Genomic DNA, 55,712 nt, shown 5'->3' on the forward strand with positions numbered 1-55,712 from the left:
CGCCTGCGCGCGCAACGTCTCCCTCATCTGCTCCAAATCCATACCGTCGCTCCTCGTCCCACCCATGGAGCGACAACCTCCTCACCTCATACCCCGCTTGTCACGACGGGCTCCGGCGAGGAGTTACGGAAGGGGAGTGGGCCCTCCTGGATTCGAACCAGGGACCAATCGGTTATGAGCCGACAGCTCTAACCGCTGAGCTAAGGGCCCCCATGCGTCAACAACCCGCCTGTCCGGTTGCATACCGCCGCCCATGCGCCGCTGGCAAGGGCCAGTCGGGAGAGGATGTCCTCCTGGCTTGAGGCCGCGTCGGCGTGAGGCTTTGTGCGCCTTCCGTCAGCGCTTCCGCTTGGACGCGGGAGCGGGCGTCTCGGGCTCCTGTGGCACCTTCACCCGGAACACCTGTCCCCGCTGCTCCACCGTGACGCCCTCGGCGCGCAGGCGCTTCGCCTGCTCCTGCGCCACCTTGGAAGCCAGCACTCCGCCCGACTTCGTGACACGCCACCACGGCACCTCCCGCCCTGGAGGCAGCGTGGTCATCTCCCGCCCCACGCCGCGCGCAGCGCCAGGGCGTCCCGCGTACAGCGCCACCTGCGAGTACGAGCGCACCTGGCCTCGCGGAATCGCTCGCACCGCGCGCCACACCGCCTCGGAGAAGGGCGGACGCTCAGGCGGAGCCGACGCCTCGGGTTTCACTCGGGACTTCGTCCTGGACCTGGAGAGCGCCACGGCGCCGGACTCTAGAAACACGAAGGCCCCCGGTCCATGAAGGAGCGGGGGCCTCGAGCGCTTCCCGGGACGGCTCACGGTGGAGCCGTCAGGAAGGCGTCAGCTCTCCACGAAGGAGCGCAGGCGCTTGGAGCGGCTGGGGTGACGCAGCTTGCGCAGCGCCTTGGCCTCAATCTGCCGGATGCGCTCGCGCGTCACCTCGAAGTCCTGGCCCACCTCTTCCAGCGTGTGGTCGCTCTTCTCGCCAATGCCGAAGCGCATGCGGAGCACCTTCTCCTCACGCGGCGTCAGCGTGGCCAGCACCTTGCGGGTCTGCTCCGCCAGGTTCATGTTGATGACCGCGTCCGCAGGCGAAACGAGGCTCTTGTCCTCGATGAAGTCGCCCAGGTGGCTGTCCTCTTCCTCGCCAATGGGCGTCTCCAGGGAGATGGGCTCCTTGGCGATCTTCAGGACCTTGCGCACCTTGTCGAGCGGCAGCTCCATCTTCTCCGCGATCTCCTCCGGCGTCGGCTCGCGGCCAATCTCCTGCACCAGGTAGCGGCTGGTGCGGATGAGCTTGTTGATGGTCTCGATCATGTGCACCGGGATGCGGATGGTGCGGGCCTGGTCCGCGATTGCGCGCGTAATGGCCTGACGAATCCACCAGGTGGCGTAGGTCGAGAACTTGTAGCCGCGCTTGTACTCGAACTTGTCCACGGCCTTCATCAGGCCGATGTTGCCCTCCTGGATGAGGTCCAGGAACTGGAGGCCACGGTTCGTGTACTTCTTCGCGATGGAGACCACGAGGCGCAGGTTCGCCTCCACCAGCTCGCTCTTGGCGCGCTCGGCCCGCTTCTCGCCCAGGCGGATGGCGTCGTAGTTGCGGCGCAGCGCATCCACGGGGAGGTTGGCCTCCTCCTCCACCTTCTTGATCTTCCGGACCGCCGTGCGCACGTCGCGGTCCAGGACCTCGAGCTGCTCGGGCGTGAGGTTGAGCTGCTTCTGCAGCTTCTTGCCGATGTTCGGATTCTCCCGCGACTCCTTCAGCTGCGGGCGCAGCTCCTTCATGGAGATGCCGTAGCGGCGCTCCAAGTCACGAAGCTCGTCCTCGGCCTTCTCAACGCGCTCGATGAGCCCCTTGAGATTCACGACGATGCGGTCGACCTGCTTCTTGTTCAGCCGCATCTCCTCCAAGACCTCCATCATCTTGGTCCGGAGGTCCTTCATCTCCTGCTTGAGCTCCTTCTTGCGCACCTCGGTCAGCTTCTTCTTGGAGATGAGCTCCTCTTCCAAGACGTCGCAGTCCTTGGCGAACTTGCGGAAGCGTTCGATCTGCTTGCAGATCTGCTCAATCTTGTTGAGCTCGCTCTGCGCAAGCTGCGCCGGGGCGTCACCCTCGCCGACCTCCTCGGGAGGCTCCTCGGCGCCTTCGGCCTGGGCCTCCTCGGGCGCGTCCTTGATGACGTCGCGCACGCGCAGCTTGGCCGTCTTCAGCTTGTTGCCGATGTCGAGGATCTCCTCGACGGCGACCTTGCAGGCGAGCAGGGCGCGCAGCACTTCCTTCTCGCCCTCTTCGATGCGCTTGGCGATTTCGACCTCGCCCTCGCGCGTGAGCAGGCTGACGCTGCCCATCTTGCGCAGGTACAGGCGCACCGGGTCGTTCGACTTGCCACCCGGCTCGTCGTCTTCGTCCTTCTCGTCCTCGTCGACGTCTTCCTTCTCCTCCTCGACGGTGACGGTGGGCTTGATCTCGTTGTTCTGAGCAGCCTTCTGCGCATCGACAATCTCGATGTCGTTGTCGCCGAACATGCTCATCACGTCGTCGATTTGATCGGACGACACGATGTCGGCGGGCAGCGCGTCATTCACCTCGTCGTAGGTGAGGAAGCCCTTCTCACGTCCCTGGGCGAGCAGGTCCTTCACTTCCTTGCGCTCGGCGACCGGGTCCTCCTCGACGTCGTCCTCGACGGCGTCAGGGTCCACCTCGACGGCGGCGGCGGCTTCTTCAGCGGCCTCCTCGGGGTCGACGTCCGCGGAGACGACGCCCTTCTTCTTCTTCTTCGTCTCGACGGCTTCGGCGGGCGCCTCCTTGGCCTCCAGGGGCTCCTGCTCCTCGGTCCCAGCCTTCACCCCAGCACCCTTCGCCGCGGGACTGTCCGGTGCCTTCTTCTTGCGGATCACCGGATCCACCTTCTTCTTGGTGGGCTTCACGGACGCCTTCGAGGGCTTCTGCGTCGGCATTCGGGTACTTCTCCTTAAGAAATTCAGGGGCTTGAGGCCTGGGGCGAGCCGGCCGATCTACCGCAAAGTCAGGGTTTCTTACAAACGCGAAGTCAAACCGGTTGCATGGGCGCCTTTGTTCCCGGGGAAGCGGGCTTGAGCTCCTCCAGGACACGCTTCTTGAGCGCCAGCAGTTCCACGCGCTCCGACAACAGCTGCCGCGTCTCTTCCGTGAGGTCGAACGCTCCCGGCGTCTGCTCTGTCGCGCGCTTTATATAAGTGAGCCGCTCATCGATGCGCCGCACCATGATTTCCCGACAGATGGCGAAGAAGGCGTGCTCCAGCTCCTGTCCTTCCGAGGGGAGCTGGCGCCAGGACGTCTCGATGGCGCGCTTCACGGACTCGGCGGCCTCGAAGAGCGCGTCCTGCGTGCCCTGGCCCGACGTGGCGTGCGCGAGCGCCATGCGCAGTCCCATGTGGGACAGCTCGTCACAAACGCGAAAGACATCCCTGCCGAGCAGGCGAGGGTCCCTCAGCACGGAGGCCACGTAGAGCGCCTCCATGGGCGGGGGCGGCTTCTCGGGGAGCGGGCGGGCGGGCGCGGCGGGGCCGCCCTCGGGTGAGGCCGCTGCGGGCTTGGGCGTGGGGGGCACCTTGCTGCGCAGCGCGGCCTCCACGTCGTTGGAGCGCCAGCCGAAGTGCTCCGCGAGGGCGGAGAAGAGCGACGAGCGCACCAGGCCCACGGGCACCTGCGCCGCCACGGGCTTGAGCCGCTCCAGTGCCGCCATCTTCTCCTCGAAAGACGCCCCCTTGCCCTGGGGGAGCAGGGAGGCGAACAGGTACGCGGTGAGCGGTTGCGCGCTTTCCAGAAGCTGCTCCACACCTTCCGCTCCCTCTCGACGCGCGAAGACGTCTGGATCATCCCCTTGGGGAAGCAAGGCCACCCGGGCGGTCGCCCCGGCGGCGAGCAGGGGACCGGCGAGTCGCTCCACCGCCGCGATTCCCGCCGAGTCCCCATCGAGCAGCAGCACCAGCTCCCGGGCCTCGCCGCGCTTGAGCACCTGCATGTGACCCGGGGTGAGGTTGGTCGAGCACAGCGCCACCGCGTGGCGCACGCCCACTTGGTGCAGGCCGATGCAGTCGAAGTAGCCCTCCACGAGCACGGCGGCCTTGCGCTTGCGGACCTCGTCGCGCGCCTGGTCCATGCCGAACAGGGTGTCGCTCTTGTTGAAGAGCCGGGACTCGCGCGAGTTGAGGTACTTGGGGCCTTCCTCGGCGCCGACGAGCCGGCCACCGAAGGCGATGGGGCGGCCCTCGGGCGCGCGGATAGGCACCATCAGCCGGCTGCGGAAGAAGTCGTAGCAGCCGTCTCCCGTGTTTCGCTTGAGCACCAGCCCGGCCTTCATGGCCCAGTCCAGCATGCCTGTCTTTTGAAAGCGCTCCGCGAGCAGGCTCCAGGCATTGGGCGCCCAGCCCAGCCCGAAGGCCTGCGCCGTCTCTTCCGACACGCCTCGGCTGGTGATGTAGGCCCGCGCGGAGCGGCCCTCGTCCTGCCAGAGGATGGAGCGGAAGTGCTCGGCGGCCAGGTCCGTGGCCTCCTTGAGCTGCTGGCGCTCGCGCATGCCCGGGTCCTGCTGCGCCTCCAGGTCGATGCCCAGCTCGCGCGCGAGGTCTCTCACCGCGTCCAGGAACGTCTTGCCCAAGTAGCGCTGGACGAAGGACACCGCGTCCCCGCTCGCCCGGCAGCCGTGGCAGAAATAGAAGTGCTTCTCCGGCACCACGTAGAAGGACGGCGTCTTCTCCTGATGGAAGGGACAGCGCCCCTTCCACTCCCGCCCCGCCTTCTTCAGTTCCACATGTCGGGAGATGAGGCCCACGAGGTCTACACGCTCGAGGACTTCCTGGATCTTGTGTTCCGGGATCATGTCGGCCACCCCTCGTCCCGCACCTGGGCGGGCGCACTCCCGACATCCTGGCAGCCGGGCCTGACGTCGCCCGTCTGGCCGCCAACCCGCTGGATCACCCCGCCCACGAGGGCGGAGGTCTGGCGGCGGGGGGCGGGAGGGATGGCTGGGGACACGTTGGGGCTCCTACGGCCCGGACGGCGCCTCCCCGGAGGGGTGGGGCGCGCGGCGGACTGGCCCAGGCACTTAATGACGGGCAGCCGGGGGAGCAAGTTTCCGCTCACCCCAATCCCATCCACTCGAGGGGTCGCGGGAGCAAGCGAGCGACCCCGAACGGGTGTGGGAGACGACTTCAGCTGAGCTTCGCGAGCTGCGCCTTGACGGCCTCGGAGATGGCCTTGCCCTCGGCCTTGCCCTGGATCTTGGGGGTGAGGTTCTTCATCACCGCGCCCATGTCCTTGGAGCTCTGGGCACCCACCTCGGCGATGGCGGCCTGGACGGCGGCGGCCAGCTCGTCGGGGGTGAGCTGCTGGGGGAGGTAGCTCTGGAGGACGGCGATCTCCGCCTCTTCCTTCTCCGCCATCTCCGGCCGGTTGCCGGCCTTGAACTGCTCCACGGAGTCGCGACCCTTCTTGATGAGGCCGGCGATGACCGTCAGCACACCCGCGTCATCCAGGGCGGACGCACCGGGCTCCACTTCCTTGTACTTGATGGCGCTCTTGATGGCCCGAATGACGGTGGTGCGCAGCTCGGTCTTCGACCGCATCGAGTCCTTCAGGTCCGCGTCGAGCCGTTCCTTGAGGGTTGCCATATATGCGACTCCGCTGGGTGGTGGTTCGGGGGGACTGGACGACGGGAGCCAGGGCACCTGACTGCTGGAGGGCGCCCCGGCTCTCACGCCGGCCTCGCAACTAGAACGACTTGCGGGCCTTCTTCACCGCGCGCTTCTTGGCGGCGAGGGCCTTCTTCTTCCGCTTCACGGAAGGCTTCTCGTAGTGCTCGCGCTTGCGGATCTCGGAAAGGATTCCGGCCTTTTCAGTGGCCTTCTTGAAGCGCTTGAGGGCGCTCTCAATGGATTCTCCTTCTTTCACTCGGATACCGGGCATGAGTTCACCTCCTTCCGCCATGCGTCAATGTGTGTGTACTTCAAAAGGGGAGCGGGTATGTCCCAGCGGGAGCCAAAACGCAAGGACGCCGGAGGGAAAAGCCCGGGGCGGATGCACTACACTGTCCGCTGCGTGAGCCCTGCCCTCATCCTGATGGTACTGCTGGCGACCGGTCAGCGTGGCGGCACCGGGACGACCGACTGCTGGAACTCCTGCCAACGGCACGTGGCCGACCGGGCCCTGCGAGCCCGGGTGTGTGGCGCCTGTCTGTCCGGCGGACGGGTGGACTCCTGGGTGGCGTCCCTGGGCACCATCCGGCCCGCGCCCCGTGATGCGCTGGCGTCCTCCCGCAAGGACGAGGACTGGCGCGTGCGGTGGGCCTCCGTGCGCGCGGAGGCGAAGGGGAAGGGGCTCTCCGAGCGGCGGGTGCTGGCGGAGTGGGTGGCCAGCACGCCCACGTCGTTGGATCTGCAGGCCTGTCTCACCGCTGCTCGCGCCGCCGCGGAGGCGGATCAATCCTCGGCGATGTTCCTGCGGGATGCGGGCGCGAGGGGGCCGGAGGCGGCGGCTCGGGTGTGGGCCCGCCGCGAGGCCATCCGCCAGGCGCTGGAGGTGGAGCTGTACGCGGAAGACCCCCGCGCGCGCGGGGCGGCGCTCGGCCACCTGGGCGTGTTCCTGGGACGCAAGCCGGCGCGGCTGCTGCTCGATGCCACGGCCACCCGTCCGGAGAGCAGTGACGCCATTGGCGCCGCCGCGCTGAAGGCCGTGGCGCTGCGGCAGCGCACGTCGGTGGGCCGCCTGTTGCTGGAGGAGGCGAAGCCCGTGGACGAGGTGCTGGTGAACCGCCTCTTCGCCGTGTACTCGCGGGAGCTGGAGGAGCTTCAGCCGGAGCTGACGGCGCCCGAGCCCCGCCGCAGGGACTCGGCGGTGCTGTCGCTGGGCGTCTATGGGCCCCTGGCCCGCAGGGAGCTGGAGCGCGCGCTGGAGGACACGGATCCCAAGGTGCGTAACTCCGCCGCGCGGAGGATGGCGGAGTCGGAGGGCACATCGCTGCGCGTGGCCGCCGAGCGTCGGCTGGCGGGCCGAGACGCCGCCGTGTCCCGGCCCTGGCTGGAGGCCATGGTGCGGGAGAAGGGCTGTGCGGGCTTCTTCCTGGACGTGGCGAGCGACCCGAGGATGTCCGCCGAGCTGCGAGGCCAGGCGCTGGCGTCGCTGGCGGACTGCCGCGAGAGCGAGAACGAGCGGGTGGAGACGCTGTCGCCGTACCTGACCGACTCGCAGCCCGCGATTCGCGCGGGGGCGGTGCGGGTGCTGGGCTCGCTGTCCCTCCGGAATCCGGACGTGCTGGATGCCACCACGCGCGCGCTGGAGGACGACGCGCCGGAGGTGGTGGCCGCCGCGCTGGCGGTGGTGGCGGGCCAGCGCCAGGCGACGCGAGGGGACAGCGTCGCGGAGCTGCTCGGCTCGGAGCACCCGGTGGTGCGCGCCGCCGCGGCCCGGGCGCTGGAGGCGATTGGCCGCGCGGCCCACGTGAAGCCGCTGGCCTCCTGTCTGCGCGAGGACCCGGTGCCGGAGGTCCGCGTGGCCGCGGCGCTCGCGCTGGGCCGGCTGGGCGGGCCGCATGCCGCCGCCGCGCTGTCGGACGCGGTGGCGCGGGATGCGGACACCCACGTCCAGCACGTGTCTCGCGAGGGGCTGCGGCGGCTGGGCTTCGGGAACTGAGCCGCGGCGTCGGGCGGGGTGGCTGTTTGCCGGCGACGTCGGCGCGGTGTGGCCACCGCGCCCGCTGCGTCGTACCTCAGGGCCCGCTGATGGCCTTGGCGTCCGAGCGGTTCCGGCCCGCGCGCTTGGCCCGGTAGAGGTACTTGTCCGCCGCGGCGATGAGGTCCTCGGGCTGGGAGAAGTCCGAGTCCAGCAGCGTCGCCACGCCCAGGCTGATGGTCACCTTGATGGGCGTGCCGCCGAAGACGAAGTCCGCCTTGTCCACCGCGTACCGGCACCGCTCGGCGCAGGCCAGGGCCTGGTCCTCGGCGGACTCGCGCAGCATCAGCGCGAACTCCTCGCCGCCGTAGCGCGCCAGCAGGTCCTCGGTGCGCACCGTGTCGCTGACCCGCTGGGCGATTCGCGTCAGCACGTAGTCACCCGCCGGGTGCCCGTACGCGTCGTTGATCTTCTTGAAGTGGTCCACGTCGAACAGCACCAGCGACAGGTTCACCCGGTGGCGCAGGCAGTAGCTGAACTCCTTGCGCACCGTCTCCAGGAAGTACTTCTTGTTGTAGACGCGGGTGAGGCCGTCGCGCGTCGCCGACTCGTAGATGCTCCGCTGGTACTGCTCCTCCAGCTCGTCCTGGATGGAGAACTTGAGGACGGTGTTGGAGCCGATCTGGATCTTGTCGCCGTCGTAGAGCGGGGCGGCGTTGACCTTCAGGCCGTTGAGGTACGTGCCGTTGGTGCTCGCCAGGTCCACCACCTGGAAGCGCCCGTCGCCCAGCGCCACCACCTTGGCGTGCTTGCGCGAGATTCCGTCGTCCTCCACCTGGAACTGCGCCTCGGAGCTGCGCCCCATCACCACTTCGGAGCGGTCCAGCTTGAACATCCGGCCGATACCCGCCGCGGACTTGGCGCTGATGACGATCAGATAGGCGCTCTGCCGCTGGCCACTGCCCAGCAGGTCCGAAATGGAATGGACGGAAGTTTTCTCCTCGGACATCGCGATACCCATCTTAAGGGCCGTTTTTTCATGGCGGCAAGCATGCTGCCGGCTTCCTTGCCAGCAACCCTCGCCAGGATTGGACTCACCGCGTCGATTTGTGGCGCCGTTGACCCAGGGGTTCGACTGTCCTGCGTCCGACGGTCAGCTCTCCCGCCACCGGCGTCTGGATGAAGCGCGCCAGCGCCTCGGGAGAGCGGGGATGGTAGGCCAGCCCCTGCATCAGCTTCACCAGCGCCGCCGAGGGCGTCAGGTCCGCCCCGCCCACTGCCCCCTGGGCCAGGGACGCTGCTCCAGATTCGTACAGACTGAGATCCACGCCGTTGCGGTGGGCCTGGCTCACCACGACGATGGGCACGCCCCGCTCCCGGGCCTGGATGAACAGGGGCATGAGCGAGCGCCCGAGGTCCGGGTCGATGGGGAAGTTGCCAGCCCCGTACGCCTCCAGGACGAGGCCCCGGACGTGCGGCAGCAGCTGAAGGGGCAGGGCGGGATCCAACCCCGGGTAGACCTTCAGGAGGAAGACGCGCGGATCCAGCTTCTCGTAGAGGCGGAAGGGGCCCTTGGGCCGCAGGCCCGGTTCGAAGGTCGCGTCCACGCCCAGGGTGCCCAGCACGGGGCAGTTGGGGCTCTCGAAGGCGTCGTACTCGGAGACCTTCACCTTGCGCGTGCGGTTGCCTCGATAGAGGTGCGAGTCGAAGCAGATGGTGACCTCGCGCGGCCCCTGGAGCGCGGACAGCACCGCGTCGATGAGGTTCAGCCGCGCGTCCGAGCGGACCTCTCCCAGCGGGCGCTGCGAGCCCGTCAGCACCACGGGGCAGGGCGGGTTGCGCAACATGAAGGACAGCGCGCTGGCCGTGTAGGCGAGCGTGTCCGTGCCATGGGTCACCACGGCCCCGTCGAAGTCCTGGAGCTGCTGGTGCAGGTGGGTGGCCATCCGCCCCCACAGCTCCGGCTGCATCTCCGAGCTGTCCAGGTTGCTGAAGAGCTGCAGCTCGATGTCGGCGAGCTGGAAGAGCTCCGGGACGCGGGCCTTGAGCGTCTTGAAGAAGGCGGCGGGGCGCAGGGCGGAGGGCCGACCACCGGCCATCCCCAACGTGCCGCCGGTATGCAGGAGGAGGACTCTGGGCATGAGCAAGGAGGCTCCTGCCAAGGCTTGCGTTGCTTTACAAGCCCCGCGAGCGTGGCTAAGACCCGCCGCGTGCTCCTCTCCTGCTGGAAGCGTGTCATTCCCCTGCTGGCCGCCGTGGCGCTGACCAGCTCGGGCTGCAAGAACCCGGAGGGCTCCGCGCCCGCCTCGAATCCGGCCCCGGCCGCCGCTCCGGCTCCCGCCGCGACGCCTCCGCCGCCTCCGGCCCCGCCCGCCGCCGCCGCCCCGACGGACCCCGCCGCGGCCCTCTCCGGCATCCCCGGCATGGACTTCTCCTCGCTCTCCGCCGCGTCCAAGCGGGAGCTGGCCACCGTGCTGAGCGACGAGTTCTGCTACTGCGGCTGCCCGCACACCCTGGGCGCCTGCCTGAAGTCGCACAACACCTGCCGCCACGCCAAGCGCATGGCCCGGGTGGCCGCGCGCATGGTGTCCGAGGGCAGCCCCGCCACCGAGGTCATCGTCCAGCTGTCCCAGTACTACGGCGCCTTCCGCGAGCAGCGCGCCCAGTTCAAGGTGGACGACCGGATGTGCATGGGCGCGGCGTCCGCCCCGGTGACGGTGGTGGAGTTCTCCGACTTCGAGTGCCCCTACTGCGCCAAGGCCCGGCCGGTGCTGGAGGCCTTCGCGAAGAAGAACCCGGTGCAGGTGCGCTTCTGCTACCTGCCGTTCCCCCTGGCCAACCACGTCAACGCGTTGCCGGCGGCGCAGGCGGCCCTGTGGGCGAGGGACCAGGGCAAGTTCTGGCAGATGCACGACGCGCTCTTCGCCCACCAGGAGAACCTCAAGCCGGAGGCCCTGCCCGCGCTGGCCACGGGCCTGGGGCTGGACGGCGCGAAGCTGGCGGCGGTGCTCAAGTCGGACGCCTACAAGCAGGAGCTGGAAGGCTTCCGCAACCAGGGCCGCTCGGCCGGGCTGTCGGGGACGCCGACGGTGTACTTCAACGGGCGCGCGCTCGACTTGAGCTTCATCCAGGACGACCTGCTCAACCACAGCCTGGAGGATGAGCTGGAGTGGGTGACGAACAAGAACGCCTGGGCGGCTGACTGACACGGAGATGACGCAACGGTTCCGCATCGACGCGGGGCAACTCGTCCCCGAGGATCGCCAGAGCCCCTCTCCGTTGGCGGGGCGGTCGGGGACGTACGCGCTGATGCCCACGGCGCCGGACCTGCTCGTCTTCGCCCGGGGCCCGTCCGAAGGCGGCACCATCGCCGCGCCGCGCGTGGTGCTCTCCGGTGACGCGGGCGGCTTCCCGTTGTCGGACCTGATGGCCTTCCTGAGCCAGTCGCGGTGGAGCGGCATCATCCGCGTCCACTCCCCTGGCGGCGAGCGCTCCGTCACGTTCCGGGACGGCGAGGTGCGTGGCGCCTCGTCGGATGACCCGGCGGACCGGCTGGGCGAGGTGCTGGTGCGCCTGGGCTATGTGGACCGCACGCAGGTGGAGGCCGCGCTCAAGGGCCAGCCTCCGTCCAAGGTGGGCCGCGCGCTGGTGGAGAAGGGCTTCCTGCAGGCGCACGACCTCTTCAAGTGCGTCACGCACCAGGTCAGTGAGATCTTCCACGCCATCGTCCTGTGCCGGGAGGGGAGCTTCTTCCTCATCGACCAGCCGGTGGACGAGAAGGCGAGCCACTCCATCCAGCTCTCCACCCAGAGCCTGCTGATGGACAGCATCCGGAAGATCGACGAGATGGCGCACTTCCGGAAGCGCATCCCCCACGGCCGGCTGTACGTGGCGCGCAAGCGCGGCTCGGACGGGAAGCTGGAGGAGGATGAGGACCGGGTGCTGGGGCTGCTCGACGGCCGGCGCACCATCCTGGACCTGGGCCACGCCGCGCGCCTGTCCGAGTTCGACATCACCAAGGTCGTCTACCGGCTGCTGGAAGGCGGCTTCGCGTCGCTGACGGACAAGCCGCTGCTCGTGCCCGTGGGGCCTTCGCCGACGGTGGGGCCCACGGGGGCGCAGGCTCCGGCCACGCCCGCGCCGGTGACGGGGCGTCCTGCCGCGAGCGCCGCTCCGACGGTGGACCCTCGCCCCGTGGCGCGCGTGTTCAACTTCATCTTCCGGGAGATTCGCGACGAGGTGGCCAAGCAGGGCATGGACCGCGAGTTCATCGCCGCCGCCAACGCCGCGCTCTCCGGACAGGCGCTGTCGTCCTCGCCGGTGCTGGAGGGCCTGGCCTTCCAGTCGGACGGGAGCCTGGCCGAGCCGAAGCTGATGGACGCCTTCGAGCGGCACCGCGCGCAGCTGGGCAGCGAGCCGCTGGCGTCCTTCAAGCAGGCGCTCAGTGACGTGATGTTCTTTTTGCTGTTCCAGGCCGGAGAGCTTCTGGAGTCGCGCGCGGACGAGGACCTTGCCCGTCGCGTGAAGGAGCTGCTGGCGACGCTCGAGGGGCCGTGACGACGGATTCGGATTGGCCGCGGTTGACGGCGGATGTTCCTGGTTGTGGTGGTGCCTTCAAGCTGGTTCCCGAGGACTTCGAGGTCGAGGAGCTTCCCGCCTACCAGCCGTCGGGCGAGGGGGAGCACCTCTACCTGTGGCTGGAGAAGCGCGGGCGGGACACGCGTGAGGTGGTGCGCGCGCTGGCCGCGTCGCTGGGCGTGTCCGAGGACGATATCGGCGTCGCGGGCATGAAGGACCGGCAGGCCGTCACCCGGCAGCTGCTCTCCGTGCCCGCGCGAGCGGAGGCCCGGCTGGGGGAGTTCGCGCTGGAGGGCACGCAGGTGCTCTGGTCGAAGCGGCACGGCAACAAGCTGCGCACCGGGCACTTGAAGGGAAATCGCTTCAAGCTGCGCCTGCGCGGAGTGCGCGACGTGGGCGCCGCTCGGGAGTGTTTCTCGCGCCTGTTGGCGAGTGGTGTTCCCAACTACTTCGGTGAGCAGCGCTTTGGCCGCGCGGGCGACAACGCGGACCTGGGGCGCCTGCTGGTGCTGGGGCAGCGGCTGCCGAAGCGGCCCGAGCGCTTCCAGCGCAAGCTGTACCTCTCCGCCTTCCAGTCGCGCATCTTCAACCGGGCGCTCGCGGAGCGCGTGCGTTCCGGCACGCTGTCCACCGCGCTGCTCGGTGACGTGCTGCGCAAGGAGGAGACGGGCGGCCTCTTCGTGTGCGAGGCGCCGGACGTGGATGGTCCTCGCGTGGCCTCGTTCGAGGTGAGCCCGGCGGGCCCCCTGTTCGGCCCGAAGATGACGGCCGCCACCGGCGCGGTGGGCGAGTTCGAGGCCAGCCTGTTGGTGGGCGAGGGCGTCACGCCGGACGACTTCAAGCGCGGTGGAGGCGAGACGGAGGGAGGGCGCAGGCCGTACCGCGTCCGCCTGGGCTCGCCCGAGCTGACGCCTGATGGTGAGGACCTGTGGCTCGCGTTCGAGCTGCCTCGGGGGGCCTACGCCACCGAGGTCCTCCACGAGCTGCTCAAGGACGACTGAGGCCCTCTCGCGGGGCTGCCGCCCTTGTTGGCCGCGTCCGCTGCGAGGCCCCTCATGTGGCTTCGCTCGGAGGGCGGGGCCGACTCGCGTGAGAGAGACCTGGGCCGTGGGGCTCTCCAGGGCTCTGCGTCTCGTCCGCGCGAGGCCCTTCGTGTGGGCTTCGCTCGGAGGGCGAGGCCAGCTCGCGTGCGAGTGACCTGAGAGTGGGGCGCTCGAGGAGCAGGCGTCTCCTCGCCCGTTCGTGCGCGACGCCTGTACCGACCAACACCCTGAAAAGCGAAGCGCCTCCTCGGGACAGGTGCCCGGGAGGCGCTGGCGCTGCTTGCCCCGGCCTTGAGGTGGCCGGGGCGCAGGCGGCCTACTGCGTGATGATGTTGAACTCCGTGCGGCGGTTCTGCGCGCGGCCCGCCTTGGTGGTGTTCGGCGCGATGGGACGCGTCTCGCCGAAGCCCACCGCCTCCAGGCGGCCCGGGTCGATGCCCTTGCGCAGCAGCTGCGCCATCACCGCGTCGGCGCGCTTCTGCGACAGCTTCAGGTTCGACTCGTCCTTGCCGAGCGAGTCCGTGTGGCCCTCGATGCGGACCTTCTGGATCCAGGGCGCATCCCTCAGGGCCGATGCCACGTCCTCGAGGATGGCGGTGCTCTGCTTGCCGATGATCTTCGCGGAGCCGGACCCGAAGAGGATCTGCTTCTTGATCTCAATCCGGTCCTTCTTGATGACGACGTTCTTGTACTGCTTCGGGCAGCCGCGCTCTTCCTTCGTGCCAGGCGCATCCACGCACGCGTCGAGCCGGTCCACCACGCCGTCATTGTCCGTGTCCTTGTCCGCGCAGCCGCTGTTCTCCGGCGGACCCGCCTCGTTGGGGCACTTGTCCTGCGCATCCGCCAGGCCGTCCGCGTCGTTGTCCAGGTCCGGGCAGCCATCCTCGTCCTGGAAGCCGTCCTTGTCCTCGGGCTCGTCGGGGCACTTGTCCTGACCGTCGTTGACGCCGTCCCCGTCCTTGTCCGGGCAGCCCATGTTCGTCATGGAGCCCGCCTCGTTGGGGCACTTGTCCTGGGCGTCGACGATGCCGTCGTTGTCGTTGTCCAGCTCCGGGCAGCCGTCCTCGTCCTGGAAGCCGTCCTTGTCCTCGGGCTGGTCCACGCACTTGTCCAGCGGGTCGACGATGCCGTCCCCGTCGCGGTCCTTCGGCGCCTCGGCCGGGCAGCCCTGGTTCTCCGCCACTCCCGCCAGCTCCGGGCACTTGTCGTTGGCGTCGAGCACGCCGTCGTTGTCGTTGTCCGCGTCCGGGCAGCCGTCCTCGTCCTGGAAGCCGTCCTTGTCCTCCGCCTGGTCGGGGCAGGGGTCGTCCTTGTCCAGCACGCCGTCCCCGTCGCTGTCCGTCTCCTCGATGCGGACCACGACCTGGGGGGGCTGCTGCGGCTTGGCGTCCGTGGGCTGCTGAGGCTGCTGCGGAGCCTCGGGGCGCTCGCGCACCAGCACCTGGCGCGGGCCGCAGTTCTTCGACAGCTCCAGCGCCCGGTCCACCGCCGTGTCGGCGACGCGGACGTGGGAGGCGGCGCGGCCGCTGTTGCCCTGGCTCAGCTCGCCCTTGGCGAAGTCGAGGTAGGCCTCGGCGGTGGCCAGCTCCACCGGGGCGCAGCGCAAGGCGCCGCTGCGGCGGGCCCGCTCGACGTCCGCGGCGAGCACCTGGGTGTCCGCGCGAATCTTGCTGCCGCTCACACAGCCGGCGGCCAGGAGGAGGGACAGCAGCGCTGCAAGGGAGGGACGCGTCATCGGGAGCGCTCGGTGCGTCACGGGTTCGGGGTCCGTTCGCCGGTGTCGGAATCGCCCGCCACGGACATGGCCTTCTCGCGGGCCTCGTTGGCGAAGCGGGAGGCCTTCACCGCGAAATCCACCCCGGCTTGATAGTCGGAGTAGCCAACCTCCTCGCGAGCCTTCTGCAGATACAGGTTGGCGGCGGTCCACTCGTACGGAGCCAGCTTGTCGGCTCCGGCCGTGCGCGCGGCCTGAATCTGGACTTCGGCGTCGAGAATGTTCGCGGTGGACTTCACAGGGCCGCATGCGGCGAGCGCCCCCGCCACCGCCACCAGCACCGTCAGCTTCTTCATAGGGTGGCGCCTCTAGAGGAGGGAAAGAGGCATCGGTCGTATCAATCGCCTCTTGGGGGGTCAAGAATCGGGCAGACCCCGTTGAGGAGGGGGGCCGGCCGGCGACAGGGACTTTGACGGCCGGCGCCGCCCTTGCCATCGTCGTCCCCCCGTGCGCCCGTCCGTCCTCTCCGCCCGTTTCCTGTTGCTGCTCGCGCTGCTCCTCCCCCCCCTGGCCCTGTCCGCCCAGGCCTCCGCCGCCAAGCGCGGTGAGCGCCGCGCCGAGACGGAAAAGGTCGTGCAGACCGTCATCCAGGGGGGGGCCGTCCCCGCCGCCGTCTCCCGGCTGCGCTACCTGCGCGAGGAGCCCTACGCGGCTGAAATCATCACCGACTCCCTCCGCCGGGTGCTGGAGGAGCGGGTCCGCCGCAACCTCGTCGCGGTGCTGGCGGGGCTGGACACGCGCTCCGCGGAGGGCTCCCTGGTCCGGCTCGCCGGCGATGGCGACAGCACGGTGCGCATGTATGCCGCGCAGGGCCTGGCCCGGCTGAAGAGCCGCAACGTCCAGGTGCTGGTGCCGCTCCTGGCCGACAAGAGCAGTGGCGTGCGCCGGGATGCGGCCCGGGCCCTGGGGGCCTCTCGCAACCCGAAGATGGGCAAGGCGCTGATGGCCGCGGCCAAGGAGGAGCAGGAGCTGGAGGTCCGCGCCGTCATGCTGGCCGCCGCGGGCGAGACGGGCGACGCCAAGCAGGTGAAGCCCCTCAAGGAGTACCTGACGAACGATTCGGAGAGCACCCGCTTCGCCGCCGCGCGCGGGCTGTGTCGCCTGGGCTCGCCGGAGGGATTCTCCTTCGCCAACAAGCTGCTCGGCGCGGAGGACCGCTTCGTTCGCCGCCAGGGGCTGGAGCTGTTCGAGGGCGTCGCCGCCAAGAAGGCCACCCCTGCGCTCAAGCCGCTCCTGGAGGACAAGGACCGGGGCCTGGCCGCCAGCGCCGCGCGCATCCTCTACCAGGGCGGAGACAGCGCCATGCTGGACTGGCTGGTGCTGGCCTCGTGGAACGCGAAGGGTGAAGAGAAGCTGTCGTACGAGAAGGAGCTGGAGACGCTCCAGCTCCAGGATGACCGGCGCAAGGCCATCCTCCGAAGGGCGGGCGTGGCGCAATGACGTGGGCGGTGGTGCTGGCCGCGGCGCTCGTCACCCAGGCGACGCCGGCCTCCTCGAAGAAGGACTCATTCACGCCTGGCGCGGACCGGATTCTCGACTCCGGCTCGGCGGCGGCCCAGGCGGCCACGGCCACTCCCGCGCGGCCCAACGGCTGGACGGGGATGGACGCGAGCGCCTTCGCCGCCCTGGTGTCGGAGGCCGCCAACGCGCCGTTGACCGAGCGGCTGCTCACGATGAGCCAGCGCTTTGTCAACACGCCCTATGTCCTGTCCCCGCTGGGCGAGGGCTCGGGTGTGGACCCGGACCCGACGTTCCGGCTGGACGCGGTGGACTGCCTCACCTTCGTCGAGCAGTCCCTGGCGCTGGGGCTGGCGCGCACGGAGCCGGAGGTCGCCCCGCTGCTGGAGCACATCCGCTACGCCCAGGCCCCGGCCTACGAGGACCGCAACCACCTCATGGAGGCGCAGTGGCTGCCCAACAACGTCCGCAAGGGCTTCCTGCGCGACGTGACGCGCCGCTTTGGCGGTGAGGACGCGGTGGCCGTCACGAAGACGCTGACGCCGCTGACGTGGCAGTCCCGCTCCTCCCAGGCGCTCCAGCTCCCCAAGGAGCGGCAGCCGGTGGGCACGTTCGGGATGAACATGATTCCGCTGGAGCGGGTGATGGAGCACGCGCGCTCCATCCCCTCCGGCACCATCCTCGTGGTGCTGCGCGAGGACCTTCCCCTGAAGGCCACCCGCGTGACGCACCTGGGCTTCGTGGTGCAGCGCAAGGGCCGCACCTACCTGCGCCACGCCTCGCGCGGGGGCTACAACCGCGTCGTGGACGAGGATTTGGAGACCTTCCTCGGCCGCAACTCCCGCTACGCGAAGTGGAAGGTGACGGGCGTGAGCCTCTTCGAGGCCCGCCGCCCGGAGTCCGCTTCGCCTGGCGCCGTCGTCCGCTCGCCCTGACGCGTCAGAGGGCGGGTGGGGGAGACGCGGCCTGCTCGGTCTCCCGCTCCTCGTCCTCGGCGGCCTGGACCGCCTCGTCGGTGGTGGCCGCCTCCTGCACGCGCTCGCGTTCAATCATCGCCGCGGCGCGCTCCTGCTGCTCCTCGGGCACCAGAAGCTCCCACCAGGGAAGCAGGTTGCCGGTGGTCAGCTTGTCCACGACGCCGGAGCGGCCCGCGCGCACCAGCACCGGGATGTCCGCCTCCTGGAGCAGCTCCGCGAAGACCTCCGCCATCAGCGGATTGTCCGTGGTGCCCGCGCGCACGAAGACGCGCTTGTCCAGCTCATGGGGCAGCGGAAGTCCCCGGCTGCGCATCTCCCCCACGTCCACCAACCGGGGGTTGCCGGGACAGTCCGAGCATTGCTCGACATCGTCCCGATACTCCGAGCCGCACCTGGCGCAGTACTTCATGTCGGTCCCTCCCGCTCGTGGATGTCCTGGAGGGACATAGTAGGTCTGGTGTCCTGTCGCGGCACCGGGGGCCAGTCCTTCCGTTCACTGTCGGGCGTCGTCGCCCTGCCATTGGCGCGCTTCTTCCCCCAGCCGGCTCACGGAGCTGCTCAGCCGCTCCACGTCGATGGGCTTGCGTAGGACGAGGTCGCAGTGCTCGGCGCCATCCACCTGGGTGTAGCCGGAGACGAGGATGACGCGCGTGCGCGGCGCGCGGGCTTTCACCCGGCGGGCCAGCTCCGTGCCATGCAGCCCCGGCAGGGACTCGTCCGTCACCACGACATCCGGCAGCTCGCTCTCGAAGGCCTTCAGGCCCGCGAGCCCGTCGCTGGCCGTGACGACGTCGAACTCGAACTCGAGCAGCTCCGCGAGGAGCTCCCGGCTGTCACCGTCGTCCTCCACGAGGAGGACCTTGATTCGCTCGGCACCCATGCGTCTGGGTAACCCTGGCCCTTGTCGGATTCGTCCGCCGCGAAGGTGCGGGGCCGCGTGCTTCTCCGCCCGGAGAGCAGGCGGGTGAAGGAGCCCCCCTCACCAGCGGGCGGGTGGCTGCCCATCATTGGGCCTGGAGGTGATGCCATGAAGGTGTTGATGCGGGGCGTGCATCTGACCCTGACGGAGTCGATGAGGGACTACCTGCAGGAGCATCTGGTGCGCCACATCGAACGGTATGCGGACGACGAGGCGGCGGAAATCGACATCTCGTTGGTGGACATCAATGGTCCGAAGGGTGGAGTGGACAAGGAATGCCGGGTGACGGTGCGGATGCCGAACTTCGCTTCCGTGCATGTCACCGAGAAGGCGGAGACGCTGTTTCCCGCCATCGACGCGGCGCGTGACCGGCTGGAGCGCACCCTGCGCAAGGCCGTGGACAAGCGCCGCGACGTGCATACGAACGGGCTGCCCGAGGACGTGGCGGCGGACGTTCCGAACTATTAGCCCGAGGCGTGCCTCGGTGTAGGGCCCGGTCTTCCCGGTTGTCCACCGGGCGGCCGGGCCCGCGTTGTACGCTGTCCGAATCTTGCTGGGTCCGAATGGTGAACGCTATAAGCGGAACCCTTCACCCATGGGCTAAAGGACGGCGATGGTCCGCCTCAAGTTCCTCCTCTTCGCGTTCCTGGTCATCGGACTGGGGCTTGCTCATCTCCCGATGTTGTCGGGACCGCTGCGCGCGCGCGCGGTGGACGGAGCCACGGCCCAGTCCGCCTCGGGTGTGGCCGAGGTGGCGCGTCGCGTGGACGCGCGTCGCGCGGAGGTGCAGGCGCTGGCGCTGAAGCTGGCCGCCACGCCGGACGTCGCCTCCGCCGTCCACGCGCTGCTTCCGCCGAAGCCCGCCGTCCCCCCGCGTCCGCCGCTCCGGGACAAGGTGGACGACAAGGCCAGCGCCCTCCAGCCGCTGACGGCGGAGCGCTTCGGGGCCGTGCGCACGGCCGCCGAGGCCGTCCTGCCCAAGGAACTCAAGGGCCTGGTGGTGGCGCTGGCCGCCCCGGACGCCGCGTTCCATGCCGTCGCGGGCGCGGAGCCGTCCTCGGACGCCGCGAAGCTGGACGTCGCCGCGCTGGCGAAGGCCGGCACCTCGGTGGTGGACGCGCTCGGCGCGACGCACGTGTTCGCCTCGGTGCCCGTGCTGTGGGGCGGGGACTTCGGCATGCAGCCGGCGGTGACGCTGGTGGTGGGCGCGCCGCTGCTCGACGAGGGCGTGCTGGAGGCCGCGGTACAGGCCACCGGTGTCTCCGCGCTCGGGTTGGTGAAGGGGGACTCGGTGACGGCCGTGGGGCCGGACAAGATGCTCGCGGAGGGCTCGCTGGCGCAGGTGGCGGCCAACGCGAGCGGCGTCGTGATTCGCCGCGGCAGCCTCCAGACGCTGGGGCCCGTGGGTCTGCCCATGATGACGGAAGGTGACTTCATGGGCGGCAAGGCGCCGCTGGCGGTGGGAACCCGCCGGGCGCTGGAAGGCACGCCGCTGGAAATCCTCGCGGTGGCCGGGACACAGTCGGTGCTGGGCGCCGTCGCGGACTACCAGCAGAGCGCGCTCGTCGCACTGGCGGGGCTGCTGGCCCTGACGCTGGTGTGGACGGCGCTGATGGGCGGCTCCCGCTCGGGCTCTGGTGACGACGTGCAGGGCACCTCCGACACGCTCAGCCTGTCGGCCGCGATGGCGGCGAATGCGCCCATGCACCACACGTCGGCGCCTCCCGCGCCGCAGCCGCAGCCGGTGGCCGCCGTGCCGGATCCGTTCGCCTCGGCGCCGTTCGCCGCCGCTCCGACGCCGGGCCCGTTGCCGGACCCCTTCGCCCAGGCGACGCCGCCTCCTCCGGCGGTGGCCCCTCTGTCGGACCCCTTCGCCATGGCCGCGCCGCCGCCTCCCGCGTCCCAGCCCTTCGGCGCGGACCCCTTCGCCATGGCCGCGCCGCCTCCTCTCGCGGCCCAGCCCTTTGGCGCGGATCCGTTCGCGCTGCCGCCTCCGGCTCCCGCGCCGGTGTCGAACCCGTTCGCTTCGGCGGATCCATTCGGCTCGGCGGATGCGTTCCCCTTCCCGGCGCCGCCCCCGTCCTCTTCGCCTCCCCCGGCGGCGAGCCCGTACGCGGCCCAGCAGCCCGCGCCGACTCCGTTTGGCGGCGCGATGCCGTTCGAGTCCGAGCCCGGTGGCTTCTCCGCTTCGGGTGAGCCCCTGTCGACGGCGTCGCCTCGGCGCGGTGCCTTCGCCTTCGAGGACCAGCCCACGGCGGCGTACACGCTCCAGCAGGCGGCCAACCCGTTCGCCCTGGCGGCGGCGCAGACGCCCGACAACCCGGAGACGACGCGCGTCGCGGCCATTCCGCGCGAGCTGCTCCAGGCCAGCACCCGGCCTGCCGAGGCGCCCATCCCGCTGCCGCCGCGCTCGGGAGGGCCCGCCGCCATCCCGCTCCCCGGCGCGGGTCCGTCCGGCAACTCCGCGGTGGCGCTCTCCGAGGAGCAGCACTTCCAGGAGGTCTTCCGCGAGTTCGTCACCACCCGTGAGCGGTGCGGCGAGCCGGCCGATGGCCTGACGTACGACAAGTTCGTGCAGAAGCTGCGCAAGAACAAGGAGCAGCTCGTCCAGAAGTACGCCTGCAAGACGGTGCGCTTCCAGGTCTACGTGAAGGAAGGCAAGGCCGCTCTCAAGGCCACGCCCGTCAAGGACTGAGCGCGGCTTCCACCGCGAGTCGACATCGGGGCCCGGGGCGATGATTCGCCTCGGGCCTCCTGCGTTTCTGGCTAGGTCGCTCTCACCGTGCCGGACGCCGGGACGTCCGCGCGCGGGAGCACCACGCTGAAGCGCGCGCCCTGGCCCGGCTCGCCGCCGACCTCCAGCTTGCCGCCGTGCTCCTGGAGGATGCGCGCGGCGATGGCCAGTCCGAGTCCCGTGCCGCCATCCTTGGTCGTGAAGTAGGGCTCGAAGATGCGGGCGCGGTGCTCGGGGGGGATGCCCGGGCCGCTGTCCTCGACTTCGATGATGGCGTCCGCGTCGGTGCCCTTCACCCGCACGCGCAGGGGGCCGCCCTTGCCGACCATGGCCTCCTCGGCGTTCTTCACCAGGTTCACCAGCACCTGCGTCAGCATGTCCCGGTCCACCTGGGCCACCACGCCCGTCTGGAGCGCCGGGAGTATCTGGATGCCCTCGGGAGGTGTCGCGTAGAGGGACAACACGCTCTGCGTCAGCTCGGACAGGTCCACGGGCGCCAGTTGCGGCTTGGGCATCCGCGCGAAGCGGCTGAACTCGTCGACGATGCGCCGCAGCCGGTCCACCTCTTCGAGCACCACGCCCGCGCTCTCCTTGAAGAACTCCGGGAAGCGGGGGTGCCGGGCCTCCTGCGCGGCCAGCAGCGTCTCCAGCGACATGCGGATGGGCGTCAGCGGGTTCTTGATTTCGTGCGCCAGCCGCCGTGCGACCTCCTGCCACGCGGCGATGCGCTCACTGGCCATCAACCGCTCGGTCGTGGCCTTCAGCTCGGACGTCATGTGGTTGAACGTCCGGACCAGCTCGCCCACCTCGCCCGTGGCGTCGGCCGTCACCTGGACATCCAGCGCGCCCTCGGCCACGCGCCGGGCTCCCTCCGTGAGGGCCTCCACCGGCCGCGTCATCCAGCGAGACACCAGCAGCCCGAGCAACATGGCGAAGGCGCCTCCCAACCCGGCGAGCAGGAGGAAGGCGCGCATGACGCCCTCTTCGGCCTCGCGGGCGGCGGCGCGGCTGAAGACGAGTCGCACCGTGGCGGCCTCGCCCAGGGGCAGCTCGCGCACCACCGTGGGAGGCAGCGCGGTGCCAGCCTTCGCCAGCTCGGTGTCGCCGGAGACGAGCGAGACTTGTGCCTGCGTCAGTCGCGCGAGGTGCTGGGCCAGGCTGTCGTCGAGCAGCACGCCCCCCACCGCCCACAGGCGAAGGTCGCCGTAGTCCACCGGGCGCGCGGTGACGAGCGCCGGCATCTGTCGCAGCCCGGAGGACGTGCGCACCTCCACGCGCACCGGCACGGGTTTGGGCGAAGTCTCACGGGTGACGGCGAAGAGGACCGGGTCCGGGTCTCCGCGTCGCGCGGGCAGGTGCCCGGAGGACAGCACCGTGCCGTTCCGGTCGAAGAGGGCGAGCACCGTCAGGCCGCGCGTCTTCATCAGCGCTTCCGCAGTGCCCGCTTGAATGGCGCGGGTGGGGCGCTCACGGGCCTCGCGTGCGAGGTCCTCCATGGCGGCGCTGTCCACCAGCTCCTCCACCGCGCGACGGGCGGTGGTGGCCGTGCGCTCCAGCGACTCCTGCGCGCTGGTGGTGGCGGCCTGCATGCGTGCGTCGAGTTCGCGCGACAGCGTGTCGCGCAGCCGCGAGAGGGTGGGCAGCACCACCACCGCGAGCGGCACCAGGGCGAGCAGGGCGAAGGCGAGCGCCAGCCGGGTCCTCAGACGCAAGGAATCGTCCTCCGGACCGTGCCGCTTGAACGGGTGGGGGGCCATCGCGCGATGTCGTCGGGAGGTGCATGCCTCATGAGCGTCCCTCGGACCGAGGTGGCGGGCTGTCCCGCGACGTCCTCCCGTGGCTCGCCCTTCATGGGCGTCCCCCGGTGCCGGCTCCCTCGGTGGGCAGCAGGAAGGCCCCGTCCAGCATCGGCAGGCCCTGCGCGTCCATCACCAGCCCGCCCACCTCCGGCATCGCGCGCAACCCGAGCCCCTGGGCGTACAGCGGCAGCAGCGGCAATGACGCGGCCAGCGCCAGGGCGCGCTCGCGAACCCGCGCATCCCTCGCCGCCGCATCCGACAGCGCTCCAATCGCGGGCAGCTCCACGCCGAGCAGGTCCTTGCGCCCACCCGCGTCCAGCACCACCGCGAGCGCGGGCCCCGGTACGGGAGGCAGGAGCACCGCATGCAGCATCAACTCGAAGTCCCCCTTGGCCCAGCGGGCGCGCAGCGCGGAGCGCGCCAGGGGCTCCAGGGCCACGGTGTAGCCGCGCTCGTGCAGCTTCACCTGGATGCGCTCGGCCACCGCGCGCTGGTCGTCCAGGGCCGCGTCGTAGACGAGCGTCACCGTGCGAGCCGGACCCGACGCGGGCGCCGCCGGACGGGGCTTGGGCGGCTGCGGCATCAGCGCGGGCGGCAGCAGGTGCGGCATGGGCACCGCCGGGCCGTGCACGAAGAGGCGGGTGAGGTCCTCGCGGTCGATGGAGCTCTCCACCGCCTGCCGGAAGTCCGTCGGAAGTCGCCGGGGCGAGAAGGCGAGATACGTGGCGTAGAGCAGGGCCCCCGCCGGCGCGTTGTCCGTCTCCGAGCCGACGCCCAGCTCCACCTGGACCTGCCGGGTGGACCACAGCCGGGCCAGTCCTCGCTCATCCGTGGCGGTGAGCAGCAGTCGGTCCAGATACGGGCGACCCCGAGGCCAGCCGAGCTGCGCATCCAGCGCGCCGCGCCCCGCCGACAAGAAGGGGCCCGGAGTCGAGGAGGCCACGGGCGCGGCCAGGGCCGGGTGGCACAGCGCGCGCTCCAAATCCGGCCACGGGAAGGAGAGCGCCAGCTCCAGCGAGGCGCCGCTCGCGGTGACCTGACGCCCCTCGCCTCGCAGTGGATAGAGCAGGGCCCGGTACGGCGAAGCTCCGTCGGTGCTCGACAGGCGCGTCCATGCGCGAGCCAGCGCGGTCGCCGTCGCGGCATTGGGCAGCGTCACCCGCGTGACTTGCGGCGTGGGGCGCGACAGCTCACGGGCCAGCGCGGGGTGGATTTCTCCCTCCGGCGTCACCCCGCAGACGGGGCGGGACAGCAGGCCCAGCAGCGTGGCCTCCAGCGGAGTGTCCGCGAGCGCGGGCTCTCCGACCTCGGGCGGACCGGCATGGGCGACGCGCACCTCTCCGCCGTAGCGAGTCCGTCCCGCGCCCAACGCGGACGCGGAGCCCAGGAGCACGAGACTGGCGAGGGCGATGCGGCGGGACGTCATGGTGCACCCTGGCGAAGGAGGAACAGCTCACCGGTGCCATCCGGCTTCAACAGGCCCACGATGACTTCGCGGCGCTCGTCACCATCCAGGTTGGCCGTCACCACGAACAACGCGCGCCCCGTGGGCAGCGGGCCCTGCCACAGCGGCTCATGCACCGTGGGGTCCCCACCCCCGTTGAGGGCGTGGACGCGGAGCACATCCGGCGAAGGTTGGAGCAGGGCGGACGTGGTGAGCAGCTCCGGCGTGCCGTCCCCGTCCAGGTCTCCCAGGGCACTGCCAGCGCCGAGTCCACCCAGTCGCGTCGGCGTCGCGCCCACGCGCGAATAGAGCGAGCCCGTGCCATCCGCGTGGACGAAGAGCATCCGCGGCGGTGCGAAGCTCGAGGTGGTGAAGGGCGCGAGCAGCGTCACGGGCCTGCCATCCCCCAGCCTCACCTCGGCCTGGAACGCGGTCTGCCCGGGAACGAAGCCGCCGCGCTCCACGGGGCCGAGTGGCGCGCTGTCCAACGTCCCCACGGCTCGCAGCGTGCTCCGGCCCTTGTCCAGCACGAGCACTTCTCCCTGTGCGCGTCGGGTGCTCCACGCCGCCAGCCGGGGCGGCCCCGACAGCACGGCCAGCGCGCCAAACGGCTCGCGAGTCGTCGCGTTCGAGAAGGGCAGCGAGCCCAGCTCCCTGCGAGCCAGCAGCTGTCCATCCGCCGCGAAGACGGACACGGTGTCTTCCGTCAGCACCGCGACTTCGTCGCGACCATCGCCGTCCAGGTCTCCCGCCGCGAGCGCCGCCACGGGCTGCTCCAGTCGGACCAGCGTCGCCCCCAGGAGCCGAACGCCCCGAGGTCCGCCCGTGGGAGGAGTCGTCGTCGGTGTGCCCACCGAGGCCAGCGCGAGCACCTCCGCGTCGGCGTCCACCGACTCGACGAGCGCGCCCGACGGACGCGCAGGACGCGTCAGCGCGCGGCCCGACCAGAAGTTGACCCAGGTGCCCAGCGCATCCCCTCGAGCCCGCAGCGCGCCCGCCTCCACCTCCAGCGTCAGCCGCACCAGCGTGCGGGCCCCCTGTGCGCGAGCCACGCTCTCGGCGGCCTCCGCGCTCGGAGCGTCCACCACGGAGGGAGCCAGCCCCTCCGCCGCCAGTCGCGCCGCCAGCACGCTGCCCACGGCGCGGCGCAGCTCGGCCGAGCCTCCCGAGAAGTACAGCGCGACGGGCGCCTCGGCGGGCAGGGCGCGCACGTCGGAGGCCAGCTCGCGGGAGAGGCGCTGGACGGCGGACACGGTTTCGTCGGTCGAGGACCGCGGCGCGGCGTGGGCCGTGAGCGAGAGCAGCAGCGGTGCGACGACCCAGGCTCGGCTCACAAACCCTTCCTGTTGCCTTCGTTGAGGAAGAACTCGTCGGTCGTCACCTGGCCCGGAGGAGGGGCCTCGGCGGTGGGCTGGGTGCCTTCGAGGAACGGCTCCAGCCGGCCCGGGACGGACGCGCCGGCCAGGAGCCCGGTGACGGGGTCGATGCGAACCTGGAGGATGCCGGACGGCACCTCGAAGTCGCGCGCGGGCAGGCCCTCGTGGGCCACGCGCATGAACTGGAGCCAGATGGGCAGCGCGGCCCGGCCGCCCGTCTCACTGCCACCCAAGGGCGAGTTGTCGTCGAAGCCCACCCACGCGCTGGCCACCCAGTCCGCCGTGTAGCCGGAGAACCACGTGTCCTTGGACTCCTGCGTGGTGCCCGTCTTGCCAGCGGCGGGGCGGTTCAGCTCGCGCACGGCCTTGGCCGTGCCTTCCTCCACCACGCTGCGCATCAGCGATGTGGTGAGGTACGCGACGGCGGGGGGCAGCATCTCCTCGAAGGCCGGCTGGTGGTCCTCCAACACCTTGCCGCGCGAGTCGCGCACGCGCAGCAGCATCAGCGGCTCCGCGTAGCGGCCATTGGACTGGAGCGTGGAGTAGGCGTTCACCGCCTCCAGCATCGTCACCTCGCCGGTGCCCAGCGCCAGCGTCAGGTTCTCCGGCAGGGGGGAGCGGATGCCCGCCCGGCGCGCGAAGTCGATGACCGTGGGCGGCGTCAGCGACTCGATGAGGCGCACGGACACGGTGTTCTTCGACTTCGTCAGCGCCGTGCGCAGCGTCATCGGCCCTTCGAACTGCCGATCATAGTTCTGGGGCCTCCACGCCTTGCCCGTGTACGGGTCTCGAATGGTCTCCGGCGCGTCGTTCACCATGGAGAGCGGCGTGTAGCGCCCGCTCCCCAGGGCCGCCGCGTAGAGGAACGGCTTGAAGGACGAGCCCGGCTGACGCCTGGCCTGCGTCGCGCGATTGAACGACGAGCGCGCCGCGTCGTACCCGCCCACCAGCGCCACCACGTTGCGGTTCTCCGGGCGGATGACCACCAGCCCACCTTGCACCAGCGGCACCTGGTCCAGCGTGGCTTCCACGAAGGCCGGCGCGGGAGGCGCCTTCAGGATGCGCACGTAGACGAGCTGCCCCTTGGCGAACACGTCCGAGAAGTTCTTCGGCGCGCCCTTGCCCTTCTGCCGGGCCCAGGTGACGGAGGGGTACGCAATCTCCGCGGTGCGGCCCACCAGGTCCACGCGCGCCACGTTCCGCTTCTCGTCCAGCTCCGTCACATACCCCGTCAGCCGCAGCCCTTCCGAGAGGGGCTTCAGGAGCACCGCGCGCACCATCAGCTCCTCCTCGGAGGGAGGCGCCTCGTCCTCGGGCGTGAGGTCCGGGCGCTGCTCCTCCGCGCCGTCGTCCTCGGTCTCCACCTTCGGCTCCGGCTTCTCCGCCTTCGCGAGCGGCGCCAGGTCCGCCACGTAGCCCTGGTCCTTCAGTCGACGGCCAGCCTCTTCGATGCGCGTGGCGACCATGCCGCGCAGTCGGGCCCACTGCGCGTCATCCAGCGTGCCGCGTGGACCGCGGTAGCCCTGGCGCCGGTCCACGGCCTCCAGGCCCTCGCGCACGGCCTGCTCGGCGGCGACCTGGAGCTTGGGCACCATGGCGATGTCCACCCGCAGGCCGCCCTGCATCACCGCGTGCTCGCCATAGCGCTCGATGAGCGTGCGGCGAATCTCCTCCGCGTAGTACGGGCCCACGCCCGCCTGGGGACGCGGGGCCAGGACGATGGGCTTGTCCAGCTCCGCCTCCGCGATGTTGCGCGGCACGAAGCCGTGGTTGGCCATCTGCCCGAGCACGTACCGCTGACGCGACTTCGCGCGCGTCATGTTCGTCTCCGGGTTGATGCGGTGGGGAATCTGCACGGTGCCCGCCAGCACCGCGGCCTCGCCCACGCTCAAGTCCTTGGCATGCTTGCCAAAGTAATAGACCGCGGCCTCCTCCACGCCGTAGCGGCGCTTCCCGTAATAGGACTGGTTGATGTAGAGGCCGAGAATCTGGTCCTTGGTGAGCGCCTCCTCGACGCGCGGGGTGAGAATCCACTCGCGAATCTTGCGCGACAGGCTGCGCTCGGGCGTGAGCAGCAGGTTCTTCACCACCTGCTGCGTAATCGTGGACGCGCCGGACTTGCGGCTGCCGGGGATGAGGTTCTTGATGGCGGCGCGAGCGATGCCGAAGGGGTCCAGGCCCACGTGCTTGTAGAAGTCCGCGTCCTCGGCGGCCAGGAAGGCGTCGCGCACGTGGGGCGGCAGGTCAGCCACCTGCACCACGGTGCGCTTCTCGAACGCGTACTCGGCGCAGATGCTCCCATCCGCGCACGTCACCTTGGTGACCTGGGGCAACTGGTAGTGCTGGAGCGCGTCCACCGAGGGCAAATCGCGGCTGTAGTAGACGTACGCCCCCACGCCGACCAGCACGAAGAGCAACAGGCCCACGGCGCCGGCGATGAACAACCGCTTGGTCCACTTCCAGAGGCGCGCGCCGAATCCAGGGCGTGGCGGAACGGGCGCGGGCGCCGGGGTGGAAGGAGGAGGAGCTTCGGGCGGAGTGGGCATTACACGGGCCAGGGTCATGTGCTTCTCGACGGGGGCTGCACGTTAGACCAAGTCGGCATCTGAAATCGGGAATCGGACCGGCCTCCTTTTCGTCAGGAGGCCGGCCTCCAGGCAGGGGAGCGCTACGGCGCCACTGGCAGCGGAGAGAGCCCCTCCTGTCCCCGAGCCTCGGACGCGTCCAGGTCCACCTGGGCGACGCGGCTCATGCGGTCCGCGTTGACGCGGGCCTGGACGTAGCGCGGGGACAGCCGGGTGGCGGTGGCGTACGCGGCGCGGGCCTCCTCCTTGCGGCCCAGCCGCTCCCACGCCACGCCGAGGTTGTTGTGCACGTAGGCCACGTTCGGCAGCAGCGCCGCGGCCTGCGCGAGCACCTCGGACGCCTTCGCGTTCTCTCCCGCGCGCAGGTACGCGAAGCCCAGGTTGTTGAGCGCGTAGCCATGCTCGGGCTCCAGGTGCACGGCCTGCTGGAAGCGGAGGATGGCCGACGTCAGCTCCCCGCCCATCAGATGCGCCCGGCCGAGCACCTGATACGCCTCCGCGTCCTCGGGGGCGCGCAGCACGGCCTCCTCGCCCACGCGCACCGCCTCCTCGTGCCGCCCCAGGGACACGAGCAGGCGGGCCTGCTGGATGAGGGCGCCCGCGTCCTCGGGCACCAGGTGGCCCAGCCGCGAGTACGCCAGCAGCGCGACGTCGGACTGGCCCTGGAGGCGGGCGAGCCGTGCGGCCTGGGTCAGCGCGTCCGTGTCGGCCGGGTCGTCATGCAGCGCGCGGCGCACCTCGGTGAGCGCGCCCGACACGTCCCCCAGCTCGCGCAGCGAGCGCGCGCGGCCCAGGTGGTCCACGCGCCGCCCGTGCTCGTGGGGCAGCGCCAGGGCGTCCTCGGGCGCGGGGCGGGGCGCCTGCTCGACGATGGAGGGCGTGACTTCCGGAGGGGTGAGCGGAATGAGTCGCGGGGCCTCGGCGAAGTCGCTCGGCACCACGGGGGCGACAGCGTCGCGGGTGCGCGCGTGCTGCTCGGCGAGCGCGAGCCACGGGCGCAGCGAGGCGGGCAGGGGCACGTCGGTCCACGCGGCCAGGCCGAGCGCGGCGAGGCAGGTGGGCAGCAGGGACTTCTTCAGCGCGGGGGGCAGGGTGAAACCCAGGGTGCGGCGGGTGGCCTTCCTCGTCCTCGGGCTCATGGCGACCTCGACTCCAGGCGGGGCGTCCGAGAAGGACGCTCCGAGAGGGCTCCTGTGGGAGTCCTCCCACCCGGGGCTATTGCGACGGGCGTGCCAGGGGCCTGCCCCGGGGGCGTGCGACGGGGTGTGTCCCTGAGGCCGCACGCGAGGGGGAAAACCGTGGCGAGGGCGTGGGTGTCGTGCGACGGTGCCCGCGATGAAAATCGCCACCTGGAACGTGAACTCGGTACGGGCCCGGCAGGAGCGACTGCTCGAGTGGTTGAAGAGCGCGCAGCCGGACATCCTCTGCCTGCAGGAGCTGAAGTGCACGGAGGACGACTTCCCGTTGGAGGCCGTGCGCGACGCCGGCTACCACGCGGCGGTCCACGGGCAGAAGACCTACAACGGCGTGGCCATCCTCGCGAAGGAGGAGCCGCGTGACGTGGTGAAGGGGCTGTCGGACGGCGTGGATGACACGCACGCGCGCCTCATCGCCGCGACGGTGGCGGGCATCCGCGTGGTGAGCGCGTACGCGCCAAATGGCCAGACGGTGGACTCGCCCCAGTACGAGTACAAGCTGGAGTGGTACGGCCGCCTGCGGCGCTACCTGGACACGCGGCACAAGCCCGACGAGGCGCTGGTGCTCGGGGGCGACTGGAACGTGGCGCCCGAGGACATCGACACCTACGACCCCAAGCTCTGGGAAGGCCAGACGCTCTTCACGCTGAAGGAGCGGGACGCGCTCCAGCGGCTGCGCGCCTTCGGGCTGACGGATGCGTACCGGAAGCTGTACCCGGACACGCAGCGCTTCTCGTGGTGGGACTACCGGATGCTCGGCTTCCCGAAGAACCTGGGGCTGCGCATCGACCACCTCTACGTGTCGGCGCCGCTGGTGCCTCGGTTGACGGGCGCGGACACGGACCGGGAGGCGCGCAAGGGCAAGCAGCCCTCGGACCATGCGCCGGTGTGGCTGGAGCTGAAGGACTGAAGTCGGGAGGACAGGCGTGACTCGGATGCGATGGCCGATGCTGTGCGTGGCGTTGGGGATGTTCCTCGTGGGCTGCGCGTCGACGGGAAAGCCTCCCGCCGCGCCCGAGCCCGTGCCCGCGCATCAACTCTTCACGCTCGCCTCGGCGACGCTGAAGGAGGAGCGGCGCATCGCCGTCTACACGCCTCCGGGGTACGACGCGGCGACGGACGCGCGCTTCCCGGTGCTCTACATGCCGGACGGTGGGCTCCAGGAGGACTTCCCGCATGTCGCCTCGGCCGTCGACGCGGCGATTCGCGCGGGCGAGCTGCGGCCGGTGCTCGTGGTGGGCATCGAAAACACGGTGCGCCGGCGCGACATGACGGGGCCCACCACGGTGGCCAGTGACAAGGATATCGCTCCCGTCACCGGAGGCTCGGAGGCGTTCCGCGCGTTCATTCGCGACGAGCTGCTGCCGGAGGTCCGTCGGCGCTATCGCGTGACGGAGGAGCGGGCCATCATCGGCGAGTCGCTCGCGGGGCTGTTCATCGTGGAGACGTTCTTCCTGGAGCCGGAGCTGTTCGGCACGTACCTGGCCCTGAGCCCCAGCATCTGGTGGAACGCGGAGTCGCTGGTGCGTCAGGCGGGCGAGCGGCTCGCGGCCCGCGCGGACCTGCGCGCGGAGCTGTACGTGTCGTCGGCGAACGAGGTGGATGACATCGTCCCCGCCGTCGCGCGGCTGCGGGAGGTTCTCCAGGCGAGCGCGCCCGTGGGCCTGAAGTGGGAGGTCGAGCCCCGGCCGGACCTTCGTCACGACAACATCTACCGGTCCTCCGCGCCGGCCGTGCTGCGCAAGTGGCTGCCACCGGTGCAGGGCGCGGCCGCGAGGTAACGAGACGTTCCGCCTTCGGGCGCTGGCTGGAATAGAGTCGGCGTCCCATGGCCGTCATCCGACTCGACTGTACGAAGTGCGACCGGACCTTTGCGCCGGGCGCCGTGCTCAACCTGTGCACGTCCTGCAGCGCACCGCTCTTCGCGCGCTATGACTTGGAGCGCGCGGCGAAGACGCTTCGGCCCGAGGCCCTGGCGACGCGGGAGCGCTCCATGTGGCGCTACCACGAGGTCATGCCCGTGGAGGACCCGGCGCAGCGCCTCACCCTGGGCGAGGGCTTCACGCCGCTGCTCAAGGCACCGCGCCTGTCGGAGTGGCTGGGCCTGAAGCACGTCATGGTGAAGGACGAGGGAGGAAATCCCACCGGCTCGTTCAAGGCGCGCGGCCTGTCGGCGGCGGTGACGATGGCGAAGGTGCTGGGCGCGAAGGCGGTGTGTCTACCGTCGGCGGGAAATGCCGGGAGCGCGCTGGCGGCCTATGCGGCGCGAGGGGGCCTGGAGGCCCATGTCTTCGTGCCCAAGGACATCGCGAGCCTCTTCCTGATGGAGACCCGTGCCTACGGCGCGCACGTCGAGACGGTGGATGGCCTCATCACCGACGCGGGGCGGGTCTGCGCGGGGCTCGCGCGTGAGCATGGCTGGTACGAGTGCGCCACGCTGAAGGAGCCCTATCGCGTGGAGGGCAAGAAGACGATGGGCTACGAGCTGGCGGAGCAGCTCGGCTGGACGCTGCCGGACGTCATCCTCTACCCGACGGGTGGCGGCACCGGGCTCATCGGCATGTGGAAGGCGTTCGAGGAGATGGAGACCATGGGGCTCATCGGCTCGAAGCGCCCGAGGATGGTCGCGGTGCAGGCCGAAGGGTGCGCGCCCATCGTGAAGGCCCACGCGGAGGGCCAGCCGGATGCCCCCATGTGGCCCGGGGCGACGACGCATGCGCACGGCCTGCGGGTGCCCAAGGCGCTGGGTGACTTCCTCATCCTCCGCGCCGTGAAGGCCAGCGGAGGGACGGCCATCTCCGTCACCGAGGAGGAGATCGTGCAGGGCACGAAGGAACTCGCGGCCGCCGAGGGACTCTTCGCGGCACCGGAGGGCGGTGCGTGCGTGGCCGCGCTGCGCAAGCTCCAGTCCGCCGGACAGGTGACGCCGGACGAATCCGTGGTGGTCTTCAACACGGGCACCGGCTTCAAGTACGTGGAGAACATGGCCCCGCTCTGGTGAGCGCGAAAGGGACAGGCGCATGACAATGCACGAAGCGAACTCGTTGCGATGGATGCGCCTGCTCATGAGTGGAGCGTTGGCGCTGGGCCTGACCCACTGCGGAACTCCACGAACCGTCACGCGCGAGGACCCGGCCACCCAGGTCCAGGCCGCGCCCCCGGTGTCGACGGATGGCCGCGTGCACGCCCGCCCCAGCGCGGCGGTCACCGAGCCCGGACTCGTGGGATTGCATCCGCTGGGCCTTGGCGGCGGCAAGCGAGACGGCCTGCTCTACGTGCCCCGCTCCTATCGCCAGGAGCACCCCGCGCCCCTGATGGTGCTGCTGCACGGCGCGATGGGAAACGCGGCGCAGATGCTGGAGGTGACGCAGGCGCTGGCGGAGGCCGAGGGCCTCATCCTGGTGATTCCGGAGTCGCGAGGCGTGACGTGGGACCACAAGCTCGCGACGGGCAGTGAGGACCTGGCCTTCATCGACCGGGCCCTGACCCACGTCTTCGCGCGCTATGCGGTGGCGAAGGAGCAGCTCTCCGTCGCGGGCTTCTCGGATGGCGCGTCGTATGCGCTGGCGCTCGGCATCCTCAACGGAGACCTGTTCCCGCGCATCCTCGCCTTCTCACCCGGGTTCGTTCACGCGGCGGACCCTAGGGGCGTGCCGCGGGTCTTCATCGCCCATGGTGACAAGGACGCGGTGCTGCCCGTCGAGAAGAGCGGCCGTCGCATCGTCGCCGAGCTGGGCGCGGCGGGCTTCGACGTGCGCTACCTCGAGTTCGCCGGAGGCCACTCCCTGCCTCCGGACGTGCTTCGTGCCGCCGCACTGTGGCTTCACGAGCCGGCTTCACCCGTGAGCGCGGAATAGCCTCAGGTCTTCCTCACAGCCACTTCGGACGAACCCAGTCCAGGAAGCGGTCCTTGGCCTTCTCCAGGGGCTCCGTCACGTTGTCCCAGACCTCCTTGCCCGCTTCCTTCAGGCCTTCGACAATCTGGTCCTTGAGCTCCTTCAGCTCTCCAGTGGCCTTGGAGAAGTCCCAGTTCGGGTCGCCCTTGCCCGCGCGCAGCTCCTTCACCGCCGCGTCGAGATACGCGGTCTGGTCCTTGCCGCTCTCTCCAACGAACGGACGCTTGCCGTCGAAGTAGCCCTGGCGGACGGCGTCCTGGATGAGTTCGCCCTGCTGCTCGGGGTTGAGGTCTCCCCACTTCTTGCCGTCGTTGACGCCCGCTTCCCAGTCGTAGCCCTGTCCCGCGCTCTGGGCGACCAGGGCCTTGGCGGCGTAGTCCGCGCCATGGTTCTGGTATTGCCAGACGTGGGTGGCCTCGTGGGTGAGCAGGTCCTTCGACGGCGGGAAGTTCGTCGGAGAGCCGTCCTGCGCCTTCGGATTGACGAGAATCTTGTTCCCGGCGGTGAAGGCGGGCGTGTAGCGGCTCAGGTTGTCGAAGAGGGAGGCGGGGCCCTCCACCACGCGGACCTTGTCCAGGTCCACGCTGTCTCCGAAGACGCCCTTCAGGTCCTTCTTCTGCGCGTCCGTCAGCGGCTTGCCCTCGAGCTTCTCCGCGGCGTCCAGGACCTTCTTGAGGACCTCCTTGCCGGGGATGGGCGCGGAGGGGATGAACTCATCCACGATGTTCGAGGCCACCGACTGCGCCGCCACCGGCTTCGCCTGGGCCTTGGGCGCCACTTCCTCCTCGGGCCGGCGATAGGGAACAGTCCGTTGATTCTGGATGCGAACAGGGGCCATCGCGTGACTCCTCGGGGAGAGGGGGGCTGAGTCATTTGAATTGTCCGAAGTCGCCTCCCTTTTGTTTCCTCGAATTGTGAGATGTGTGAGTCCATGACGACGCCACCGCCCGAGTCCCTCCCGTTTCCGGAGAGCCTCTGCCACCGCTGTGCGGCGCCTCCGCGCTATGTGCAGACGCGGACATCCGTCTTCATCATGTGCCCGCTGCTGCCGGGGAAGTACCCGCCGCAGCCGGTGCGGGCTTGCGCGCTCTTTCGTCCCGCGGAACCCAAGCCCCCGGAGCGCGACTGACTGCGTCAGGGCAACGGAGGAAGCAGGCCCTCGGCGTCGCGGGCAGGCCGGCGGCCAGGGCGATTGCGAGCGACTCTGGCCGTCCCCAACTGTGGCGCGCAGTCCAGTGACTGGGAGGGGGACTTGATGGTTGCCAGGAAGAACACGCGCGCTTCGACGCGCACCCGCACGATGACGCCCCGGAAGAAGCGGACGGTGTCCCGCACGCGCAGCACCAAGGCGCGCCGCGTCAGCGCCACGAGTCGGCGCCGCGTGGGGACTCGTGCCACCACCGCGAGCAGCAGCAGGTACACGCGGCCCGCGCTGAGAGAGCGCCTCAAGAAGCGCCTCATGGCGGGCACTCGCGGCGGACGCGCGGGGCAGTGGAGCGCTCGCAAGGCGCAGCTCCTTGCGACGGAGTACGCGAAGGCCGGAGGCGGCTATCGCGGCCGGAAGACGGGGACCCAGAAGTCGCTGACGGCGTGGACCCGTGAGGAGTGGGGGACGCGGACGGGTGGCACGCGTGCGCGTCGGGGCGCCACCACCGCTCGCTACCTTCCGAAGAAGGCGTGGAGCCGGCTCAGCGCGCGGCAGAAGCAGTCCACGGACCGCCGCAAGCGCGTGGCGTCACGCCGGGGACAGCAGTACGTGGCGAACACGCCGGCCGCGCGTCGTGCCCGGAAGATGGCGTCGCGGCGATGACGCCCTGGAGGTCCGCCGTGCACTGACGCGCGGCGGACTCCCGGCTCAGCAGCAGCGCCCGCCGCCACCGCGATACCGGGCCGCCATGCGCTCGTCGAAGAACTCCTCGTAGCTCATCACTGGACGCTCGGGATGGTGCGAGCGCAGGTGCGCCACGTAGGTGTCGTAGTCGGGGACGCCAATCATCAGCCGCGCGGTCCTCACGGCCCGGCTCCAGCCCAGCCTCAGCGCCTCTCGAAGCGCGCCCATCTCAACCGCCCTCCGACGTCAGAGGGACATAGGGCGTCTCGTTCGCCGTGGGGACCGAGGAGCGGCGCGCCGCGAGCGCGGAGCGGAGACCGAAGGCCACCGTCGCGAGCACCAGCAGCATGAAGAAGCCAGTGAGGGCGGCATCCAGGTAGTCGTTGAAGATGATGCGCTGCATGTCCTCCACCGACCGCGCGGGGGAGAGCACCTTGCCGGCGCTGGCCGCGGCCGAGAAATCACGCGCGTGGGCGACGAAGCTGATGCGCGGGTCTCCGCCGAACACCTTCTGCCAGCCCGCGACGAGCGTGCAGCACACCAGCCACGCGGCGGGGAGGGCGGGAATCCACAGGAAGCGCTCGCGCTTCATCTTCACGAAGACGACGCACACCAGGGTCAGCGCGATGGCCGCGAGCATCTGGTTGGCGATGCCGAACAAGGGCCAGAGCGTGTTGATGCCGCCCAGCGGGTCCACCACGCCTTGATAGAGGAAGTACCCCCAGCCGGCGACACAGAGGGCCGTGGCGATGAGGTTGGCGCCCCAGGACTCGGTCCGCTTGAGGGGCGCGTACACCAGGCCCGCCAGCTCCTGAATCATGAAGCGGCCCACGCGGGTGCCCGCGTCCACGGTGGTGAGGATGAACAGGGCCTCGAAGAGGATGGCGTAGTGGTACCAGAACGCCATCATCCCCTCGCCCGCCACCAGCCCGTGGAGGATCTGCGCCATGCCCACCGCGAGCGTCGGGGCGCCGCCCGCGCGCGAGAGGATGGAGGACTCGCCGATGTCCTTCGCCGTCTGGGTCAGCACCTCGGGGGTGATGACGAAGCCCCACTCGGTGATGGTGCGCGCGGCCTGCTCCACCGTCGTCCCAATCAGGGCCGGCGGGGCATTCATGGCGAAGTACACCCCGGGCTGGAGCACCGTCGCGGAGATGAGCGCCATGATGGCGACGAAGGCCTCCATCAGCATCGCGCCATAGCCCACCATCTTCGCGTCGCGCTCGTTGGCGAGCATCTTGGGCGTGGTGCCCGACGCGATGAGGGCGTGCCACCCGGACACCGCGCCGCAGGCGATGGTGATGAACAGGAAGGGGAAGAGGCTGCCGGAGAACACCGGGCCGCTGCCGTCCGTGAAGCGCGTGGTCGCCGGCATCCGCAGCTCCGGCGCGGCCAGGATGATTCCCACCGCCAGCACCATGACGGTGCCAATCTTGAGGAAGGTGGAGAGGTAGTCGCGAGGCGCCAGGAGCAGCCACACCGGCAGCACCGACGCGCAGAAGCCGTAGCCGATGAGCAGCCACGCCAGGGCCTTGCTGTCGAAGGTGAAGAAGGGCGCCCACGCGGCCGACTCTGCGACGCGGCCACCCAGCCAGATGGACAGCATCAGGAGCACGAAGCCGGCCACGGAGACCTCGAGCACGCGGCCCCGTCGGATGTAGCGCAGGTACAGCCCCATCATCAGGGCGATGGGAATGGTCATCGCGACGGTGAAGGTGCCCCAGGGACTGTGGGTCAGCGCCTTGACGACGACGAGCGCCAGCACCGCGAGGATGATCATCATGATCATCAACACGCCCACCATCGCCACCACTCCGGCTGCGGGGCCCAGTTCCATGCGGACCATGTCACCCAGGGACTTGCCGTCGCGGCGGATGGAGAGGAACAGCACGGTGAAGTCCTGCACCGCGCCCGCGAGCACGACGCCCGCGAGAATCCACAGCGTGCCGGGCAGGTAGCCCATCTGCGCGGCCAGCACGGGGCCCACCAGCGGACCTGCGCCGGCGATGGCGGCGAAGTGGTGGCCGAACAGCACCCACTTGTCCGTGGGCACGTAGTCCAGTCCGTCATTGTGGCGCAGGGCGGGGGTGGCTCGCGTGGCGTCGAGTCGCAGCGCCTTGTCGGCGATGAATCGGCCATAGAAGCGATAGCCGATGAAGAACACGCAGACGGAGGCGACCAGCAGCCAGATGGCGTTGATGGACTCCCCCCGGTGCAGCGCCACGGTGCCCAGACAGAAGGCTCCGACGAGCGCGACGAGGGCCCACCCCAGCAGGGGGGCGAGGCGGCGTGGCGGGGGACTCATGGACGGAAGCTCCAAGGCGGGCTCCCGAAGTCGGAGCGCGGCGAGCTTCCCTGGTAACGCCGCCCGCCGCGAAGTGCGCGGTGTCCCCTCGGGAGGGGACGTGTTGGCTTCTCCGCACTCGTGGCGGGAATGGCCCCGGTACTGTCCGAGGGGGTCAGGCCGCTTCGGGAGAGGAGGGCCGGAAGTTCGGTGCGACGACGCGGGCGAGCTGGGGCATCCGGCCGTGTTTGCACTCGACGAGGAAGGCGTGGAGTGACTCCGCGGACAGGCCGTGGAGCATGAGGCGGAAGCCCGCGCGCAGGGTGGTCAGGGGCACCATGGGGTGGCGGTTGTTCACCAGCGCGACGAGTCCTGGGGCCTGGAGGAGTGTGGCGACGTAGATGGCGATGGTCTCATCCAGTTGCAGGGAGTTGCTCGCGCGCCAGAAGTCCCGGTCGGTGAGGAACAGTTGGTAGACGGGGGTGAAGACTTCAATCGCGGACTGGAGGTCCAGGAAGTTCGTCCAGCGGTCGGGCATCTCCTCCAGGGGGAACTCATCGGACACGCCGCTGAAGTCGAGCTGGGTGGGAGGCGCGAGCGTCTTGCCCTGGTCTCTCAGGGCGCGGTTCAGGTGGATGACGAAGTTGAAGAGGTTGAGGTCGTGGTTGAGGAAGATCTCATCCTTGACGTGCTCCAGGTTGGTCGGGCGGATGGGGTGGGTGGGGACGTTGAGTTCCTTGGCGTTCCGGGCGACGAAGTCGAGGATCTCCGAGCCGACGTGGAAGTGGCGCAGGATGAGGAAGTTCGCCTCGGGGCTGACCCAGACGCGCAGGCCCCAGGCGAGGAGCCGGTGCAGCCACTTCGACGAGGTGAAGCGGTTGGGGATGAAGATCTTCATCACCTGGAAGAGGACGATGGAGATCCGCGCGAGGGGCCGGACGACGGGCAGCAGGAACTGGCGTGAGCGTGAGCGCTGGTCCACGAGCAGGGCGGCCTTGGTGCGCTCGTGCATGGGCAGGCTGCGGTCCAGGAACAGCGCCACCCAGGGGTCCGGGTCCCTCGGGTCATGCGGTTGATTGTTCAGCAGCTCGATGGGGTCCATGGCGTACCTCTTCACAAGAAGCTTAGCGGTCATGACGCGGGATGCGAGCACCCTCGCCGCACCTCAGACGTTCCCCAGCTCCTCCAACTGGAGCAGGTACAGGCGCGCCGTCACCTTCGCCGTCTTCACGATTCGCGCGGCCAGCTCCGGCGTGAGGATTCCCGAGCCGAGCGCTCCGTCCAGCCGGTCCAGGTGCGTGGTGTCGTTGTCACCGTGGTACAGGAAGAAGCGCACCTGCTCGTCCTCCAGCGAGAGCTGCTCCCGGATGGCCAGACCCCAGCGCCGGGCCACGCGGCTTCCCAAGCCCTCGATGATGAACATCGCCCCCAGCAGGTCGAACGGATTCTCCTGGCTGGCGCGATGGAACATCCACGCCGACAACGCCTCACTCCCAATGTTCTTCGGCGCCCGGGTGATGGCCTCGTGCGCACCACCCACTGACACGTAGTGCCGCTCCAGCATCTCGTAGTCCCGGTGCTCGTCCCGCGCGTGGCGGATGAAGGACGAACGCAACGCCAGGTGCTCGGCGGTGATGCTCGACGCCGCGCGGGCAATCCAGCGCGAGCCCTCCACCACCTGCTGCCGCATGTTGATGAGCAGCTCCCGGTAGTCCTCCACCGTGAACACGCCGCGCGACAGCTTGTCGAGCACTGGCACCCGCTGGAGCTTCGCCTCGAAGTCCACCCACACATGCGTCAGCTCGCGCACCAGCTTCTCACGGACCGGGTCTCCGCCCTCCTTCGGACTCAAGGGCAGCGGCCCCAAATCCGAGGAGACAGCACTCGTGGGAGTCTGCGTGTTCGCCGCCGGAGTCGTGACCCCCACGTCGGGAACGAGTGACCGGGCCGGAGCGACGACCGTGAGCATCGCATAGCAGGCGATGAAGCCGCCGCTCTCGGGGACCATGCAGAAGATGCGCTGGCCCGGGCGCACACGCCCCTCGTTCACCAGCTCCTCCAACATCAGGAAGATGGACGCGCAGCCCGTGTTGCCTCGCGTGGAGAGGTTGCTGAACCAGCGCTCCTCGGGGATGCGCACGCCGCCCCGCTCCAGCAGCTTGACGATGGGCTGCTTGAAGAAGTGCGAGGAGTAGTGGATGCAGAACCAGTCCACCTCGTCCGGCTTGAGCCGGCCCTGGTCCATCAACGCGAAGAAACCATCCACGCCCAGCGCGACCAACGACTCCAGCCGACGGATGTCCTGCTTGATGTTGAAGGCCCCCGTCGCAGCCGCCTCGCCGAACGTCGGCGAGTCAATCCACCCCGGCCCGAAGCCACCATCGGCACCCCGGTTCGCGCCCACGTACATGCCCAGCTCGTGCCGGTTCGCGTGCGAGCGGATGTCCATCCACTCCACCTTCAGGCTGGGCCGGGTCGGGTGCGGTCGGTCCTGCACCACGGCGGCGCCCGCCCCATCCGAGAGCATCCAGCGCAGGAACTCCGCTTCGAAGGGCACGGTGTCCTCCCCCGTGACTTCCTCGTAGTGGCTGGCCTTCAGCAACCGGCTCACCAGCTCGCTGGCACAGACGACGGCGCGCCGAGCCTCTCCACTGGCGACCTGCAGCGTGGCCGCGCGCAGCGCCTGCATTCCGCTGGAGCAGATGCCCTGGAGCGACGCCACCTCACACGCGGGCCCTCCCAGCGCGCGGTGCACCTGGCTGGCGAAGCCGGGCAATACCAAATCCGCCTGCGTGGTCGCGGTGACGAGCAGGTCCATCTCCCCCAGGGAGATGGGGGAGCGCGCCAACGCATCGTGGATGGCGTGGACCGCCAGGTCCCAGTTGCGGAACAGGCTGCGCTGCTCCCGGTCGATGGCGTAGTGGCGCTGGGTGATGCCGTTCTGCGACAGGACGCGTGCCCGCGCCCGGGAGGGCCGCCCCCGGACCTTGCCGAGATAGTCCTCCATCTGGTCGTTGGTGATGGGCTCGCCCGGCAGGAACTTTCCCAGGCTCGTGATGAAGGCGTCGTGGGGCATGGGCGGGACCATATGTCGTCGTCCCGCGCGAGTCCCCGTGAGCAGGCGGCGCCAGCCGTCGCGCGTCATCCGCTTTCGAGGTGTCGGCGCCAGGGTTCACCAGGACTCGCCCGTCCGCGCACCACGCCGTTCAACGGCGCCAGACGCTCCCCGAGGGCGATGCGCGGCGGACCAGGAACATTCGCCCGAACGCGCGGCCGGAGAAATCACGATTTCTGCCCCCTCCTTGCCGGACAGGCGGGCGTCGCGACGTGCAGGCGGGTTTTCACGGCGCCCTGAGGGCCGAGGTGTTTCGCATAGAGTGCTCCCGCCGAGCACCGCGCCCCGGTTGCGACGACTTGGGGTGGTGGCGCATCGGAACGTGAGGACGGGAGACGCATGGACTGCGATTGGCTCATCATCGGCTCGGGCTTTGGAGGCAGCGTCAGCGCGCTGCGGTTGACCGAGAAGGGCTACCGCGTGGTGATGCTGGAGAAGGGCCAGCGGCTGCTCGCCTCCGACTTCCCGAAGACGAACTGGGACCTGAAGCGCTGGCTGTGGATGCCCCAGGTGGGCTGGCGCGGCCTGTTCAAGATGACGTTCTTCCGCCACGTCACCGTGCTGTCCGGTGTGGGGGTGGGCGGAGGCTCGCTCGTCTACGCGAACACGCTGCCCGAGCCGAAGGACGACTTCTTCCAGGCCAACTCGTGGGGACACCTCGCGAACTGGAAGCAGGAGCTGTCCGGGCACTACCGGACCGCGCGACGGATGCTCGGCGCCACGGCCAATCCGCTCACCACGCTGCCGGACCAGGTGCTCGCGGAGGTGGGCAAGGACATTGGCCGTGAGGGCTTCGAGCCCTCCACCGTGGCCGTGTACTTCGGCGAGCCGGGCGTCACGGTGAAGGACCCGTACTTCGGCGGAGAGGGCCCGGAGCGCACCGGCTGCATCGCCTGCGGCGGCTGCATGCTCGGCTGTCGCCACGGCGCGAAGAACACGCTGGACCGCAACTACCTCCACCTCGCGGAGAAGCGCGGCCTCACGCTGCACGCCGACACCGAGGCCACGTGGGTGCGCCCGCTGCCAGACGGTGGCTACGAGGTGGAGGCGCGCCAGGGCACGGGCCTGTTCTCCCGGAAGCCGCTGCGCTTCACCGCGCGCAACGTCGTCTTCGCCGGAGGCGTGCTGGGCACCGTGGACCTGCTGCTGCGCTTGAAGGAGCGGCCGGACGGCCTGCCCCGCCTGTCCGAGCGACTGGGAGACGGCGTGCGCACCAACTCCGAGGCCCTGGTGGGCGTCGTGAGCGGGCGCAAGGACCAGGACCTCTCCAAGGGCATCGCCATCGGCTCCATCCTGCACACCGACGAGCGCTCGCACCTGGAGCCGGTGCGCTACTCGGCGGGCTCCGGATTCTTCCGCCTGCTGATGGCGCCGCAGGTGCGCGGGACGACGATGCTCACGCGCGTGGCGCGGCTCTTCGCCCTGCTCGCGCGGCATCCGGTGCGCTTCCTCAAGGCCTGGTTCGTCCCGGACTTCGCGCGGCGGACGATGATTCTCCTCTACATGCGCACACTGGAAGGCCACCTGCGCATGCGGCGGCGCAGAGGTCTGCTGACCGGGCTGCGCAAGGGGCTCACCACGGGCCTGCAGTCGGGCCCCGCGCCCACCTCCAACATGCCGGAGGCGTTCGACCTGGCGAAGCGCGTGTCAGACAAGCTCGACGGCTACCCGATGACCATGGTGAGCGAGACCGTGCTGGGCATCCCCACCACCGCGCACATCCTCGGCGGCTGCTGCATGGGCGATTCGCCGCAGACGGGCGTCATCGACCATCGCCACCGCGTCTTCGGCTACGAGGGCCTGTTCGTCGTGGATGGCTCTGCCATCTCCGCCAACCCGGGCGTCAATCCGTCCCTCACCATCACCGCGCTCGCCGAGCGCGCGATGACCTTCATCCCGGCCGCGCGCGCGCGCGACGACGTGGAGCCGGCAGCGCCGCCCGCCGTGAAGCAGACGGCGCTGCCACTGGGACGGTGAGGACGACTACAGGCGGACCTGGAGCTCGTACCGGCGGTTCTTCGCCTTCTTCGCCTCGGTGTTGTCCGGCGTCACCAGCGGACGGTCGGCGCCGAGCCCCACGGCGATGATTTCGCTCCGGGAGATGCCTCGGGCGACCAGCTCCTTGACGATGGCCTCCGCGCGCTGCTCGCTGAGCTGCTTGTTCTTCGCGGCGTCACCCGTGGAGTCGGTGTGGCCGGAGACCTCGAACTTGTAGGTCTTCACGCCCGCGCTGGTGAGCTGCTTCTTCGCGTCGATGAGGGCGCTGGCCAGCTTCTTGAGCTTCCCGTCGCAGCCGGGCGCCAGCTCCGCGGTGCCCGTCTTGAAGCTGCACTGGTTCTTCTTCGCCTCGTCCGTCAGCTTGGTGTTGACGCGCTTCTCGACGGTGGACTTGCCCGCGTCACCCGCGGCCTTCTTGATGGAATCGAGAGGGCTCTGCGCGGCGGCCACGCCCGGGACGGCCAGCAGCGACACGGCGATGCACAACGCCTTGAGCTTCATACGTGGGGACTCCTTGGGTTCCGGTGGTGAGGGGAACCGGTGACGCAGGCTGCCCAGGGAGTCCTCTCTCGTCCAGCACGACGAGGCCTCCCGGACGACGGAGCCGCCGCCCGCCTGCTGGGGTGGGTGGAGGTGCCCCGGGCCATGGAGGTCCCGGGAAAACTTGCCTCGGCCCGTGGGCGGAGCAGCATGGACATCCGCAGTCCTTCCACGCAGCGACAGTGAGGCATCCGTGGGTAGCGGTAGTCGGACGGAGCGGTGGGTGCAGTTCCTCTCGAGGCACCGGGTGGGCTCGGACGCGAAGCCGGCGGAGGCGCTCGTCGAGAGGCCGCCCGTCGCCGACGAGCACCTGCTGCTGGATGAGCGCACGCCGTACGACGTGGACTACGACCGCATCGTCTTCTCCAGCGAGTTCCGTTGTCTGCACGACAAGACGCAGGTCTTCCCCCTGTCGTCGAGCGACTACACGCGCACGCGATTGACTCACAGCATCGAGGCGTCCTGCGTGGGGCGCTCGCTGGGCCAGCTCGCGGGCCGGGGGCTGAAGCACCAGGGCGTGAAGGTGGAGCCCTCGCACCTGGGCACCATCGTCGCCGCGGCGTGCCTGGCGCACGACATCGGCAACCCGCCCTTCGGCCACTCCGGTGAGGCGGCCATCCAGCACTGGGTGGAGAAGCATCTCGCCGCGCCGGGAAGCGCGCCGTCCCAGCGCCCGAGCCCCTTCGTCTCTTCCGAGGAGTGGAAGGACCTGGAGAGCTTCGAGGGCAACGCGCAGGGCTTCCGCATCCTCAACCGGCTCCAGTCGCGAGAGCGGCGGGGCGGCCTGCGCTACACGGCGGCGACCCTGGGCGCGATGAGCAAGTACCCGCGCCCGTCCGTGCTCCCCGGAGGCCGCGTGCCGGTGAAGGGGCGCGTGTCGGAGAAGAAGTTCGGTTACTTCCAGGACGACCGCGTGCTGGCGCTGGAGGCCTATCGCGCCGCGGGTCTGCGGGAGCGCGAGGAGGGTGTCTTCTCACGGCACCCGCTGGCCTTCCTCGTCGAGGCGGCGGACGACATCTGCTACGCGGTCATCGACCTGGAGGACTCCGCGAAGCTCGGGTTGATTCCGACGAAGGAGGCCTGCGAGCTGCTGGACCGGGTGCTGCCACCGGAGAAGGCGGACACCCGACCGCCTCCGGCGCATCCGGAGACTCGGATGGCGCAGGCCCGGGCGCGAGCGATTGGCGTGCTCATCCAGGCGTGCGTGCGCGTGTTCCTGGAGCACGTGGCGGCGATGGAGGAGGGCGAGTGGGAGACCTCCCTGATATCCGTGCGGGAAGAGATTCGCGTGCCGCTGAAGGACATCAAGGAGCTGACGCGGCGCCAGGGCTACGAGAGCGAGCGTGTGCTGCAAATCGAGAGCGCGGGCTTCAAGACCCTGGGCGGCCTCTTGGACATGTTCGCGGCGGCGGTGGTGACGGACACGCCCAACCGCGAGGAGAAGAAGCTGCGGCAGCTGCTCCCCCTGGAGTTGTTCCAGCGTCCGGACAAGCCGCTCTCGCTCAACGAGGACATCGGCGGGGCGCTCGCGCGACTGTCCATGTACCAGCGGCTCCTGTGCGTCACCGACTACATCTCCGGGATGACGGATGGCTTCGCGGTGGAGCTGTATCAGCGGCTGTCCGGCATCAAGCTGCCGACCTAGCGGCGCCCTCGCCGTGCCTCAGGCGTGAAGGTCCTCTCCGGGCATGCCCTTGCGCGGACCGCGGTCGCGTTGCTCCAGGTTGGAGAGCGAATTGTCGATGGCCAGGATGTTTCCAGAGGGGTCCTTGAACCACGCGGACTTGATGTCGCCCATGGTGGCGATGCCGTTGCGGGTCTGGATGCCCATCTCCGGAATGTCGTAGTCCTCCAGCTTCACGCCGGCGAGCCGCAGGCGGTCCGCCGTCGCCTCCACGTCCTCCACGGGGAACGAGCACGCGGTGGCGGTGGAGCCGGAGGGCGTCGAGCGCTCATAGAGCAGCAGGAAGGAATCTCCGCTGACGCGGAACATGGCCGCGCCTTCCTCCTCCCCCAGCTCGGGCACCTCTTCGAATCCCAGCACCTCGCCGTAGAACCGCCGGGCCGTCTTCAAGTCCGTCACCGCGAGAGTGGGTACCGCCTTCGTCCTTCCGAGTCCCATGGGCCTTGGCCTCCTTCTCCGACAGGTGGGCACCGGAGCCAGGGCTCGCAAGCGATGCCCCTGTCCGTGCCCTGGCCTTCCGAGGTGGCGAGGGAGGCATGTGCTTCGACGCTCTTGGGTTCGACGCCGACGTAGGTCTCTCCCTGAGGCTCCGCTAGACTCGGCGGCACCGTGACACCGATGGAAGAACAGACGCCGTCCTCTTCGTGGCGGAGATGGCTGAGGTCGGTCGCGGTGTGGACCGCGCCGGGGATGCTGTCGGCGCTGGAGACGTACTTCTTCAGCCAGTCGGGCCCCAGGCCCCTGGAGCCCTGGCGCGCCTTCCTGTCGCAGCTCCCGGCCTGGTACATCTGGGTGCCCGCCACGCCGCTCGTCTTCCACCTCGCCCGCCGCTGGCGCCTGGGGCGCCCCTTCCAGGTGCGAGCCTGGGCCGGCCACCTGCTGGCCTGTCTGGGCGTGGGGGGCCTCTTCGCGCTCGTGTACACCGTCTGCCAGCGCGCCTTCGCTCCGGGAATGGGCGGGAATGGGCCGTCCTTCGCGCCGATGCTGCTGCGCTTCTGGCTGGGCTGGCTGCCGATGATGGCGATGACCTACGCGGCGGTGGTGGGCGTGGCACAGTCGCTCGCTTCCCAGCAGAGGGCGCGAGAGAAGGAGCGCCAGGCCGCGGCGCTCGCTGTCGAACTCTCGGTGGCCCGGCTGCAGGCGCTTCAAGTCCAGCTCCATCCGCACTTCCTGTTCAACACGCTCAACGCCATCGTCGTGCTGGTGCGCGAGCAGGAGACGGACACGGCCGCGAGGATGCTCGTGCTGCTCGGGGACATCCTGCGCGGATTGCTTCGTCAGGGCGCCACGCAGGAAGTCTCCCTGCGAGAAGAGGTCGCGGTGCTGTCGCGCTACCTGGAGATTCAACAGCTTCGCTTCCAGGACCGCTTGCGCGTCGACTGGGATGTGGACGAGGCGCTCCTGGATGCGCGGGTGCCCCACCTGGTGCTCCAGCCCTTGGTGGAGAACGCCATCCGGCACGGCGTCTCCGCTCGCTCGGCGGCGGGCGTGCTGCACATCCGCGCGCGTCGCCAGGGTGCGGCGCTGACGCTGGAGGTGGAGGACGACGGGCCGGGACTTCCGCCGGGCTTCGACCTGGAGCGCAGCCCGGGCATCGGCCTGTCCAATACGCGGGCGCGCTTGTCGCAGCTCTATGGCGACGCGGGGCGCGTCGTCGTCACTCCCCCGAGGGAGGGCGTGGGCACGGTGGCCACCGTCACCCTGCCGTTCCACTCCGTCGCCGCGGTGGCCGAGGTAGGGGCCCCGCGTGGCTGAGCTGAGCGTCCTGCTGGTGGATGACGAGCCGCTGGCCCGCCGGGGGCTGCGGCAGGCGCTGAGCCGCCATGCGGACGTGACGGTGTGTGGTGAGTGTCGCGACGGACGCGAAGCGGTGGCCGCCATCCACGCGCTGCGGCCCCGGCTGGTGCTGCTCGACGTGCAGATGCCGGAGCTGGATGGGTTCGGCGTCGTCCGGGAAGTGGGCGCGGCGATGATGCCGGCGGTCATCTTCATCACCGCGTACGACACCTTCGCCGTGCGGGCCTTCGACATGCACGCGGTGGACTACCTGGTGAAGCCCTTCGCGGACGAGCGCTTCGACGAGGCGCTGAATCGGGCCCGGCAGCGACTGCGGCAGGGAGAGGCGGTGGAGCTGGGGCGGAAGCTCGCGGCCCTGCTGGCGGACGCGGCTCCCGCGCAGGGGATGGAGGCCGCCGCTCCATTGGAGCCTGCGCGTCCGGACGAGCCCCTGGACCGGTTGCTGGTGAAGGTGGGAACGCGCTCGGTGCTCGTGCCGGTGACGGACATCGACTGGATTGGGGCTGACGACTACTGCGTCACGTTGCACGTCGGGGAGCGGGAGCATGTGCTGCGAGAGAGCCTCGCGGCGCTGGAGTCCCGGCTGGACGCGGAGCGCTTCGTGCGCATCCACCGCTCGGCCATCGTCAACGTGGAGCGCATCCGCGAGCTGCACCACGACTCGCCCACGGAGACGGTGGTGGTGCTGAGCACGGGACAGCGGCTTCGCGTGAGCCGGGGACGCAAGGACGTGCTGGAGCGCAGGCTCGGCCGGGCTCGCTGAGCAGGTACGCGCTCCGGACCCCCTACTGCGGCAGGGGGCGGAGGTTCATGCCTCCGACGCCGTGTGAGCGGAGCACGTCCTCCAGCGGCGAGGACAGGTTGCCGTCGCCGGAGGTCCTGGCCAGCTGTTCGGTCTGCTTGCGCACGACCTTCGACGACTTCATCAAGTCGCCGGCGGTACCTCCGAGGACCATGGCGGCTTCGGTCTTTTCGGCCGTTCGGCCTGCTCCCGCGGTGCCGGCACCCGTCATGGGGTGGGCACCATCGTCGGTCAGCATGTCCTGGAAGGAGGCTCGACCGCTGGAGACCTCCCGCAGGGCGAGGACGCTGTTGAAGATGACGGAGCGATGGCGTGCGGGCTCGGCGACCATCCAGGTGACGAGCAACTCCCGGAGGAGCGGGAGGACAGTCACGTCCACGTCGGCGGGGTCGGTGCCAGGATTGCGCACCATCTCCAGCATCGCCTTGGCGAGCTGTGGGTCTTCCACGTGCGCCGCAAGCTTCACGACTTCGAGGCGGGCGAGGAAGGCCGGGTAGCTGACCCGGTGCCGTGGCTCGGCGCTGCTGGGCGTTCGCAGCCCCTGCACTTCGGGGTTGGTGTCCTGGACGATGGGGGCTTCGTGGCCCAGGACGATGAACTCTCCCCCGGGGTGGTGCGGGTCCGGCGGGCGCACGCCAATGGGCACTCGGCCCGAGCCCACGTTCATGTGCAGCAGCGCCGCCTGCGAGGCCTTGCTCGCGGTCTCCCGCAGACCCATCGCCGCGGAGGCCCACCACCGCAAGCCATCATCTTGGGGCGCCAGGGTATGGGTGGGGACTGTCGTCGTGCCCGTGGGTTCGTCCGATACACGGGAGTCAATCTGGCTGAGGTCCATCGTCCCGGGCTCGGTGAGAACCGCCGGCGCGACGGAGTCATAGAGTCGGCTGGACGCTCCGCCCAACGCGAGCGAGGCGCGCTCTCCCCTCGTCTTCGGAGCGTACGGGGCCTGTGGGTAGAGCGTGTTCGCGCGGAGCGCGTCGATTCGCACCAGGGCCCGGTCGGCGGCCTCTTGCGTGCCGTCCGCCAGCCTTGCGTCGCTGTCCAGCGTCTCCAGCCACTTCAGGATTTTCGAGCGGAGGGCGTTCAGCTTGACGCGATAGCTGTCGGCCTTCTTCTTGGTCGCCAGGTCCGGGTGGTCATTCAGCTTGGTCAGCTCCGCCTGGAAGTCACCGGGCAGCATGGCGTCGTTGCCAATGCCGAGGCGGTGGTTGTAGCGAAGGAAGCCCGTGGTGCCGTTGTAGACGTTGCCATTGGCGTCGTCCCAGACGTCATTGTCTAACCAGTCCGTGGGGATGATGCGGCCCTCCCGGACATCGGGCGCACCCAGGTAGGAGCGGTCTTCTGGATGGATGTCGGGCCCCTGCTTGCGCCAGCGCATCCGCTGGATGGGCGCGGCGGCGCTGGGATTGAGCGCGGCCTTGAGCTGGGTCATCCGTTGAACGCGAGGGCTCCGGCTGAGCCCCTCCTGGAGCGCGCGGAGCTGGCTCACGCGCGGAGAGCTGTCCACCGGAGCCGGAGTCCGCGAGCTCCTGGTGGCGTCCTGGGTCGTCTCGGAGGCACTGGGAGTCCTGGCCGTGAGTGTGGGCATGCGAGACGCTCCAGTCCGTGCTGTGGGGTGGCCCGAGATTGTGAAGCTTCGCGGGCCTGAAGGAAGGAGCGGGCACGTCTGGCCGGTTCGCCTGAACCCGCTGAGGAGTGGACGGGGCCACACGTGCCGAGCGGAGCGCGTCAGGGCGCGGGAGCCCGGGCCTTCTCCACGGCGGTCGTGAGGCTTGACCACTCGCTGGCACTCAAGTGCATGCCAAAGACGCGGGCCACCTCCAGCTTCTCGCGCGCCGCCACGTCCACTGTCTCGTCGACCTGCTGCACGTTGAAGAACGAGCCGTCCGGCCGCGGCTGCACCAGGTCGCTGGTGTACAGGAGGCGATGTTCAGGGAACCAGACGAAGAGCATGCGCTCTCCTGTCTCGGTGCGCACCGGCACCAGCTCCAGGCGATTCTTCCCCGAGCCCAGCGTGGTGCGTGTGCCCACGGGCCGAACCATCGCGGAGCGCGGCGACTTCGCGAGCGCATCCGGAGTGAGGGTGCGGGGCGACTTCAACAGCCGCTCCACCAGCGGACGGTTGAGGTCCAGCACATGGAGGGGCATTCCGCGAGCGACGTACTCCCGCAGTCCGCCGATGTGCGGCCACGCATCACTGGTGGACACCACGGCCTTCACCTTCACGCCCGGGAAGCGCCGCTGGGCTTCGTCCAGCACCCGTGAGGAGTAACCCGAGGACAACGGTGCCTCGATGATGACCAGGCCGTCGTCCTGCTTCACGAGCGCCACGTCCCAGGCGCCGGGCAGGTGCACCACGCCGGGGACCAGCTCGACGGCGGGGCGGTCCGGCCGACCCAGGGGAGCGGTCTCCGCCGTCATCTTGCTCCGCGTCGCGAAACCCTTGCGCACGTCCTCCGGGATGACGAAGTCCGACTCGGCCAGCGCGGGCTCCAGCTCCAGCCGCGTCACCGTGAAGGAGTGATAGGCGTTGCCGTTGCGCTCCCATTCCCAGTGTCGCGGGTAGCGCAGACCGCCGGACTCCAGGGACCACGACTGGAAGGACAGCCGCGTGCGCACGTCACCCCAGACGCTCCAGAAGAAGTCTCCGGGGTGCGCGTCCACGGTCTCCACCTGTGTGGGCAGTCCGGTGCGGGCATTGAGGAACAGCTTCGCCGTCGCGCGCCCGTGGTGGAACGTCACCACATGGTGGGGCACGTCCTGCAACACGGTGTCGGGAGCGGAGCGCAGGTCGGTCGCCGCCAGCGCGGTCAGGAGGACCCGCTCGGGAGCGAAGTCGAGGCGCTCCTCCATGTCCTGGAGCTGCGCGGCGCCAGCGGGAAACAGCTTGCCGCCGCGCTCCATGGCGACGACGCCATCGGCCAGCACCAGCGTCACGGCCTGCCACGTGTCGAGGCCGCCCGCGCCCCGGCCCTCCGTCTTCTGTCGAAGCCGGCGCAGGCGCAGGTCCCGCACCTCCTCGAGCTGCTCGTACGAGACGAGCCAGGGTGGGGTGGGGCGCTCGGATTGCTCCAGCAGGTTCCAGTGGCCGATGCCGTGGAGTCGCAGGCTGGAGAGGGACCGCAGCCGGGCTTCACCGCCCATGGCCTCCAGGGCGGCCTGGACGCGGGGCCGCGCGGAGTCCTCGGCGGAGCGCGCGGTGGGAGCGAAGAGGAGGGTGACGAGCACGAGCGATAACGGAAGTCTTCTCATGCTCGCCAGCATGTCGCCGCGCGCCTCGCCCTTTCCGGGGCGTGCAGGCAATGGCCAGGAACGCGCGGCGAATGGTGGGCCCGGTGCGGCGAACGGCGAAGGGAGCTTCAGTCTCCGGAGACGGCGAGCTGCCAGTCACCCGTCTTGCTGATGCCCACGCGCAGTCCGACATAGGCATCGTCGAAGGCCTCCTGCATGCCCTTCAACTCCTCGTCGGAATAGATGCCGGTGAGGGCCTTGCGGTCCTGCGGAGTCTTGAGCCCCGTGACGTGAAGCCAGGGCCAGTAATAGATGTCCCCCTGCTTCGCATAGGGCAGCTCCAGCACCTGGACGATGCGCGCGAGGACGGGCTCACCCTGGGCCTCCTGCTCCTTCCAGTAGGCCACCGCGTCGTCCCCGTCCCCGAAGGAGAAGCGCACGCTCTTGCCTTTCTCGTCGACCAGCTTCGCCAGCTCCGCGTAGTCGCAGGCCCTGGCGGCGGCCATGATTCGGTTGCGCATGCTCTCCACGGCCTTGGGCGGAGGCGGGGGACCTCCGGTGGCCGCCGGCCGGACTGGCACGCCCATCGCCGAGCACTTCGCGGTGCTCGCGTCCGAGGGCCCGGTGCCGCCCGCCATTGTTCCGGAGTCCGGGGTTCCCACCGCTTCGACAACGGCTGGAGTGGGGGCGGCGGGGGGAGGCGCGACGACGGGCGCCTGGGCTTCCACGCGAGGCGCGGATGGGCTCGCCTCCGCGTCAGGGGACTGCTTGGAGGAGCGTTCCGTGCAGGCGACGAGCGAGGCGGCACAGAGGGACAGGAGCGCGAACCGGTTCATGACCCGCCTATGTAGACCAGGGGCGGCGGGCGAGGTGCCGGTTTCAGCGCGCCGCGTCGCTCAGGTGCCGCCTTCTGGTGACTCGATGACGACGGCGAAGGGGTCGAAGGGCTTGTCGCTCTTCTTCCTCGTGGCCGTGTTGGGCATGCCGTACTCGCCGGTGGGGTGCGTCGGGCGCACGGACGTATACGGGTCGATCTTCACCGGGATGCCAAACACCTTCGGATTCTTCTTCGTCTCCGACGGTCCGCCGAAGCTCGAACGGTTGTCATCGCTCATTCCCTGGAGTCTACCGCGTAGGCCGGCCGGTTGCTTCCAGGGCGGCCCTTCACGGACTGCTTGGGTCTCGCCGTGGACAGGGAGATACTCCGGGCCCATGTGCGGCCGTGTCACCGTTCGGACTTCTCCAGACCAGCTCGTGGTGGAGCTGGGGCTCGCGGGCATTCGCGCGGCGGTGGACCGCCCGCGCTTCAACCTGGCACCCACGCAGTTGATGCCCGTGGTGCCAAATGACGGAGCGCGGATGTTGGATGCGTTCCGGTGGGGGCTCATCCCCTCGTGGGCGAAGGACGCGAGCATCGGCAACAAGCTCATCAACGCGCGGGGCGAGACGGTGGCGGAGAAGCCCAGCTTCCGCAGCGCGCTCAAGCGTCGGCGCTGTCTGGTGGTGGTGGACGGCTGGTACGAGTGGAAGCAGTCCACGAAGCCGAAGACGCCCTTCCTCTTCCACCGCGAGGACGGCAAGCCCCTGGCGCTCGCGGGGCTGTGGGAGGAGTGGACGGCGCCGGACACGGGTGAGGTGTTGCGCACGTGCACCATCATCACCACGGGCCCCAACGCGCTGATGGCGCCCATCCATGACCGGATGCCCGTCATCCTGTCGCCACAAGCGCAGGAAGTGTGGCTGCGTCCGGAGCCCCAAGAGGCGGCGGTGTTGTTGCCGCTGCTGGTGCCCGCCGTCGACGGCGGGATGGAGGCCTACGAAGTCTCGCGCGTGGTCAACATCCCCACGAACGACGTGCCCGCGTGCGTGGAGCGCGTGGCCGCGTAGCGCGTTACGCCTTGCGCCGCACGCGCGCGTCCAGGCTCCACGGCCCTCCGCCGATGAGGGCCACCGCCACCATCACCGTGAGATAGAGCAGCGCCAGCTCCATGCGGCCAAACGGGTCCGCGCGGTGGCGGAACAGCGCCACCAGCATCGTGAAGCCCGCGAACAACGCCGCCGGCCGAGTGAAGAGGCCCACCGCCACGAGCACCCCACCCACCAGCTCCGCCAACGACGCGCACCACGCGAAGAAGAGCGGAAAGGGAAACCCCAGCTCCGCCACGCCCGCGGCGAACTTGGACATGTCCCCGGTGACTTTCGCGAACCCGTGTCCCAGCGCCAGTACAATTCCAAACACCACGCGAATCAGCGTCCAGCCCAACGCCATTCTTCCGACCATGCCGTAGTCCTCCCCTGCGTTGCCGCATCCTCGCATGATGAAGTCGTGGCTCGAACCGAAGGATTTCCAGCGAGACGTTCATTCCCTGTCCTGCTGCGAATCGCAGCGGACGAGCCACGAGCAAGAGGGGCGACATATGCGTGAGCAGCGAAAGTCGTCGTACGTCCAGAACCGGGGGATGCGATGGGGAGTTGTGTCCTGGCTGTGTCTGGGCGCGGTGGGGTGTGGCGGAGTCGCCGGGCCCGAAGCCACCGGCGCCGAGCCGTCGTCGTCCGCGTCCGCGGGGCTGGTGGAGCGCGTGCGCGATTCGGCGGAGCTGGCGAAGATGAAGGACTACGTCGACTCGCTCTACGACGCGAAGTCCGTGGTGCACCGCTTCACCAGCCAGGGCGGTGATGGCATCGACTGCGTGCCGCTGTACGCACAGCCCGCGCTGCGGCAGCCCGGCATGGAGCACCACCGCATCCAGCTCGCGCCGGGAACCGAGCCCGTGTCTCCCGAGCGCCTCGTTGCGTCTCCCACCGCGCCCGAGGCGAAGTGGCGGGCCCAGCCCGCGACGCTGGAGGGCCTGGAGACCGCGCCGGATGACCTGGACGCCACGGGTGCGCTGCGCCGCTGCCCGGAGGGCTCCGTGCCCATCGTCCGACTGACGCTCGACACGCTCAAGCGCTTCGAGTCGCTGGACGACTTCCGTCAGAAGGTCCCCGGCCACCTGCGCGGCAACGCCTCGGTGGAGACCGAAAAGCTGCGCTCGCTGGGGTACGCCACGCCGTCCGTGCGCGCCGGCCCCACGGACCTGCACCAGTACGCGCACGCTTCCCAGGGCGTGGCCAACATGGGCGCGGAGGCCTTCTTCAACGTCTGGAGCCCGTACACGGAGCTGTCCAACGAGTTCAGCCTGTCGCAGATGTGGGTCGTCCGTGGCTCGGGCTCGACGCTGGAGACGGTGGAGGCCGGCTGGCAGAAGTACCGGGACCTCTACGGGGATGACCGAGCGCGCCTCTTCATCTACTTCACGCCCGACAACTACGGCAGCGGCGGTTGCTACAACCTGAGCTGCGGCGCGTTCGTCCAGGTGAACAACACCGTCACCATTGGCGGCGGCTTCAACCAGTACAGCGTCTTCAACGGCCCGCAGTACGAGTTCAAGCTGATGTGGTTCAAGGATGGCACCACCGGCGCCTGGTGGCTGAAGTTCCAGGACATCTGGGTGGGCTACTACCCGCGCACGCGCTTCGACGCCGCGGGGTTGATGGACCGGGCCGACGTCATCGACTTCGGCGGTGAAATCATCGACAACCGCAATGGCAACCTCCACACGTCCACGGACATGGGCAGCGGCTCCTACCCGGGGCAGGGCTTCTCCTTCTCCGCCTATACGCGCAACATGCTCTACGTGGACACCGCCAACACCTACCGGGAGCCCGCGTCGCTGGGCGCCTGGCGCAATGACAGCAACTGCTACGACATCATCCAGGGCAACAACCCGGGTGGCTGGGGCCGGTACTTCTACTTCGGCGGCCCTGGCTACAACGCCAACTGCACGTAGTCGCCACACCTCGTGACTCAGGCGGGGAGCGGGCGCCAGGCGTGCCCGCTCCCCGCGCTCGCTGCTCCGTCGCAGGGAGTCGGGGCAGGGGCGCGGGCCATGGCTGGCCCAGCGCGCGCGTCGAGGTCAGCTTGAAGACTGGATGGGGGCCTCCTCTCACCGTGTCGGCCGGGCGAAGGGGCTCGGGCTCGCCTGGTGGTCAGGGTGGAGCCGAGCGGGGAGCCTCCGGAACGGGAGCGCCATGCAGACCGAGAACCCAATCCTGGACCTGGACAAGGTGGACGAGGCGGTGAGTGGACGCATCGTCGAGGCAGGGCCGGACCACCTCACGGTCCACGACACCGGCGCGGGAGAGGACCTCACGCTGCGCATCGACGACCGCACCACCTACGCCTGGACGGACTCGAGCAAGCGGGGGCAGTTGACTGACGAGGCCGAGGTCCGGGTGGGCTACTTCATCGCCGGAGGCGTGCACACGGCCGCCGAAATCATCGTGATGGACCCGGGAGCTGGCGAGTCCATCGCCGAGGAGACGCTGCCTGACCAGTACCAGTGAGCCGCACCAGGCGTCCTCCGGAAGGCCGCCCCCGTGCGCTACGAGGCGCGCTTGGGGGCGCGCAGGTCGGTGATGGGCAGCGGGTGACGCGTGCCATGGGGCGAGACGAGGGCCGCGTTGAGGACGAAGTCCTGGCCCATGCGCAGCTCCAGGGTGGTGGGCCCCTTGTGCGTGGTGCGCCAGTCCAGGTCGATTCGCACGGTGCCGAGCAGCTCGCGGTCCACCGTGGTGGTGTCGAGCGACTCGAAGAGGGCGACGGAGATGGGGCCGGGGATGAGCGGCAGCTCCAGCGTGACGGACTTCGTAGCGGGCACGGGGGTGTTGGCGGGGATGACCTCGTGCTGCGCGCCGCCGGGCACCATGATGCCGATGGGCATGGGGACCACGTCCGCCAGCCCGCTGATGCCGCGCGCCAGGTTGCGCCCCAGAATCGCCGCGCCCACGGCCACGCCCAGCTCCGGGTTGACCTCCTTCTCCGAGGACAGGCGCTTGAAGTGGGCGAAGCGCTGGCGGATGACGGGCATGCGCGTCTGGCCGCCCACCAGCACCAGCTCGTCCACCTGCTCGGCCTTCAGCTTGGCGCGCTCCAGCACGTCGTCGCACGCGGACGCGGCGCGCTCGATGAG

Annotated in this window: 51 protein-coding genes and 1 tRNA gene (1 of these 52 running past the window's edge); 21 read left to right on the plus strand and 31 right to left on the minus strand. The window is 69.9% G+C overall.

Annotated elements, in window-relative coordinates:
- Nucleotides 1-137 precede the first annotated feature (137 nt).
- The 6 genes from LZ199_RS41675 to rpsU form a co-directional block, all read right to left on the minus strand.
- A tRNA-Ile gene (locus LZ199_RS41675) sits at nt 138-210 on the minus strand.
- A 126-nt stretch (nt 211-336) separates the two neighbouring features.
- Nucleotides 337-696, minus strand: a complete 360-nt coding sequence (locus LZ199_RS41680; protein ID WP_253999376.1) for an MGMT family protein — start codon at nt 694-696, stop codon at nt 337-339.
- A 132-nt stretch (nt 697-828) separates the two neighbouring features.
- Entirely contained in the window at nt 829-2,949 is a 2,121-nt protein-coding gene (rpoD, locus tag LZ199_RS41685; RefSeq protein ID WP_253999377.1) for an RNA polymerase sigma factor RpoD, read from the minus strand.
- A 92-nt stretch (nt 2,950-3,041) separates the two neighbouring features.
- Nucleotides 3,042-4,853, minus strand: a complete 1,812-nt coding sequence (gene dnaG, locus LZ199_RS41690) for a DNA primase (protein ID WP_253999378.1) — start codon at nt 4,851-4,853, stop codon at nt 3,042-3,044.
- A gap of 331 nt (nt 4,854-5,184) precedes the next feature.
- The gene (locus LZ199_RS41695; RefSeq protein WP_253999379.1) at nt 5,185-5,643 is read right to left on the minus strand and encodes a GatB/YqeY domain-containing protein; all 459 of its coding nucleotides are present in this window, start codon (nt 5,641-5,643) and stop codon (nt 5,185-5,187) included.
- Nucleotides 5,644-5,743: 100 nt separating this feature from the next.
- On the minus strand, nt 5,744-5,938 hold the full coding sequence (gene rpsU / locus LZ199_RS41700) for a 30S ribosomal protein S21 (RefSeq protein ID WP_002614080.1): 195 nt from the start codon (nt 5,936-5,938) through the stop codon (nt 5,744-5,746).
- A 111-nt stretch (nt 5,939-6,049) separates the two neighbouring features.
- Here rpsU and LZ199_RS41705 point away from each other — a divergent pair, with 111 nt between their 5' ends.
- Entirely contained in the window at nt 6,050-7,660 is a 1,611-nt protein-coding gene (locus tag LZ199_RS41705) for a HEAT repeat domain-containing protein (RefSeq protein ID WP_253999380.1), read from the plus strand.
- Nucleotides 7,661-7,736: 76 nt separating this feature from the next.
- On the opposite strand, the gene LZ199_RS41710 is transcribed toward LZ199_RS41705, so the two are convergent.
- A complete protein-coding gene (locus tag LZ199_RS41710; RefSeq protein WP_253999381.1) occupies nt 7,737-8,648 on the minus strand; it encodes a GGDEF domain-containing protein in 912 nt (303 codons plus the stop codon).
- A gap of 85 nt (nt 8,649-8,733) precedes the next feature.
- Nucleotides 8,734-9,780, minus strand: a complete 1,047-nt coding sequence (locus LZ199_RS41715) for an asparaginase (protein WP_253999382.1) — start codon at nt 9,778-9,780, stop codon at nt 8,734-8,736.
- Nucleotides 9,781-9,849: 69 nt separating this feature from the next.
- On the opposite strand from LZ199_RS41715, the gene LZ199_RS41720 reads away from it, so the two are divergent.
- Genes LZ199_RS41720 through truD form a run of 3 tightly spaced genes read left to right on the plus strand, consistent with a single transcriptional unit; the run spans nt 9,850 to nt 13,218 of the window.
- On the plus strand, nt 9,850-10,845 hold the full coding sequence (locus LZ199_RS41720) for a DsbA family protein (protein WP_407667338.1): 996 nt from the start codon (nt 9,850-9,852) through the stop codon (nt 10,843-10,845).
- 7 nt (nt 10,846-10,852) lie between these two features.
- Nucleotides 10,853-12,196, plus strand: coding sequence for a DUF4388 domain-containing protein (locus tag LZ199_RS41725; RefSeq protein WP_253999384.1), 1,344 nt, complete (start codon nt 10,853-10,855; stop codon nt 12,194-12,196).
- A complete protein-coding gene (truD, locus tag LZ199_RS41730) occupies nt 12,193-13,218 on the plus strand; it encodes a tRNA pseudouridine(13) synthase TruD (protein ID WP_253999385.1) in 1,026 nt (341 codons plus the stop codon). Before LZ199_RS41725 ends, truD begins: the two co-directional genes overlap by 4 nt.
- Before the next feature lie 358 nt (nt 13,219-13,576).
- On the opposite strand, the gene LZ199_RS41735 is transcribed toward truD, so the two are convergent.
- Complete coding sequence (locus LZ199_RS41735; RefSeq protein WP_253999386.1) at nt 13,577-14,995, minus strand: OmpA family protein; 1,419 nt, start codon at nt 14,993-14,995, stop codon at nt 13,577-13,579.
- Nucleotides 14,996-15,012: 17 nt separating this feature from the next.
- A complete protein-coding gene (locus LZ199_RS41740) occupies nt 15,013-15,330 on the minus strand; it encodes a DUF4398 domain-containing protein (RefSeq protein WP_253999387.1) in 318 nt (105 codons plus the stop codon).
- Nucleotides 15,331-15,481: 151 nt separating this feature from the next.
- Between LZ199_RS41740 and LZ199_RS41745 the strand changes: the two genes are divergently transcribed.
- Together LZ199_RS41745 and LZ199_RS41750 are read left to right on the plus strand one after the other, a co-directional pair.
- Nucleotides 15,482-16,474, plus strand: a complete 993-nt coding sequence (locus LZ199_RS41745) for a HEAT repeat domain-containing protein (RefSeq protein WP_253999388.1) — start codon at nt 15,482-15,484, stop codon at nt 16,472-16,474.
- Complete coding sequence (locus LZ199_RS41750; RefSeq protein ID WP_253999389.1) at nt 16,471-17,427, plus strand: N-acetylmuramoyl-L-alanine amidase-like domain-containing protein; 957 nt, start codon at nt 16,471-16,473, stop codon at nt 17,425-17,427. The genes LZ199_RS41745 and LZ199_RS41750 overlap by 4 nt, the downstream gene beginning before the upstream one ends.
- Nucleotides 17,428-17,431: 4 nt before the next feature.
- On the opposite strand, the gene LZ199_RS41755 is transcribed toward LZ199_RS41750, so the two are convergent.
- Nucleotides 17,432-17,878: a putative signal transducing protein gene (locus LZ199_RS41755; RefSeq protein ID WP_253999390.1), complete on the minus strand. Its 447-nt coding sequence runs from the start codon at nt 17,876-17,878 to the stop codon at nt 17,432-17,434.
- A gap of 84 nt (nt 17,879-17,962) precedes the next feature.
- Nucleotides 17,963-18,349 carry a response regulator gene (locus LZ199_RS41760; RefSeq protein ID WP_253999391.1) on the minus strand — a complete coding sequence of 129 codons (387 nt, stop codon included), beginning with the start codon at nt 18,347-18,349 and terminating at the stop codon, nt 17,963-17,965.
- Between the two features lie 147 nt (nt 18,350-18,496).
- Between LZ199_RS41760 and hpf the strand changes: the two genes are divergently transcribed.
- Together hpf and LZ199_RS41770 are read left to right on the plus strand one after the other, a co-directional pair.
- Nucleotides 18,497-18,856, plus strand: coding sequence for a ribosome hibernation-promoting factor, HPF/YfiA family (gene hpf / locus LZ199_RS41765; protein WP_253999392.1), 360 nt, complete (start codon nt 18,497-18,499; stop codon nt 18,854-18,856).
- A gap of 145 nt (nt 18,857-19,001) precedes the next feature.
- The gene (locus tag LZ199_RS41770; protein WP_253999393.1) at nt 19,002-21,083 is read left to right on the plus strand and encodes an MXAN_5187 family protein; all 2,082 of its coding nucleotides are present in this window, start codon (nt 19,002-19,004) and stop codon (nt 21,081-21,083) included.
- A 71-nt stretch (nt 21,084-21,154) separates the two neighbouring features.
- Here LZ199_RS41770 and LZ199_RS41775 read toward each other — a convergent pair whose 3' ends face one another.
- The 5 genes from LZ199_RS41775 to LZ199_RS41795 all read right to left on the minus strand — a co-directional run bounded on the left by LZ199_RS41775 (nt 21,155) and on the right by LZ199_RS41795 (nt 29,465).
- Nucleotides 21,155-22,834 carry an ATP-binding protein gene (locus LZ199_RS41775; RefSeq protein ID WP_253999394.1) on the minus strand — a complete coding sequence of 560 codons (1,680 nt, stop codon included), beginning with the start codon at nt 22,832-22,834 and terminating at the stop codon, nt 21,155-21,157.
- A gap of 136 nt (nt 22,835-22,970) precedes the next feature.
- Nucleotides 22,971-24,347, minus strand: a complete 1,377-nt coding sequence (locus tag LZ199_RS41780; RefSeq protein WP_253999395.1) for a periplasmic substrate-binding domain-containing protein — start codon at nt 24,345-24,347, stop codon at nt 22,971-22,973.
- On the minus strand, nt 24,344-25,699 hold the full coding sequence (locus tag LZ199_RS41785; protein WP_253999396.1) for an FG-GAP repeat domain-containing protein: 1,356 nt from the start codon (nt 25,697-25,699) through the stop codon (nt 24,344-24,346). The genes LZ199_RS41780 and LZ199_RS41785 overlap by 4 nt, the downstream gene beginning before the upstream one ends.
- The gene (locus LZ199_RS41790) at nt 25,696-28,305 is read right to left on the minus strand and encodes a penicillin-binding protein 1A (RefSeq protein ID WP_253999397.1); all 2,610 of its coding nucleotides are present in this window, start codon (nt 28,303-28,305) and stop codon (nt 25,696-25,698) included. The genes LZ199_RS41785 and LZ199_RS41790 overlap by 4 nt, the downstream gene beginning before the upstream one ends.
- Before the next feature lie 104 nt (nt 28,306-28,409).
- Nucleotides 28,410-29,465 (minus strand): tetratricopeptide repeat protein, encoded by a 1,056-nt coding sequence (locus LZ199_RS41795; RefSeq protein WP_253999398.1) that lies wholly within the window; start codon nt 29,463-29,465, stop codon nt 28,410-28,412.
- A gap of 196 nt (nt 29,466-29,661) precedes the next feature.
- Between LZ199_RS41795 and xth the strand changes: the two genes are divergently transcribed.
- The 4 genes from xth to LZ199_RS41815 all read left to right on the plus strand — a co-directional run bounded on the left by xth (nt 29,662) and on the right by LZ199_RS41815 (nt 33,379).
- Nucleotides 29,662-30,432 carry an exodeoxyribonuclease III gene (gene xth, locus LZ199_RS41800; protein WP_253999399.1) on the plus strand — a complete coding sequence of 257 codons (771 nt, stop codon included), beginning with the start codon at nt 29,662-29,664 and terminating at the stop codon, nt 30,430-30,432.
- Between the two features lie 25 nt (nt 30,433-30,457).
- A complete protein-coding gene (locus LZ199_RS41805; protein WP_253999449.1) occupies nt 30,458-31,303 on the plus strand; it encodes an alpha/beta hydrolase in 846 nt (281 codons plus the stop codon).
- Nucleotides 31,304-31,350: 47 nt separating this feature from the next.
- Nucleotides 31,351-32,523, plus strand: a complete 1,173-nt coding sequence (locus tag LZ199_RS41810; protein ID WP_253999400.1) for a threonine synthase — start codon at nt 31,351-31,353, stop codon at nt 32,521-32,523.
- Nucleotides 32,524-32,587: 64 nt separating this feature from the next.
- Nucleotides 32,588-33,379, plus strand: a complete 792-nt coding sequence (locus tag LZ199_RS41815; protein WP_253999401.1) for an alpha/beta hydrolase — start codon at nt 32,588-32,590, stop codon at nt 33,377-33,379.
- Nucleotides 33,380-33,392: 13 nt separating this feature from the next.
- On the opposite strand, the gene LZ199_RS41820 is transcribed toward LZ199_RS41815, so the two are convergent.
- On the minus strand, nt 33,393-34,256 hold the full coding sequence (locus LZ199_RS41820) for an eCIS core domain-containing protein (RefSeq protein WP_253999402.1): 864 nt from the start codon (nt 34,254-34,256) through the stop codon (nt 33,393-33,395).
- A 93-nt stretch (nt 34,257-34,349) separates the two neighbouring features.
- Here LZ199_RS41820 and LZ199_RS41825 point away from each other — a divergent pair, with 93 nt between their 5' ends.
- Nucleotides 34,350-34,547 (plus strand): hypothetical protein, encoded by a 198-nt coding sequence (locus LZ199_RS41825; protein ID WP_253999403.1) that lies wholly within the window; start codon nt 34,350-34,352, stop codon nt 34,545-34,547.
- Between the two features lie 5 nt (nt 34,548-34,552).
- Here LZ199_RS41825 and LZ199_RS41830 read toward each other — a convergent pair whose 3' ends face one another.
- The gene (locus tag LZ199_RS41830) at nt 34,553-34,867 is read right to left on the minus strand and encodes a hypothetical protein (protein WP_253999404.1); all 315 of its coding nucleotides are present in this window, start codon (nt 34,865-34,867) and stop codon (nt 34,553-34,555) included.
- Nucleotides 34,868-34,877: 10 nt separating this feature from the next.
- Between LZ199_RS41830 and LZ199_RS41835 the strand changes: the two genes are divergently transcribed.
- The gene (locus LZ199_RS41835; protein ID WP_253999405.1) at nt 34,878-35,228 is read left to right on the plus strand and encodes a hypothetical protein; all 351 of its coding nucleotides are present in this window, start codon (nt 34,878-34,880) and stop codon (nt 35,226-35,228) included.
- A 45-nt stretch (nt 35,229-35,273) separates the two neighbouring features.
- Here LZ199_RS41835 and LZ199_RS41840 read toward each other — a convergent pair whose 3' ends face one another.
- The 4 genes from LZ199_RS41840 to LZ199_RS41855 form a co-directional block, all read right to left on the minus strand.
- The gene (locus LZ199_RS41840; RefSeq protein ID WP_253999406.1) at nt 35,274-35,477 is read right to left on the minus strand and encodes a YbdD/YjiX family protein; all 204 of its coding nucleotides are present in this window, start codon (nt 35,475-35,477) and stop codon (nt 35,274-35,276) included.
- Nucleotide 35,478: 1 nt separating this feature from the next.
- Nucleotides 35,479-37,554, minus strand: coding sequence for a carbon starvation CstA family protein (locus LZ199_RS41845; RefSeq protein WP_253999407.1), 2,076 nt, complete (start codon nt 37,552-37,554; stop codon nt 35,479-35,481).
- 154 nt (nt 37,555-37,708) lie between these two features.
- Nucleotides 37,709-38,635, minus strand: a complete 927-nt coding sequence (locus tag LZ199_RS41850; RefSeq protein ID WP_253999408.1) for a DUF6999 family protein — start codon at nt 38,633-38,635, stop codon at nt 37,709-37,711.
- 63 nt (nt 38,636-38,698) lie between these two features.
- A complete protein-coding gene (locus LZ199_RS41855; protein ID WP_253999409.1) occupies nt 38,699-40,609 on the minus strand; it encodes a 3-oxoacyl-[acyl-carrier-protein] synthase III C-terminal domain-containing protein in 1,911 nt (636 codons plus the stop codon).
- A gap of 378 nt (nt 40,610-40,987) precedes the next feature.
- On the opposite strand from LZ199_RS41855, the gene LZ199_RS41860 reads away from it, so the two are divergent.
- Complete coding sequence (locus tag LZ199_RS41860) at nt 40,988-42,625, plus strand: GMC family oxidoreductase (RefSeq protein ID WP_253999410.1); 1,638 nt, start codon at nt 40,988-40,990, stop codon at nt 42,623-42,625.
- A gap of 6 nt (nt 42,626-42,631) precedes the next feature.
- Here LZ199_RS41860 and LZ199_RS41865 read toward each other — a convergent pair whose 3' ends face one another.
- Nucleotides 42,632-43,147, minus strand: a complete 516-nt coding sequence (locus LZ199_RS41865; protein WP_253999411.1) for an OmpA family protein — start codon at nt 43,145-43,147, stop codon at nt 42,632-42,634.
- Nucleotides 43,148-43,433: 286 nt separating this feature from the next.
- On the opposite strand from LZ199_RS41865, the gene dgt reads away from it, so the two are divergent.
- Nucleotides 43,434-44,831: a dGTP triphosphohydrolase gene (gene dgt, locus LZ199_RS41870; RefSeq protein ID WP_323390295.1), complete on the plus strand. Its 1,398-nt coding sequence runs from the start codon at nt 43,434-43,436 to the stop codon at nt 44,829-44,831.
- A gap of 18 nt (nt 44,832-44,849) precedes the next feature.
- Here dgt and LZ199_RS41875 read toward each other — a convergent pair whose 3' ends face one another.
- The gene (locus tag LZ199_RS41875; protein WP_253999413.1) at nt 44,850-45,308 is read right to left on the minus strand and encodes a VOC family protein; all 459 of its coding nucleotides are present in this window, start codon (nt 45,306-45,308) and stop codon (nt 44,850-44,852) included.
- Nucleotides 45,309-45,560: 252 nt separating this feature from the next.
- On the opposite strand from LZ199_RS41875, the gene LZ199_RS41880 reads away from it, so the two are divergent.
- Complete coding sequence (locus LZ199_RS41880) at nt 45,561-46,625, plus strand: sensor histidine kinase (RefSeq protein ID WP_253999414.1); 1,065 nt, start codon at nt 45,561-45,563, stop codon at nt 46,623-46,625.
- On the plus strand, nt 46,618-47,430 hold the full coding sequence (locus LZ199_RS41885) for a LytR/AlgR family response regulator transcription factor (RefSeq protein ID WP_253999415.1): 813 nt from the start codon (nt 46,618-46,620) through the stop codon (nt 47,428-47,430). Before LZ199_RS41880 ends, LZ199_RS41885 begins: the two co-directional genes overlap by 8 nt.
- A 22-nt stretch (nt 47,431-47,452) precedes the next feature.
- Here the strand turns inward: LZ199_RS41885 and LZ199_RS41890 are convergent, their stop codons facing one another.
- From LZ199_RS41890 to LZ199_RS41905, 4 genes are all read right to left on the minus strand, one after another.
- Nucleotides 47,453-49,057 (minus strand): hypothetical protein, encoded by a 1,605-nt coding sequence (locus tag LZ199_RS41890; RefSeq protein ID WP_253999416.1) that lies wholly within the window; start codon nt 49,055-49,057, stop codon nt 47,453-47,455.
- 140 nt (nt 49,058-49,197) lie between these two features.
- On the minus strand, nt 49,198-50,721 hold the full coding sequence (locus tag LZ199_RS41895; RefSeq protein ID WP_253999417.1) for an MBL fold metallo-hydrolase: 1,524 nt from the start codon (nt 50,719-50,721) through the stop codon (nt 49,198-49,200).
- Nucleotides 50,722-50,828: 107 nt separating this feature from the next.
- Nucleotides 50,829-51,536, minus strand: coding sequence for a hypothetical protein (locus LZ199_RS41900; protein WP_253999418.1), 708 nt, complete (start codon nt 51,534-51,536; stop codon nt 50,829-50,831).
- Between the two features lie 60 nt (nt 51,537-51,596).
- A complete protein-coding gene (locus tag LZ199_RS41905; protein ID WP_253999419.1) occupies nt 51,597-51,815 on the minus strand; it encodes a hypothetical protein in 219 nt (72 codons plus the stop codon).
- Nucleotides 51,816-51,912: 97 nt separating this feature from the next.
- Between LZ199_RS41905 and LZ199_RS41910 the strand changes: the two genes are divergently transcribed.
- Complete coding sequence (locus tag LZ199_RS41910) at nt 51,913-52,587, plus strand: SOS response-associated peptidase (RefSeq protein WP_176434039.1); 675 nt, start codon at nt 51,913-51,915, stop codon at nt 52,585-52,587.
- A gap of 4 nt (nt 52,588-52,591) precedes the next feature.
- Here the strand turns inward: LZ199_RS41910 and LZ199_RS41915 are convergent, their stop codons facing one another.
- Complete coding sequence (locus tag LZ199_RS41915) at nt 52,592-52,981, minus strand: DoxX family protein (protein WP_253999420.1); 390 nt, start codon at nt 52,979-52,981, stop codon at nt 52,592-52,594.
- 136 nt (nt 52,982-53,117) lie between these two features.
- Between LZ199_RS41915 and LZ199_RS41920 the strand changes: the two genes are divergently transcribed.
- Both LZ199_RS41920 and LZ199_RS41925 read left to right on the plus strand, forming a co-directional pair.
- A complete protein-coding gene (locus LZ199_RS41920) occupies nt 53,118-54,530 on the plus strand; it encodes a neprosin family prolyl endopeptidase (protein ID WP_253999421.1) in 1,413 nt (470 codons plus the stop codon).
- A 241-nt stretch (nt 54,531-54,771) separates the two neighbouring features.
- A complete protein-coding gene (locus tag LZ199_RS41925) occupies nt 54,772-55,086 on the plus strand; it encodes a hypothetical protein (RefSeq protein ID WP_253999422.1) in 315 nt (104 codons plus the stop codon).
- Between the two features lie 38 nt (nt 55,087-55,124).
- Here the strand turns inward: LZ199_RS41925 and LZ199_RS41930 are convergent, their stop codons facing one another.
- On the minus strand, nt 55,125-55,712 hold the end of the coding sequence (locus tag LZ199_RS41930; RefSeq protein WP_253999423.1) for an Hsp70 family protein. 927 nt of this gene lie beyond the right edge of the window; 588 of the gene's 1,515 nt are visible here — the last part of the coding sequence; its start codon lies beyond the right edge, outside the window — the gene reads right to left on this strand; its stop codon occupies nt 55,125-55,127.

It is taken from the genome of Myxococcus qinghaiensis (genome assembly GCF_024198215.1).
GTDB lineage: Bacteria > Myxococcota > Myxococcia > Myxococcales > Myxococcaceae > Myxococcus > Myxococcus qinghaiensis.

Bases quoted from the DNA above. Each gene is read 5' to 3' on its own strand.
- rpoD (WP_253999377.1), bottom strand. From the start codon at position 2,949: ATGCCGACGCAGAAGCCCTCGAAGGCGTCCGTGAAGCCCACCAAGAAG.
- dnaG (WP_253999378.1), bottom strand. From the start codon at position 4,853: ATGATCCCGGAACACAAGATCCAGGAAGTCCTCGAGCGTGTAGACCTC.
- LZ199_RS41695 (WP_253999379.1), bottom strand. From the start codon at position 5,643: ATGGCAACCCTCAAGGAACGGCTCGACGCGGACCTGAAGGACTCGATG.
- rpsU (WP_002614080.1), bottom strand. From the start codon at position 5,938: ATGCCCGGTATCCGAGTGAAAGAAGGAGAATCCATTGAGAGCGCCCTC.
- LZ199_RS41705 (WP_253999380.1), top strand. From the start codon at position 6,050: ATGCACTACACTGTCCGCTGCGTGAGCCCTGCCCTCATCCTGATGGTA.
- LZ199_RS41710 (WP_253999381.1), bottom strand. From the start codon at position 8,648: ATGTCCGAGGAGAAAACTTCCGTCCATTCCATTTCGGACCTGCTGGGC.
- LZ199_RS41715 (WP_253999382.1), bottom strand. From the start codon at position 9,780: ATGCCCAGAGTCCTCCTCCTGCATACCGGCGGCACGTTGGGGATGGCC.
- LZ199_RS41725 (WP_253999384.1), top strand. From the start codon at position 10,853: ATGACGCAACGGTTCCGCATCGACGCGGGGCAACTCGTCCCCGAGGAT.
- LZ199_RS41735 (WP_253999386.1), bottom strand. From the start codon at position 14,995: ATGACGCGTCCCTCCCTTGCAGCGCTGCTGTCCCTCCTCCTGGCCGCC.
- LZ199_RS41740 (WP_253999387.1), bottom strand. From the start codon at position 15,330: ATGAAGAAGCTGACGGTGCTGGTGGCGGTGGCGGGGGCGCTCGCCGCA.
- LZ199_RS41750 (WP_253999389.1), top strand. From the start codon at position 16,471: ATGACGTGGGCGGTGGTGCTGGCCGCGGCGCTCGTCACCCAGGCGACG.
- LZ199_RS41755 (WP_253999390.1), bottom strand. From the start codon at position 17,878: ATGAAGTACTGCGCCAGGTGCGGCTCGGAGTATCGGGACGATGTCGAG.
- LZ199_RS41760 (WP_253999391.1), bottom strand. From the start codon at position 18,349: ATGGGTGCCGAGCGAATCAAGGTCCTCCTCGTGGAGGACGACGGTGAC.
- hpf (WP_253999392.1), top strand. From the start codon at position 18,497: ATGAAGGTGTTGATGCGGGGCGTGCATCTGACCCTGACGGAGTCGATG.
- LZ199_RS41770 (WP_253999393.1), top strand. From the start codon at position 19,002: ATGGTCCGCCTCAAGTTCCTCCTCTTCGCGTTCCTGGTCATCGGACTG.
- LZ199_RS41780 (WP_253999395.1), bottom strand. From the start codon at position 24,347: ATGACGTCCCGCCGCATCGCCCTCGCCAGTCTCGTGCTCCTGGGCTCC.
- LZ199_RS41790 (WP_253999397.1), bottom strand. From the start codon at position 28,305: ATGACCCTGGCCCGTGTAATGCCCACTCCGCCCGAAGCTCCTCCTCCT.
- LZ199_RS41795 (WP_253999398.1), bottom strand. From the start codon at position 29,465: ATGAGCCCGAGGACGAGGAAGGCCACCCGCCGCACCCTGGGTTTCACC.
- xth (WP_253999399.1), top strand. From the start codon at position 29,662: ATGAAAATCGCCACCTGGAACGTGAACTCGGTACGGGCCCGGCAGGAG.
- LZ199_RS41805 (WP_253999449.1), top strand. From the start codon at position 30,458: ATGCGATGGCCGATGCTGTGCGTGGCGTTGGGGATGTTCCTCGTGGGC.
- LZ199_RS41810 (WP_253999400.1), top strand. From the start codon at position 31,351: ATGGCCGTCATCCGACTCGACTGTACGAAGTGCGACCGGACCTTTGCG.
- LZ199_RS41815 (WP_253999401.1), top strand. From the start codon at position 32,588: ATGAGTGGAGCGTTGGCGCTGGGCCTGACCCACTGCGGAACTCCACGA.
- LZ199_RS41820 (WP_253999402.1), bottom strand. From the start codon at position 34,256: ATGGCCCCTGTTCGCATCCAGAATCAACGGACTGTTCCCTATCGCCGG.
- LZ199_RS41825 (WP_253999403.1), top strand. From the start codon at position 34,350: ATGACGACGCCACCGCCCGAGTCCCTCCCGTTTCCGGAGAGCCTCTGC.
- LZ199_RS41835 (WP_253999405.1), top strand. From the start codon at position 34,878: ATGGCGGGCACTCGCGGCGGACGCGCGGGGCAGTGGAGCGCTCGCAAG.
- LZ199_RS41840 (WP_253999406.1), bottom strand. From the start codon at position 35,477: ATGGGCGCGCTTCGAGAGGCGCTGAGGCTGGGCTGGAGCCGGGCCGTG.
- LZ199_RS41845 (WP_253999407.1), bottom strand. From the start codon at position 37,554: ATGAGTCCCCCGCCACGCCGCCTCGCCCCCCTGCTGGGGTGGGCCCTC.
- LZ199_RS41850 (WP_253999408.1), bottom strand. From the start codon at position 38,635: ATGGACCCCATCGAGCTGCTGAACAATCAACCGCATGACCCGAGGGAC.
- LZ199_RS41855 (WP_253999409.1), bottom strand. From the start codon at position 40,609: ATGCCCCACGACGCCTTCATCACGAGCCTGGGAAAGTTCCTGCCGGGC.
- LZ199_RS41860 (WP_253999410.1), top strand. From the start codon at position 40,988: ATGGACTGCGATTGGCTCATCATCGGCTCGGGCTTTGGAGGCAGCGTC.
- LZ199_RS41865 (WP_253999411.1), bottom strand. From the start codon at position 43,147: ATGAAGCTCAAGGCGTTGTGCATCGCCGTGTCGCTGCTGGCCGTCCCG.
- LZ199_RS41875 (WP_253999413.1), bottom strand. From the start codon at position 45,308: ATGGGACTCGGAAGGACGAAGGCGGTACCCACTCTCGCGGTGACGGAC.
- LZ199_RS41880 (WP_253999414.1), top strand. From the start codon at position 45,561: ATGCTGTCGGCGCTGGAGACGTACTTCTTCAGCCAGTCGGGCCCCAGG.
- LZ199_RS41890 (WP_253999416.1), bottom strand. From the start codon at position 49,057: ATGCCCACACTCACGGCCAGGACTCCCAGTGCCTCCGAGACGACCCAG.
- LZ199_RS41895 (WP_253999417.1), bottom strand. From the start codon at position 50,721: ATGAGAAGACTTCCGTTATCGCTCGTGCTCGTCACCCTCCTCTTCGCT.
- LZ199_RS41900 (WP_253999418.1), bottom strand. From the start codon at position 51,536: ATGAACCGGTTCGCGCTCCTGTCCCTCTGTGCCGCCTCGCTCGTCGCC.
- LZ199_RS41905 (WP_253999419.1), bottom strand. From the start codon at position 51,815: ATGAGCGATGACAACCGTTCGAGCTTCGGCGGACCGTCGGAGACGAAG.
- LZ199_RS41910 (WP_176434039.1), top strand. From the start codon at position 51,913: ATGTGCGGCCGTGTCACCGTTCGGACTTCTCCAGACCAGCTCGTGGTG.
- LZ199_RS41915 (WP_253999420.1), bottom strand. From the start codon at position 52,981: ATGGTCGGAAGAATGGCGTTGGGCTGGACGCTGATTCGCGTGGTGTTT.
- LZ199_RS41920 (WP_253999421.1), top strand. From the start codon at position 53,118: ATGCGTGAGCAGCGAAAGTCGTCGTACGTCCAGAACCGGGGGATGCGA.
- LZ199_RS41925 (WP_253999422.1), top strand. From the start codon at position 54,772: ATGCAGACCGAGAACCCAATCCTGGACCTGGACAAGGTGGACGAGGCG.